This is a genomic window from Micromonospora sp. NPDC051296 (assembly GCF_040682255.1).
Lineage (GTDB): Bacteria > Actinomycetota > Actinomycetes > Mycobacteriales > Micromonosporaceae > Micromonospora > Micromonospora craterilacus.
Genome location: NZ_JBFBAO010000002.1, coordinates 1 through 56,212, shown reverse-complemented (window position 1 = coordinate 56,212; position 56,212 = coordinate 1). Strand labels below are relative to the sequence as shown.

Here is a 56,212-nt window from a genome sequence, read left to right as displayed (position 1 = left end):
ATCTCGCAGATGACCGCGAGCAGACCGAGCCCGGTGACCGAGTACCGGTCGGAGTGGCCGCCGTCCCACACGTACGGGACAAGGTTCATGATCCGGGGGGTGTCGGTGATGAGCGCGGTCGCCCGGTCGACCTTGGCGGTGTCGTCGCAGAAGATCCCGATCGCCAGCACCGAGGCGATGTGCGACAGTTCCCAGTTCGTGGCGTACCGGGGCGTGCAGGAGTCGAGCGGAGCGGCCAGGTACGCGTCGCTCGCCGGGTAGAGGACGCTCGTCAGCATCGTGCCGAAACGCGCCACGTCGAAGCCCGCGTGGTCCCGGACCATCTCCGCGGCGTTCGCCAGCACGAATCCGTAAATGCCAGCCGTCTGCCCGATCTCCGGCTCACCGGAGATCGACGTCAGCGTCTGCGACCAGGCGTTGAGGATGTCGCGGGCGGTGTTCGCGTGAGCGGTGTTTCCGGTCAACTGCCACAACAACGCGTTCTGGTAGGCGGTGTGCGCGTCGTCGAGCAGTTGGCTGTGGTTCGCGCCGGCGCCACCGGTGTTCAGGGCGGCCACCGGCCGCGCCGACCAGCCTGTCTGGGAGCGCGCGTCTGCCTTGACCGCGTTCCAGCCGGCCGCCCAGGGGCCGGTCGTCGCGCTGGTTCTGGTCCGCAGCGCCGCGAGACCCGCACTGGCGTGCAGCAGGCCCGGGTGCGCGTACGCGGCGGCTGCGGCACGCGCCTGCGGCGCTGCCAACGACCCCAGCAGGCTGGCGGCGCTCACCCCGGCGCCGACGATCGCGGCATTGCGGAGAAACGACCTTCGGCTGGATTTTGTCGTGACCGGATCAGATGACATGACCATTCCTTCGGGCAGGGAAGACCGCCGCGTCGACGGTTTCTGGGCACAATGCAGCACCGTCAATACGCAATGGAGCTTCTTGCGGGGCGGCCCAAACGTTAGGTCCCGAGTCGGGGCGCGATCCAGAGTTGGGAGGAAAAGCTCCCCGGTTCGCCACCTACCGGCGCCCGCGCAACGGGGGTTCCCTGAATGGGGCCTGATTCGCAGCAGCCAGCGAGAGCTGAGGTGCCCGGCCCGGCGGGCGGAAGGGGGGCCCGCCGGGTCACCGGCCGTCGCGGTGCCAGCGCGTCGGGGTGTCGACGTACCTCTTGGTCATAATGGTCGGCGATGGGCCACATTGAGAAGGCGGCGCGCCACCGCCCCGGGGAGGCCGCCGGCGGTCCAGGGATGGACCTCGGCGTCGCGGGATGCACCGACGCGGTGGAGGTCGGCCGGGGCGGCTTCGGGATCGTCTACCGGGCCTGGCAGCCGGATTTCCACCGCTGGGTCGCGGTCAAGGTGCTCGCGGCCGACTGGCACGGCCCGTCCCGGGCCCGCTTCGAGCGGGAGCTGAAGACGCTGGGCCGGCTGTCGGACCATCCGCACATCGTCACGCTGCACCAGGCCGGCCGGACCGCGGCCGGCAACCCGTACCTGCTCATGGCGTACGAGGAGGGCGGCTCGCTGGCGGACCGGCTGGCCGCGCAGGGCGCGGCGACCGGGTCCGGCGCGGAGGTCGCGGAGCCGCCGTGGGTGGCGGCGGTGGCCGGCGGGATCGCGGTGGCCGGTGCCCTGGAGACCGCGCACCGGGCCGGCGTGCTGCACCGCGACGTGAAGCCCGGCAACATCCTCATCTCGCGGTACGGCGAGCCGAAGCTGGCCGACTTCGGCCTGGCCCGATCACGCGCGGAGGTGCCCGAAGCGGGCCGGCGCCGGGTCACCGCGAGCGTGCCGCACGCCGCACCGGAGGTGTTGCGCGGTGAGCCGGCCTCGGTGACGTCGGACGTCTACGCCCTCGCCTCGACGGTGCTGCACTGGATCCGCGGCACGCCGGCGTTCGCCGGCGACTCCGAGGCCGACCTGCTGCGGCGGATCGCCGCCGACCCCGTACCCGACCTGCGCCCCGACGGCGTGCCCGAAGCGGTGTGTGTGGCTCTGGAGCGAGCCATGGCGAAGGACGCGGCCCGGCGGCAGCCGACCGTGGCGGCCTTCGCCGAGGAGTTGCGGCAGGCACAGCGGGCGGCGGGTCAACCGGCGACACCCTTCGTGCTCGGCGCGGAAACCGGGGCGGTGACGGTGGGGGAGCCGGCCCGACCCCGCTTCTCGCTGACCGCGCGCCGGGCCGCCCTCGCCCCGGACCTCAGCGCCACCATCGCCCGAAAGACGCGGGTACCCGGGCGAGTGGTGGGCCGGGCCGTCGGCGCGCTGGTCGCCGGGGTCTCGGTGCTGGTCGCGGCCGGGTCGGCGGCCACGCCCCCGGCCGGCGAGGTGGCGGTACCGATGGAGTTGGCGGTGGGGGAGCACGAGGTCCACGCCGCCTCGGACGAGCACGCGGTGACCGTCCGCAACGCCGGAGGCCGGGAGGTCCGGCTGACCGGGGTGGCACCGGCCGGCCCGCACGGCGGCGATCTGGAGATCACCGGCGAGGGCTGCACCGCGCGCGAGCTGGCCCCCGGGCAGCGATGTGAGGTGCGGGTGGTCTTCACCCCGCAGGGGCCGGGAGCGCGGACGCCGCTGCTCGCGGTGACCGTGGCCGACCGTACGGCACCGCTGACCGTGCGGGTGGTGGGCACCGGTCGGCTCCGCCCGGCCAGCCGGGACGACGCACCGCCGGGCCGCTGCTACGACGACGCCTTCCAGGTCGGGCCGTCCGCCTACGGGCATGCGGGCGGCCTGCGCGGGCTGTCGGTGAAGCAGTACTGGTCGCCGACCTGCCAGGCGGCGATGGCGTACGCCTGGGTGTGGAAGCAGTACCGGGACACCGCGATGCCCGGTGGCGGTACCTGGCTCATCGACCTGGTGGTCCGCCCGGCTCCCGGGGGCAGCGGGGCGCGGCAGCGGGCGCAGGGGCAGCCGCATGAGCTGTGGACGGTGCCGCTCACCGCCGACGGCGGCTGCACGGTGGCGACGGCCACCGTGACGCACCGGCTCACCGGCGAGTCGATGACGGCGACCACCGAGCCGTACTGCGGGTGAGCGTGGGCGGGTACTTCGAGGTCCACCTGGCCGGGCCGGTGCGCCTGGTGCCGCTGGCTGCGGACGCGCTCACCATCGGCCGGGCGCCGGGCAACGAGGTGACCATCGACAGCAAGCTGGTGTCCCGGCTGCACGCCGTGGTCGAGCGATTCCCCGCCGGCTGGTCCATCCGGGACCTGGGCAGCACGAACGGCACCACGGTCAACGGCTACCCGGTCCGTCCGGCGCAGGTGCTGCGGGACGGGGACCGGGTCGAGATCGGGCCGGCCCGGCTGGTGTTCCACGCGCCGGCCGGATCGAACGGTACGCACACCGTCGGGGTGGAGCCACCGCCCCCGCCGCCGGCGCTGACCCCCCGTGAGCAGGAGGTGATGGCGGTGCTCTGCCGGCCGTACCTGGCGGGCGGGACGCCCTTCCCCGAGCCGCCCACGGTGCGGGCGATCGCCGCCGAGCTGCACATCACCGAGAGTGCGGTGAAGAAGCACCTCTCCCGGCTGTACGACAAGTTCGGCCTGACCGGCAACGACGACCGGCGGCGGTCCCGGCTGGCCGGGGAGGCCGTCCGCCGGGGCTGAAACGGTCGGCGGTGAAGTCTCGCCCTTCGGAGGGCGTCACGGGTCGGCAGACGCGGGCGGGCTGCCGCACGGGCGGACGTGCAGCAGCCAGCGGAGTGGGCGATTCTGGTGTTGGTCAGCTCAACTGGGTTTCGATCTCGGCCAGTTCTTCGATGGTCAGGTCGAGGTTGTCCAGTGCGGCGATGTTCGCCTCCAGTTGCGGCACGCTGCTGGCGCCGATGATGAGGCTGGTCATCCGGGGGTCGCGCAGCGCCCAGGCGAGCGCGAGCTGCGCGAGGGACTGGCCGCGACGTCGGGCGATCTCGCCCAGGCCACGGATGGTGGCCAGCCGTTGTGGACTCACGTCGCTCTCGTTCAGAAAGACGCTGGTGCGGACCCGGGAGTCGGCCGGGATGCCGTCGAGGTAGCGGTCGGTGAGCAGCCCCTGCGCCAGCGGGCTGTACACGATGCAGCCCGCGCCGACCCGCTCCAGCGTGTCCAGCAGGCCGTCCTCCTCGGTCCAGCGGTTGAACATCGAGTACGACGGCTGGTTGATCAGCAGTGGCGTACCCAGGTCGCGCAGGATCGCCGCGGCCCGCTGGCTCTGCTCGGAGTTGTAGTTGGAGATGCCGACGTAGAGCGCCTTGCCGGAGCGGACGATGGCGTCCAGGGCGGCCATCGTCTCCTCCAGCGGGGTGTCCGGGTCGTACCGGTGGCTGTAGAAGATGTCGACGAAGTCCAGGCCGAGGCGGCGCAGCGACTGGTCGAGCGAGGAGACGAGGTACTTGCGGGAGCCCCACTCGCCGTACGGGCCGGGCCACATCAGGTAGCCGGCCTTGCTGGAGATGACCAGTTCGTCGCGGTACGGCTTGAGGTCGCCGGCGAGCATCCGGCCGAAGTTCTCCTCGGCGGCGCCGGGCGGCGGGCCGTAGTTGTTGGCCAGGTCGAAGTGGGTGACGCCGAGGTCGAAGGCGCGCCGGACGATGTCCCGCTGGCGCTCGAAGGGGCGGTCCGGCCCGAAGTTGTGCCACAGGCCGAGCGAGATCGCCGGCAGGCGCAGCCCGCTGGCTCCACTGCGCCGGTAGGTCATCTGGTCGTAGCGTGTGTCGGCGGGGAGGTAGGTCACGATCATGACCATAGTCCGGGGTCGGCCGCGTGACACCCGCACGCCGCCGGACCTGAGGCGGGCGTCGGGTCGGGGCGGATCGGCGGCCGTCGTGCTCTGCTCCGGGTACGGTCGGAGCCATGCGCTACGTGCGGCTCGACACCCCGAAACCCCTGTCCAAGATCGGTCTCGGTACCTGGCAGTTCGGCTCACGGGAGTGGGGCTACGGCCCCGACTACGAACGGCTGGCGGCGGACATCGTCCGGCGCGCCGTCGAGCTGGGCGTCACCCTCTTCGACACCGCAGAGCTGTACGGCTTCGGCCGCAGCGAACGGATCCTCGGCGCGGCCCTGGCCGGCGACCGCGACAAGGTGACCGTGGCCACCAAGATCTTTCCGGTGCTGCCGGTCGCGTCGGTGGTGCAGCAGCGGGCGGTCGCCTCGGCGGCCCGGCTCGGCGTCACCAGCATCGACCTCTACCAGCTGCACCATCACAACCCGGTGGTCGCCGACCAGACGACCATGCGGGGCATGCGCGCGTTGCAGGATGTCGGGCTGGTCGGTGAGGTTGGGGTGAGCAACTACAGCCTGCGCCGCTGGCAGGTCGCCGAGGCCGCGTTGGGCCGGCGGGTGCTGAGCAACCAGGTCCGCTACAGCATGCTGGACCGCAAGCCGGAGGAGGATCTGCTGCCGTACGCGGAGCAGGCCGGGCGGCTGGTCATCGCGTACAGCCCGCTGGCGCAGGGGTTCCTCTCCGGGCGGTACGACGCACACCATCCGCCGGTCGGCGCGGTGCGCCGCGCCAACCCGTACTTCCTGCCGGAGAACCTGGAGCGCGGCACGGCGCTGATCGAGACGCTTCGCCAGGTGGCCGCCGCGCACGACGCCACGCCGAGCCAGATCGCCCTGGCGTACGTGCTGCGCCACCCGAACGTGGTGGCCATCCCGGGCGCGTCCAGCGTGGAGCAGATGGAACGCAACGCCGCCGCCGCGGAGATCGACCTGACCGAGGACGAGTACGCCGCGCTGGTCAACGCGGCGCGGGCGTTCCGCCCGGTAACCGGGCTGGCCGCGGTGCCCCGCCTGATCAAGGCCCGCGCCGGCCGCTGACCCGGCGCGCGCGCCGGAGCCACCCGGCCTTGATCGTCTGCACTCCGGTGACCCCCGCCCCGGCGTGTCGGGTCACTGAACCGCAGACGATCAGGGCGCAGCGCGCGAGGTGTCTCCCCGTGGTGGGGGAGGTGGTGCGGGTGGGGCGGCGGCATCATGGGGCGATGAATCCTCGCACGGCGCTGCGTCCGCTGGTCGCCGGCAGCACCTGGCGGCAAGGCGTCTTCCTGCTGCTCGGCGGGGTGCTCGCGCTGCCGTACGGGGTGCTCGTGGTGGCCTTCGCGCAGTTGTTCGGCAACCCCGAGGCACCCCGGCCGCTGGTGCTCGCGCTGCTGGTGCTGGCGACCGCCATCGCCGTCGTGCCGATCTTCCATGGCGGCAGCCGGGCGCTGGAGATCGCCGCCGTACGCGGCCTGCTCGGGGTCGGCCTGCCCGAGCCGGTGCCGGGCCGCCGGCTCGACCGGGAGACCCGGCTGCGTGCCGCACTCTGGATCGGGCTGCATCTGTCCAGCGGCGCGCTGGTGGTGGGGGCCCTGTTCAGCGCGGTGCCGATGGCGCTGGCCTTCATCGTCGCGCAGGCCGGCCTCGACGTCGGGTTCGCCGGCGAGCAGCGGTTCGGTCCGTTCGACGGGCGGGACACCGGTTGGCTGTCGGCCATCGGCGTGCTCGTCCTGGTCGCCCTCGGCTACGCCGTTGCCGGGCTGGGTGCGCTGGCCGCGTCGATGGCCCCGGTGCTGCTCGGCCCCGCGCCGGCCGAGCGGATCGCCGCACTGGAGGTGCGGGCGACGCGGCTGGCGGAACGCAACCGGCTGGCCCGGGAACTGCACGACTCGGTCGGCCACGCGCTGACCGTCGCCACCCTCCAGGCCGGCGCCGCCCGCGAGGTGCTCGACCGCGACCCGGAGTTCGTCCGCCGGGCGTTGACCGCCATCGAGGAGACCGGCCGGCGGGCGATGGACGATCTCGACCATGTGCTCGGGCTGCTGCGGGAGACCGGGGCGTCGTCCACCGGTCCGCAACGGACCCTGGCCGACCTGCCCGCACTGGTCGCCGACACCCGGGCGGCCGGCCAACCGGTACGCAGCCGGGTGCGCGGGGCGCTGGACGGGGTGCCGCCGGCGGTCTCGCGGGAGGGCTACCGGATCCTCCAGGAGGGGTTGACCAACGCCGCGCGGCACGGCCGTGGGTCGGTCGCGCTGCGGGTCGACGTACGGCCCGACGGGTTGGAGATCGAGCTGGTCAACGACCAGCCCGGTCCGAGGTCGGGCGGCGCGGCGGGGTTGGGTGACGTGCCGGGGGCGGGCGGCGGGCGGGGGCTGGTCGGTATGCGGGAGCGGGTGCTGCTGCTCGGCGGCGGGATGACCGCCGGCCCGGACCAGGACCGGTGGCGGGTGCGGGTGCGGCTGCCGATCGGGGCGGCCGGATGAGCACCGACGTGTTGATCGTCGACGACGACGAACTGATCCGGGTCGGGTTGCGGGCGATCCTCGACGCCCAGCCGGACCTGCGGGTGGTCGCCGAGGCCGCCGACGGCGCCGAGGTGCCGCCGCTGGTCGCCCGGCACCGGCCGCAGGTGGTCCTGATGGACGTGCGGATGCCGGGGATCGACGGCATCCAGGCCACCCGGCAGTTGCTGGCCACCTCCGCCGAGCCGCCCCGGGTGCTGGTCATCACCACCTTCGCCAACGACGAGTACGTCTACGACGCGCTGCGCGTCGGGGCCAGTGGCTTCCTGCTCAAGCGGGCCCGGCCGGCCGAGGTGGTGGAGGCGGTACGGGTGGTGGCGCGCGGGGAGTCACTGCTGTTCCCGGCCGCGATCCGCCGGCTCGTCGGGGCCCACGGGCGGCGGGGCGCCGATGGGCTGCGGGCGGCCCGACTCACCGAGCGGGAGGCGGAGGTACTGCGGTTGATGGCCGCCGGACTGTCCAATCCGGAGATCGCGGTCCGGCTGGTGGTCGGGGTCGAGACGGTGAAGACGCACGTCGGCAACGTGCTGGCCAAGCTCGGGGTGCGAGACCGGACCCAGGCGGTGATCGCCGCGTACGAGTCGGGGTTCGTGGTCCCCGCCGGCTGACCTCCCCCGCGTGGGGGAGCGGATTCCCCGGCCGGCGGGAGGTTTCCCCGGCCCAGCGGGCCGAGGCTTACGGCATGACGACGCGGACCGTACCCACACCGACCGCCACCCGGCCGGGTCGGCTCGCCCTGCTCGCCGCCGGCTGGCTCGGTCTCTGGGGCGTCCTCGCCCTGCTCGCCACGTTCACCGGCGCGGGCTACCCGCTCGGCGCCAACAATCCGGGTGGTAGCGGGACGACCCTGCTCCGGCTGATTCCGGTCGGACTCGGGCCACCGTTGTTCGCCGTGCTGCTGCTCGCGGCGGCGGTGGCGGCGCTGGTGATGAGCCGTCCCACCGCCGGCCCTGCCGTCCGCTGGCGGGTGCCGCTGCTCAGCCTCGGCTGGGCGGTGGCCTTCGTGCTCGCCGTCGTGGTGCCGGACGCGTGGGTGCTCGTCCTTCTCGGGTACGCCCCGATCCTGCTGCTCGGCGCGCCGTTCGGCTGGCCGGACGTGGACTACGCCGACGTGTTCACCTGGGCCCTGTTCGTGAAGGCCGCGGCGATGTTCGGCGGGCTGCTGCTCGGGGTTGTCGTGCTGGCCTGGCAGCGCCGTACCGTCGGTGCCTGTGCCCGATGCGGCCGGGCAGGCGGGGACGACGCGGGCTGGACGGCCCCGGCGTCCGCGGCCCGCTGGGGCCGGTGGGCCGGGTACGTGGCGGTGGCCGTACCGGCCTGCTACGCCCTGACCCGGCTCGCGTGGGCGGCCGGCATCCCGTTCGGGATCTCCGCAGGCATGCTCGCCGAGCTGCGGGACACCGGCGCGGTGTGGGCCGGCGCGGGGTTGGGCGCGTTCGCGATGGTCGGGGCGATCCTCACCCTCGGCCTGGTCCAGCGCTGGGGCGAGCGGTTCCCGCGTTGGATGGTGGGCCTGGCCGGGCGGCGAGTGCCGGTGCGGCTGGCCGTGGTGCCGGCGGCCGTGGTGGCGGTCGCGGTGCTGGCGGCCAGCATGGGCTACCTGGGCAGCCCGAACTTCTGGGCGTTGGCCGGCGGGCTCAGCATGGCTGCCGCCCCGATCCTGTTCTTCCCCCTCTGGGGGCTGGCGCTCGGCGCGGCGGCGTACGCGTACCACCTGCGCAGGCGGGGTGCGTGCGGTCGCTGCGGCCGGGAATGAGCCGCTGGCCCGGCCGGCCCGCACGGGGGTCGGGCCGGCCGGGCCAGTCAGGGCAGGTCGCGGGCGTAGCAGACGGAGAGTGGCTCAGCCCGGTACGGGCCGAAGTTGTCGATGCGCCGGTAGCCCTCGCGTTCGTAGAAGCGCATCGCGTCGGGTTGGGCGGTGCCGGTCTCCAGCAGCAGGGTGCGTACGCCGGCGTCGCGGGCGGCCTTCTCCAGGGCGTGCAGGATGGCGGTCGCCACGCCGGTGCCGCGGGCGGGCGGGGTGACGTACATCCGTTTGATCTCGGCGGTGCCGGACCGGAGGAAGCGCAGGCCGCCGCAGCCCACGGCGGTGCCGTCGCCGTTCCGGGCGACCAGGAAGACGCTGACGGTCTCGGCGGTGGGCGGCGTGCCCGGCTCGTGGTCGTCGTTGCCGTACCGGGCGTCGAGTTCGGCCCGTTGTGCGGCGCGCAGCCGCGCGGCGTCGGTCGACTCCCACGGCTCGTGGTCGATGGAGAGCATCGCGCCTCCCTTCCGTCGCGGCTTGCCGTAACAACTGTTACCGTAACGTACGCTACGGTATGGGCTCACGGAAGGGGACCGATGGCCAGACGGCGTGACCTGGCCGACCAGCAACGACGCCTGTCGGCGGCGACCTGGTCGGTGCTGGCCGAGCGCGGCCTGCCCGGGCTCACACTGCGCGCGGTCGCGGAGGCGGCCGGCTGCACCACCGGGATGGTGCTGCACACCTTCGCCGACAAACAGGCCCTGCTGGTGCACGCCCGCGAGCTGCTGCACCGGCGCACCGGCCAGCGCGCCGACGCCGCCCAGGCCGGTGCCGAAACGCCGATCGCGGCGCTACGGGCGGTGCTGTTGCAGGCCGCCTCGCCGACCGAGGAGAAGCGGGAGGAGGCCCGGGTGTGGGTCGGCTTCCTCGCCGCCGCGCTGGCCGACCCGGTCCTGGCCGACCTGCACCGTGGCTACAACCGTCGGTTCGTCGACCGGATCCGCGGCCTGGTCGCCGCCGCCCGCCCGGATTGGCACCCGGCCGACTGTGCCGCCACCGCGACGAGCCTGGTCGCCCTCGTCGAAGGGCTCAACGCGCTCGCGGCCGTCGACCCGGACACCTACCCCGACGAAGCCCAACGCGTAGCCATCGACGCCGCCCTCATTCGCCTCGACCCCGGGCCGGTCCCGCTCGACAAGCGTTGATCATGAGCTTGCCGGGCCCTTGATCTCTGGGTAGCCGGCACCTTCATGATCAGCCGGTGGGTCACGTTCGGTGCGGGGGGCTGACGCGCAGGGGTGAGCTAGCGTTGGGCGGGTGAGTGCGTCCTTGGCGAACCCGGTTCCGCCCGCTGACCTGCCCGGCACGCTCGGTGCGCTGCGGGCGGCCGGGCACCGGTACCGCACGGTCAAGCAGGAGCTGCGCGACAACCTGCTGGCCCGCATGCGCGGCGGCGGGCCACGGTTCGCCGGCATCGTCGGGTACGACGACACGGTGCTGCCCGAGGTGGAGCGGGCGCTGCTCGCGGGGCACGACATGGTGCTGCTCGGCGAGCGGGGCCAGGGAAAGACCCGGCTGATCCGGTCACTGGTGACATTGCTGGACGAGTGGACTCCGGTGATCGCCGGGTCGGTGCTCAACGAGCATCCGCTGCATCCGGTCACCCCGGCGTCGCGGGCGCTGGTCGCCGAGGCCGGCGACGACCTTCCGATCGGCTGGCTGCACCGCTCGATGCGTTACGGCGAGAAGCTGGCCACCCCGGACACCAGCGTCGGTGACCTGATCGGCGACGTCGACCCGATCCGGCTGGCCCAGGGGCGTACGCTCGGCGACCCTGAGACGATCCACTTCGGCCTGGTGCCGCGTACCAACCGGGGCATTTTCGCGGTCAACGAGCTGCCGGACCTCGCCGAGCGGATCCAGGTGGCGCTGCTCAACGTGCTGGAGGAGCGGGACATCCAGGTCCGGGGCTACCAGCTGCGGCTGCCGCTCGATCTGCTCCTGGTGGCCAGCGCCAACCCGGAGGACTACACCAACCGGGGCCGGATCATCACCCCGCTCAAGGACCGGTTCGGCGCCGAGATCCGGACCCACTACCCGACCGAACTGGAGCTCGAGCTGGCGTTGATCCGGCAGGAGGCCGACCTGGTCGCCGAGGTGCCGGAGCACGTGCTGGAGGTCCTCGCCCGGTTCGCCCGAGCGGTGCGCGAATCGCCGTCGGTGGACCCACGTTCCGGTGTCTCCGCCCGGTTCGCCATCGCCGCCGCGGAGACGGTCGCCGCCGCCGCGCTGCGCCGGTCGAGCCTGCTCGGCGAAACGCCCTCGCTCGACGGCGAGGCGTTAAAAGGGGGCCCTTCCTCTACCGCAGACGTTAACAAGGGGCCCTTCCTTACACCTGTCGCGCGAGTGGGGGACGCGGTGCCGGTCACGTCGACGTTGCGCGGCAAGGTGGAGTTCGAGAGCGGCGAGGAGGGCCGGGAGATCGAGGTCCTGGGCCACCTGCTGCGTACCGCCACCGCCGAGACGTTCCGCGCCCGGCTCGCCGGGCTGGACCTCTCCGGCTTCACCGCGCTGGTCGAGGACGGGCAGGCGATCGAGACCGGGGAACTGGTGTCGGCGGCCGAGCTGCTGCGCCAGGTGGGGACGGTGCCGGGCCTGGCCAAGGTGCTCGACCGGCTCGGCCTCGGCGACGCGCCGAGCCCCGGACAGGCGGCCGCGGCCGTCGAGTTCGTGCTGGAGGGGCTGTACCTGAGCCGCCGGCTGGGCAAGGACGTCACCGACTCGGGACGCACCCGCTACGGCGGCCGGGACTGAGCATGGCCGGCAACCGGTTCCGCTACGGGCAGTGGCGCGGCGGCCCCGACCCGCTGGCACCGCCGTACGAAGTGCAGGCCGCGGTCGACCAGGTCGGCGCGGAGGTGCTGGCCGGCGGCAGCCTGCGCCAGGCGCTGCGGGACCTGCTGCGCCGGGGCCCGCAGGACCGCGGCGGACTGGACGAGCTGACTGCCCGGGCCCGCCGGTTGCGGCGGGAGGTGCTGCGCCGGGGCGGCCTGGACGGCGCGGTGACCCGGGCGCGGGCCCTGCTGGACCAGGCCCTCGCGGCCGAGCGGGACGAGCTGGCCGGACGCCAGGACGACGCGGCCCGGTTCGCCGAGACGGTGCTGGACAACCTGCCCCGATCCACCGCCCAGGCGGTGCGGGAGCTGTCCGGCTACCAGTGGGCGAGCGACGAGGCCCGGCAGATCTTCCAGCGGATCCTCGACGGGCTGCGCGACGACGTGCTCGGCCAGCGCTTCGCCGGGCTGCGGGACTCGGCGCGGCTGGCCGCCGACCCGGCGGTCCAGGAGCGGATGGCCGCGATGATGCGGGACCTGAACGACCTGCTGGCCCGGCACGCCCGCGCGGAGGACACCACCGACGCGTTCGCCGAGTTCATGCGCCGGCACGGCGAGTTCTTCCCGGAGCGTCCGGCCGACGTCGACGAACTGGTCGACCTGCTGGCCCGCCGGGCGGCGGCCGGGCAGCGGCTGATGAACTCGCTGTCGGAGCGGCAGCGCGAGGAACTCGCCGGCCTGATGCGCCAGTCGCTCGGCGACCGGCTGGCCGGGGAGTTGGCCGCGCTGGAGGGGAACCTGCGGGCGTTACGGCCGGACCTGCCCTGGGGCCGGGGCGAGCGGATGCAGGGTGGCCGGCCGTTGGGCTACGGCGAGGCGACCGGGGCGCTGGACGAGGTGGCCGAGCTGGACGACCTGCTCGACCAGTTGGGCCAGGCGCATCCTGGGGCCACCCTGGACGACATCGACGTCGACGCGGTGGCCCGGACGCTGGGCCGCGACGCCGCCGCCGACGTACGCCGGCTGCGGGAGTTGGAGCGCGAGCTGCGCCGGCAGGGCTGGGTGACCCGGGACGCCGAGGGCCTGACGCTGAGTCCGAAGGCGCTGCGCCGGCTCGGCGGTACCGCGTTGCGGCGGGTCTTCGCCGAGCTGACCGCCGGCCCGCGGGGCCGGCACGACCTACGCTCGGCGGGGGCGGCCGGCGAGGTCGGCGGCGCGTCGCGGCCCTGGGAGTACGGCGACGAGCAGCCGCTGGACGTGGTGCGGACGCTGACCCGGGCGATCCGTCGGGCCGGCCCGGGGGTGCCGGTGCAGCTGGCCGTGGAGGACTTCGAGGTCGTCGAGACCGAACGGCGGGCGTCGGCGGCGGTGGCGCTCTGCGTCGACCTGTCGTACTCGATGATCTCGCAGGGGCGCTGGGGGCCGATGAAGCAGACGGCGCTGGCCCTGGCCCACCTGATGGCGACCCGATTCCCGCAGGACGCTCTGCAGATCATCGGGTTCGGCCGGCGGGCGGCCACGTTGACCCAGCAGGAACTGGCCGCGGTCGAGCCGGACCTGGCCCAGGGCACCAACCTGCAACACGCGTTGCAGCTGGCCGGGCGGCACCTGCGGCGCTACCCGGACGCCGAGCCGGTGGTGCTGGTGGTGACCGACGGGGAGCCGACCGCCCACCTGGATCCGGACGACGGGGAGGCGGTGTTCTGCTGGCCGTCGTTGCCGGAGACGATCGAGGCGACGATCCGGGAGGTGGACCGGCTCGGCCGGTACCGGGCGACGCTGAACCTGTTCATGCTCGGCGACGATCCCGGGCTGCGTCGGTTCGTCGACGCGGTGGCCCGCCGCAGCGGCGGCCGGGTGTTCACGCCGGACACCGACGACCTCGGTGAGTACGTGGTCAGCGACTACCTGCGCGCCCGCCGCGGTCGCCGCTAGGCTCGGCCGGGTGGAGGTCGACGGGCTGCGGCGGGCGTACGGCGCGGTGCTGGCCGAGGTCGACGCGGGCGGGTTCGGGCCGCCGCCTCCCGGGCGGTACAGCGCCGAGCAGATCGTCGCGCACCTGGTCACCAGCGACGAGCTGATGAGCGAGGCAACCGAGGCGGTGCTCGCCGGGTCGACGTACGCCTTCTACGAACTGGACGAGGTGCACCGGCCGGAGCTGGACGTGCTGACCGCCGAGTGTGGCGGCCTCGACGGGCTGGCCGACCGGCTGCGGCAGACCAGCGATCGGCTGGTCGGGCTGGTGGCCCGGCTCGGGCTGGCGGCCGACACCCCGGTCGAGACATATCTGCGTGAGGGCTTCGACCTCGTCGTCGACGAACCGCTGCCCTGGGGCCGCACCATCGATCTGCACACCCGCGTCCACCTGCCCCGCCACCTGGCCGACCTGCGGGCCCTGCGTACCTCGGCCTGATTTTCACCCACGGCGGAAGGCTCGGCGGTAGGCGGACGGGGCGACGCCGATGCGCTGGTGCAACTGCTGACGCAGGGCGGCGGTGGTGCCGAACCCGCTGCGGCGGGCGATCTGGTCGACGCTCAGGTCGGTGCTCTCCAGCAGCAGCCGGGCGTGGTCGGTGCGTTCGTGCAGCAGCCACTGGGCCGGGCTGAGCCCGGTCTCGGCGCGGAACCGCCGGGTGAACGTGCGGACGCTCATCCGGGCCTGCCCGGCCAGCTCGCGCAGGCTGACCGGCTCGTGCAGCCGCTGGCGGGCCCACTCCCGCGCCCCGGCGGTGCTGGTGTCGGGTGCCTGCGGCACCGGGCGTTCGATGTACTGGGCCTGGCCGCCGTCGCGCCACGGCGGCATCACGCACCGGCGGGCGGCCTGGTTGGCCACCTGGCTGCCGTGGTCGGTGCGGACCACGTGCAGGCAGAGGTCGATCCCGGCGGCGACTCCGGCGGAGGTGAGCACCCGGTCGTCGGCGACGAAGAGCACGTCGGGGTCGAGGTCGACGTGCGGGTGCAGCCGGCAGAAGCGGTCGGCGTACGCCCAGTGGGTAGTGGCCCGCCGGCCGTCGAGCAGCCCGGCGGCGGCCAGCACGAACGCGCCGGTGCAGATCGACATGATCCGTACGCCCCGGTGGTACGCGGCGCGCAGCGCCTCGATCACCTCGGGCTCGACCGGGGCGAGCGTGGCGTCGCCGTGCACCCCGGGCACCACCACGGTGTCGGCCCGCTCCAGCAGCTCCAGCCCGTGGTCGGGGAGCACCCGGAAGCCGGCGCTGCTGCGCACCGGCCGGGCGCCGGGGGTGCAGGTGTCGACGGCGTAGTAGTGCGCGTTGTCGGCGTCCCGGGCGGTGCTGAAGACCTGGGCGGGGGTGCCCAGGTCGAGGCCGACCACCCGGTCGAGGGCGAGGACGGCGACGCGGTGCGGGGTCATGGCCTGATTATTGCGCATCATGGCTTTCCGGCCACTCGCCGTTCCGGCCGCCGCGCCGCAGACTCGCCTGGTGAAAAGACCTGTCCGCCTGCATCCGGCCTGGATCGTCGCCGCGGTCGCCTTCGTGGCGCTGGTCGGCGCCGCCGGCTTCCGGGCCACCCCCTCGGTGCTGCTGCACCCGCTGCACGCCGAGTTCCGCTGGCCGCTGGCCACCATCTCCGCGGCCGTCTCGGTGAACCTGCTGCTCTACGGGCTGACCGCGCCGTTCGCCGCCGCGTTGATGGACCGGTTCGGCATCCGCCGGGTGGTGGCCGCCGCGCTGGCGCTGGTCGCCGCCGGCAGCGGGCTGACCGTGTTCATGACCGCGAGCTGGCAGCTGGTGCTCTGCTGGGGCGTGCTGGTCGGGCTGGGCACCGGCTCGATGGCCCTGGCGTTCGTGGCGACGGTGACCGGGCGCTGGTTCGTGCACCGCCGTGGCCTGGTCACCGGCGTGCTCACCGCCGGCGGGGCGGCCGGCCAGCTGGTCTTCCTGCCGTTGCTGGCCATCCTGGTGAGCAGGTACGGCTGGCGGGCGGCGGCGCTGGTCGTCGCCGGGGCGGCGCTGCTGGTCGTACCGCTGGTGCTGCGGCTGCTGCGCGAGCACCCGGCGGATCTCGGGCTGCCCCCGTACGGCGCGACCGAGGTCGTCGAGCCGGCGAGGCCGGCCGGCGGGGCCGCCGCCCGCGCGGTCGGCGCGCTGGCCCAGGCGGCCCGTACCCGGCCGTTCTGGCTGCTGGCCGCCGGCTTCGCGATCTGCGGGGCAACCACCAACGGACTGGTCGGAACGCATTTCATCCCGGCTGCGCACGACCACGGGATGGCGCAGACCACGGCGGCCGGGCTGCTGGCGCTGGTCGGCCTCTTCGACATCGTCGGCACGGTCGCCTCCGGTTGGCTCACCGACCGGTACGACCCCCGGCTGCTGCTGGGCGCCTACTACGCGCTGCGCGGCGGGTCGCTGCTGGTGCTGCCCAGCCTGTTCGCGGCCACCACCGAGCCGAGCATGCTGGTCTTCATCATCTTCTACGGGCTGGACTGGGTGGCCACGGTGCCGCCGACGGTGGCGCTGTGCCGGGAGTACTTCGGCGCGTCCGCGGCGGTGGTCTTCGGCTGGGTGTTCGCCGCCCACCAACTCGGCGCGGCGGTGGCCGCCACCGGGGCGGGGCTGGTCCGGGACCAGCTCGGCGAGTACACGCTGGCCTGGTACATAGCGGGGACGCTGTCGGTGGGGGCGGCCGTGCTGTCGGTGATGCTGATCCGCCGCCGCGGCGCCGCCTTCACCGAGCCGGCCCCGGTCGCCGCCGCGCCGAGGGCGTGGAGCTACCGGGGCTGAGCGGGTCGGGCGACGTGCCCGGTGCCCTCGGGGTCGAGCTGACTCACTGGAGCGTCCAGCGCTGGGCCGGGTTGCCGTCGCACGGGGCCTGGGTGATGTCGTCGCCGGCACCGGTCGCGCCGTCGTGGACCTGCGCGCACTTGCCGCTGTGCACGGCAACCAGCAGTGTCGTGCCGTCGCCGACGGGGTGCAGCCGCCACTGCTGGTTCCCCTGGCCGTGGCAGCCGAACTGCTGCAACCGGGCGCCGTCGTCGCCGCTGCCACCCTCGACGTCGAGGCACTGGTTGTGCGCCGCGTTGGTCAGGGTCACCGCGTCCGGGCCGAACGGGTTGACCACCCACTGCTGCTCCGGCCCGCCGGTGCAGTCGGCCAGCTCGGCGACGGCCTTCTCGCCACCGCTGTCGAGCCCGAGGCACCGGCCCGAGCCGACACCGTGGAACACCTTCGGACCGGTGATCGCGTCGGGGTCGGCGCTGGGCGCGGCCGATGGGGTGGGTTCGGGCGCCTCTGTGGTGGGCGGCGGTTCCTCCTCGGTCGGGCTCGGCTCGGCCGGCGTCGGACTGACCGCAGCCGTGGTCGGTGCCGGCGTCGGGTCGCCGCCGCCGAGCACGCCGGTGCCGAACAGCACCCCGACCAGTACGCCGACCAGCCCGACCGCCAGCGCCACCCGCATCAGCGGGTCGCGGGGCAGCCCGGGGCGGCGGCTGCCGTAGACGGTGCCCGATCCATCGGTTTCCGACATGCCGGCATCCTGGCCCACGCCGGCCGACGTGGGCCAGCCGCCCCCGGCGGCGGTGACTCAGTCGACGACCCGGACGTCCTTCCAGAAGGCCACCCGGTCGCGGACCATCTCCGCCTCCGGCAACGGATCGGGGTAGTACCAGACCGCATCGTCGCTGGTCCGGCCGTCGTGTTCGAGGCTGTAGTAGGAGGCGGTGCCCTTCCATGGGCAGTAGGTGTTGGTGTCGGAGGCGCGGATCAGGTCCTCGCGCAGGGCGGTCCGAGGGAAGTAGTGGTTGCCCTCCACCACCACGGTGTCGTCGCTCTCGGCTACGACCAGGTCGTTCCAGACGGCTTTCGGCATGGCCCCCAGGCTAATCGGACCGGCACGCCGATCCGGGCGCGAAACGTCTCCCGTGGACATCCCGCCAGTGTCACCGGTGACGCGTAAGGTGATCCCATGCACGCTGTGCGTGATCATGACCTGGCAGTGGCCCAGCTGCGACGGTCGTACGCGGCGGTGCCACCCGGCCAGCCGGTGCGACTGGCCAAGCGCACCTCCAACCTGTTCCGCCCGCGCAACGCCCCCCGCACGACGGGGCTGGACGTCAGCGGGCTCGGTGGGGTGCTGGGCGTCGACCCGGTCGCCCGCACCGCCGACGTGCAGGGCATGTGCACCTACGAACGGCTGGTCGACGCGAGCCTGCCGCACGGCCTGATGCCGCTGGTGGTGCCGCAGCTGCGCACCATCACCCTGGGCGGGGCGGTCACCGGGCTGGGCATCGAGTCGACCTCGTTCCGCAACGGCCTGCCGCACGAGTCGGTGACCGAGCTGGACGTGCTCACCGGCGCCGGCGAGGTGGTCACCGCCCGGCCCGACGGCGAGCACGCCGACCTGTTCGCCGCGTTCCCCAACTCGCTGGGCAGCCTCGGCTACGCCACCCGGCTGCGCATCGAGCTGCAACCGGTCCGCCGTCACGTGGCGCTGCGCAACCTGCGGTTCACGAACCTGTCCGAGCTGACCGACGCGATCGGTGAGATCACCGCTACCCGCTCCTGGGCCGGCGCGAGCGTCGACGCGATGGACGGAGTGATGTTCAGCCCCGACGAGGCGTACCTCGTGCTGGCGACCTTCACCGACGACGAGCCCGCGGTCTCCGACTACACCGGCCAGGACATCTACTACCGCTCGCTGCACCGCCGCCAGCACGACGCGCTGACCGCGTACGACTACCTGTGGCGTTGGGACACCGACTGGTTCTGGTGCTCGGCGGCGTTCGGCGTTCAGCACCCGGTGGTGCGGCGGTTGTGGCCGGCGCGGTGGCGGCGCAGCGACGTCTATCACCGCATCGTGCGGCTGGAACACCGGCACCAGGTGGCCGCCCGGATCGACCGGTGGCGCGGCCAGCCGGCCCGGGAGCGGGTCGTGCAGGACGTGGAGGTCCCGCTGGAGCGCACCGCGGAGTTCCTGCACTGGTTTGCCCGGCGGGTGGGGATGACGCCGGTGTGGTTGTGCCCGCTGCGGCTGCGTGAGCCGGCCGGTGCGGGATCGGCCCGGTCCTGGCCGCTGTATCCGCTGCGGCCGGGGCAGGACTACGTCAACATCGGGTTCTGGGGGAGCGTTCCGATCGCCACGGGTGCCGCCGACGGCGACGTCAACCGGGAGATCGAGCGCGCGGTGTCGGAGGCGGGCGGGCACAAGTCGCTCTACTCCGACGCGTACTACGACCGGGATTCGTTCGACCGGCTCTACGGCGGCGACACGTGGCGCGTCGTGCGGGACCGGTACGACCCGGAGCATCGGCTGACCGGACTGTACGAGAAGGCGGTAGCGCGAGCATGAGCCTGACCGACCGAGACCAGGGAGCGGCCGGCGCTCCCGCCACGCCGCCCCCGGGGGGCCGGCGGCGTGGGCCGACCGTGGCGGACATCGTCCGTACGTTGACCGACGGCCCGCTGCCGGTGCGCGTCACCGCGTACGACGGCAGTGCCATCGGCCCGGCCGACGCCGGCATCACCCTGTCGATCCGAACCGAACGAGGGCTGTCGTACCTGCTCACCGCCCCGGGCGATCTGGGCATGGCGCGGGCGTACGTCAGCGGTGACCTGGCCCTGGAGGGGGTGCATCCGGGCGACCCGTACGAGGCGTTGCGGGTGCTCAAGGACGAGCTGCGGCTGCGGGCGCCGGCGTTGGCCGAGGGGCTGGCGCTGGTGCGGGGGCTGGGCTGGGAGCGGCTGATGCCGCCGCCGGCGCCGCCGCAGGAGGCGCTGCCGCGCTGGAAGCGGATCGTGGGCGGGCTGCGGCACTCGCGCTTCCGCGACAGCAGTGCCATCTCGCACCACTACGACGTGTCGAACGCCTTCTACGAGAAGGTGCTCGGCCCGTCGATGACGTACACCTGCGCGGTGTTCCGCAGCCCGGACGACACCCTGGAGCAGGCCCAGGCGAGCAAGTACGACCTGGTCGCGGGCAAGCTCGCGCTGCGGGCGGGGATGCGGCTGCTGGACGTGGGCTGCGGCTGGGGTGGCATGGTCCGGCACGCGGCCCGGGAGTACGGCGTCAAGGCACTCGGCGTGACCCTGTCCCGGGCGCAGGCGCAGTGGGCGCAGGCGGCGATCGAGCGCGAGGGGCTGACCGAGCTGGCCGAGGTGCGGCACCTCGACTACCGCGACGCGCCCCCGGAGCAGTTCGACGCGGTCTCCTCGATCGGGCTGACCGAGCACATCGGGGTGCGCAACTACCCGGCCTACTTCGGGTTCCTGCGCGACCGGCTGCGTCCGGAGGGGCGGCTGCTCAACCACTGCATCACCCGGGCGGACAATCGGGCGCCGCACCGCTCGGGCGCGTTCATCGACCGGTACGTCTTCCCGGACGGCGAGCTGGCCGGGCCGGGCCGGGTGATCAGCGAGCTGCACGACGTGGGGCTGGAGGTGCACCACGAGGAGAACCTGCGCCAGCACTACGCGCTGACCCTCGCCGCCTGGTGCCGCAACCTGGTGGAGCACTGGGACTTCTGCGTCTCCGAGGTGGGTGCGGGCACGGCCCGGGTGTGGGGGCTCTACATGGCCGGGTCGCGGCTGGCGTTCGAGCGCAACGGCATCCAGCTGCACCAGGTCCTGGCGACGCGCAACGGCCCGGGTGCGGCGAGCGGGTATCCGCTGCGCCCGGACTGGCTGCCCTAACCAACTGGCTGCCCTAACCAACTGGCTGCCCTAACCAACTGACGAAGGCCGCGCCGGATCGATCGGCGCGGTCTTCGTCGTCCCCATTGACAAACAGATTTTGTACGTACAAACTGATTTTGCCATGAGAGATGTCCTGTACCTGGAGCAGATCGAGCAGGCCGAGGTGCTGCTCAAGCCGCAGCGTGTCGAGATCCTGCGCCAACTCGCCGAGCCACGCACCTGCACCGAGGTGGCTGCCCGGCTGGAGCAGACGCCACAGCGCGTCTACTACCACGTCAAGCAGCTGGTCGCGGCCGGGCTGGTCGAGCAGGTCGACCAGCGCAAGGTTCGCGGCATCACCGAGGGCATCTACCAGGCGGTGGCCCGGTCGTACTGGCTGTCGCCCCGCCTGGTCGGGCGGATCGGGCTGCGCCGGGCTCGCGACGAGCTGAGCCTGGGCTACCTGCTCGACCTGATGGAGGAGGTCCAGGCCGACGTCGCGGCCCTGGACCGCACCGCCCCGGAGTTGCCCTCGATCGGGGTCTCCGGCGAGATCCGAGTGCCGGCCGATCGCCGGCAGGAATTCCTGCACGACCTGCAGTCCGCACTGCAGGACCTGTTCACGCGCTACGGCGGCGCCGAAGGTGACGCCTTCAAGCTCGCCGTGGCCTGCTACCCGAAGGGGACCGACCGTGACTGAACCGATGACCCTCGCCGCCCGACTCGCCGCGCCGATCACGCTGGTGCGCCGGGCCCTGACCAACCCGGCCGAGCTGGGCGTCTGGCTGGCCGAGTACGCCGAGGTCGACCTGCCCAAGCGGTACGAGTTCTGGGGCCGCTACACGCCCGAGGGCGACGCCGCGCACCAGCGCCTGCTGCACGCCGACGACGATCGGCTGCGGTTCGCCTGGCTGCTCGACGGTGTGGAGACCACCACCGAGATCACGCTGCGCCCGGACGGGTCGGACGCCACCGTGCTGACCCTGTCGCAGTCCCACTTCGACTTCGCCGACGTGATCAACGGCACCAGCATCAGGGGCGTCCTGCAGACCTACTGGAGTCTGGCGATCGCCAACCTCGCCGCCCACCTGGAGGGCCGCCCGCTGCTGCCGAAGACGGACTTCACCAGCACCGAGTTCCGCGGCGAGCTGGTCATCGCCGCGCCGGCCGACAAGGTCTGGGAGTCGCTGACCGACTCCGAGCAGGCCAGCACCTGGTTCGGCTACCCGATCGGCATCGAGCCGTGGGTCGGCGGCCGGTACGCCATGGGCGGCTTCGAGAGCGGGTACGCCGCCAAGGTGGTCGACCTGGAGCCCGGCCGGCGGATGTCGGTCGACTGGGGACCGTCCGGGGTGACCAACTGGGAGCTGGCCGAGTCCGAGGGGAAGACGAAGCTCACCTTCGTGCAGAGCGGCTTCGACACCCAGAACCCGCCGTACGCGGCCTGGTCCGGGTCGGTCGCCGGGCTGGCCGAACTGCGTCGCTTCCACGAGGTGCCGGACTGGCAGCCGATCTGGCTGCCGGAGGAGGCCGCCGCCGGCGCGGCCAGCTGAGCCCTACCTGCGGGGCCCGACCGTGGTCACCTGAGGGCCGCGGCCAGGCCCCGCAGGGCTGGAGTATTCAGACGGACCGGGTGAGCCGTTCGCCGCGACTGCGGGTGAGGACCATACCGACTGCTGCCAGCAGGAGGCAGGCGGCGCCCACGGCGGCAAGCGGACGGATCAGGTGGAAGGTGTACGCCCCCCAGAGGTCCGCCGGGGACACCGTGTCGGGTAGGAAGAACGAAGTATCGGCCAAGCCGATGCTGGTGATGACCGTTGCCGGCAGCAGCCAGAGCAGGCCCACCGCGCCGGTTGCCGCGGTCGCGCTGGTCGAAATCGGGACGGGCCGACGGCGCAGGCGGGCGGCCACCCGGGTTGCGGCCAGCCAGCCGAGCGCGAGTCCCACGACCCAGCCGCCGATGGCCAGGGGGGTCACGGCGGCCGGTGCGGCACGCTCGAAGTAGATGCCCAACGCTTCATACGGGGGGAAGCCGGCCGAAGCGCCACCTTCCTGGGCCGGGTAGACCTCGAGTACGAGGTCTGCCCTGGCGGCGGTCAGCCCGGCGGTGCCGAAGGTGCTCGGGCCGATGCGCCAACCTTCCCGGATCAGGCCTTCGCGGACGCGGCCGAGCAGGGCATCGAACCCGTCCGGTGGTACGTCGACGCTGATGTCGACGTACCCGCCGCGATACTGGTCGCTGCCGAACACCCAGCTGAGGGGTTCCTCGTACTCGTAGCCGAACAGGGCGTCGTAGCGGCCGAAATGCTGGACGGTCGAGTCGGGCGCCAGTTCTGCTACCAGGTCTCGGGTCTGCGCGTCGCTGGGCAGGTCTCCGGCCCAGCGCCACCCGAGCCACGCGCCGCCGGCGCCGAGCAGGGCTGCCAAGGTCAACGCGGCCAGGATGGCGGTCACCCAGGATGCCCGCCCCTGGGGACGCAGCCCTCGTAGGGCGTTGCTCGCGCGGGCAGATCCACGAACCGTGCCGTCGGGCGAATCGGACATCCTTCTCCTCACCGAAGAGACTGCCGTGTCGGACGTACCGCGGGCCGCATCCTATGCGCCCAGCGGCACGGGCGTCGATGACCTTGCTGTGTCGGTTGATCAGCAATGTCGTGGAGAGCCCTGATACCGGGCCGTCACCTGCGCAACTACCCTGGGACGGCTGTCGGAACAGGGAGACTCTTTGCGCAACCACCCGGCGATCGTGCTGGTCGTCGTCCTGCTGTCCACCCTCTCACTGCCGGTCTCGCTGACCGGCGCCTCGGTCGCGTTGCCGGACATCGGCCGGGACCTCGACGCCGGGCTGGCCGGGGTGCAGTGGGTGATCAACGGTTACAACGCCACCTTCGCCAGCTTCATGCTCGCCACCGGGGCGCTGGCCGACCTGTTCGGCCGGCGTCGGGTCTTCGCCACCGGGGTCGCGATCTTCGCCGGGGCCGGGCTGCTCGCCGCGGTCGCCGACGACATCCTGCTGCTCGACGTGGTACGCGCGCTGGCCGGTGTCGGCGCGGCCGCCGCCGCGACCAGCGCCGCCGCGATCCTCGCCGGCACCTTCCACGGCGCGGCCCGGACCCGCGCCTTCAGCGTCTTCGGTACCACGATCGGTGTCGGGCTGGCCTTCGGCCCGTCGATCGCCGGGCTGCTCATCGACACCTTCAGCTGGCGGGCGGTCTTCGCCGCGCCGGCCATCGCCGCGCTGCTGGTGCTGGCCCTGGTGCCGTTGCTGCCCGAGTCCCGCCAGTCGCAGGCGGGCCGGGTCGACTGGGTCGGCACGGTGTCGTTCACGGCGGGGCTGCTGCTGCTCATCTTCGGCTTCGTGCAGGGCCCCGAGTTCGGCTGGGCCGATCTGCGGATCGTCGCCGCGTTCGCCGCCGCCGTCGCGCTGCTGGTCTCCTTCGTCCGGGTGCAACGGCGCCGCGCGGAGCCGATGTTCGACCTGGCCCTGCTGGCGAACCCCCAGTTCCTCGGCATCTGCCTGGCGGCGGCCACCATCATCTCCGTGCTCGTGCCGCTGCTGGTCTACCTGCCGTCGTACCTCACCACGGTGGTCGGGCTGTCCTCCGGCGCGGCCGGTGCCACGCTGATCCTGCTCACCGCCCCCACCGTGGTGTTCCCGCTGCTCAGTGGCGTGCTGACCCGGGTGGTGCCGGCTTCACTGGTGATTGTCGTGTCGGTGGCAACGGTCGCGGTCGGCGCGGCCTGGGCCACCGTGCTCGCCCCGACCAGCAGCACCGCCGCGCTGGCCGGGCCGTTGCTGACCATCGGCGTCGGGATCGGGCTCTCCATCGGCCTGCTGGACGCCCTGGCCATCGGCAGTGTTGCGCCGCACCGGGCCGCCACCGGTGCCGGGATGATCAATACGGCCCGGTTGGCCAGCGAGACCATCGCCATCGCCGTGGTCGGTGCGGTGCTGGCCAGCGCCACCGGGGGCCGGCTCGCCGACCCGGGCTTCACCGGCGGGTTGCGTACCGTGCTGTGGTCTATGGCGGGGGTGCTGGCGTGCGCGACCGTCGCCACCGCCGTGCTGCTCCGCCGAGCCCGCACCGCAGGGCCGGCGGAGAAGGTCACCACGGGCTGAAACCTCGCCGTGACAGCACGATGACGGGCGCTGGCGGCTCGGCGCTGACACGGGTGCAGGTGTGTGGGCGCGACTATCGTGGCGTGTCGTGACGAGCAGCGAGGAGCGACTGGCCACGATTCGGGGCGGTGTGCCGCCGCGCCGGCACAACGCCCGGACGATCGCGGCGCTGACCGGCAACCCGGGCTGCACCCGCCGGGCGGTCCTGGACGGCGCCGGGGTGGACAAGCCGTTGCTGGCCGAGCGGATCGGTTTCCCCGCCGGGTTCGGGCAGTCCCGGTTCGCCATCACCCGCGGCAACGCGTTCGAGGCGCAGGTGAAGGCCGACGGCGGAACCGAGCTGCTGCGGCTGGTCGCGGAGCGGTTGGGCGTACCGGTGCCGGCGACGGCGAGTTGGACGGACCTCGGCGACGGCGACGACCCGGCCGGCCGGGAGCGGCGCTCGGCCGCGCTCCTCGCCGCCGCCCTACCCACCGCCGGCTCCGCTGCCGCCGATGCCGGCGCGTCCGACGTTGCCGGCGCATCCGAGGCCGGCGGCACCGACGAGCCGGCGGCGCTGTTCGATCATCCGTTGCTCGGGCTGGAGGTCGCCGGGCGACGGGTGCACCTGGAGCCGGATCTGGTGGCCGCCCGGCTGGGCGGCCGGTTCCACGTAGTGGAGGTCAAGTCGTTTCCGGTGATCGACGGGCAGGCCGACCCGACCAAGCTGGCCGCCGCGGCGGTCCAGTCCGCGGTGTACGTGCTGGCCCTGCGGGAGCTGCTCGCCGGGCACGGGCACGATCCGCAGCTGGTGTCGCACGAGGTGGTGCTGGTCTGCCCGCGCGACTTCGCCAACCAGCCGGTGGCGCACCTGCTCGACGTCCGCAAGCAGCTGCTGGTGGTACGCCGGCAGCTGGACCGGATGGCCCGGCTCGACACGCTGCTCGCCGCCGTACCGGCCGACTTCACCGCCGACCCGGCCGCCGACGCGGCGACCCTGGTCGGCTCGCTGTCCCAGGTGCCGGCCCGCTACGCCCCGGACTGCCTGGCCAGCTGCGAGCTGGCGTACTTCTGCCGGCACGAGGCCCGCGGGCACACCGGCGCGCTCGGCCGTCCGGTCCGTGAGGCGCTCGGTGGGATCACCGACGTGGACGAGGTGCTGGCGCTCGCCGGTGGGGAACGCGCCGCCGACCCGGAGCGGGCGGAGGCCGCCGCGCTGCTACGCGCCGCCGCCCGCCTACGCGCCGACGCCCTCGGAGTGCCGGCGTGAGCACGTTGCGGGCGTTGGCGGCGGCCCAGGCGGTGGCGGCCGGGGTGGCCCAGCCGGTGGCCACCGTTCGGCACCAGCACCTGTCGACGCGACCGCTGGTGCTGGTGCCGCTGGCCATGGCCGGCGAGGCGAACGCGCCGCTGGCGGCGATGGTCGGCGCGGCGCCGGGCGAGGGTCGGCTGCTGATCGTGCCGCAGCCGCGTAACCGGGACCACCGGTTCGCGTTCGCGGCCGAGCTGGCCGCGACCGTGCTGCCGTACCTGGCCGGGCACCGGGGCGCCACCGAGGCGGTGGCCGTGGACCGGGGGCGGGACGTGCGGTACCGGTACCTCGACGCGCCGCAGTTGCTGGTGCCGAACCCGGCCGGGGTGACGTTCCTGCGGCTGCTGGGCCGGTCCACCCGGTTCCGTCGGGTGGACGGGGAGTATCCGGTGCCCCCGGAGGTGCCGCTGCTGGGGCGGTGGCTGACCTTCCTCGCCGAGCGGGCCGAGCATCCCGGCTCGTCGGCACTGTTGGCGATGACGCAGGCGTTGACGCTGCACTGGGCGACCGGGCAGAGCGCGGTGGAGGACCTGCACCTGCCGGCGCTGCTCGGGTGGATCGCCCCGCCGGCCGGGCTGACCGGTGCCGAGGCGGCGGCCCGGGCCGAGGACCCGGCGGTGTGCCCGCCGGCCGGCCCGGCGACCGATCCCGGCTTCGACAACCGGCTGCTCGCCCCGGCCATCGAGGCGTACGCCGCGGCCGGCGACGACGAGGCGGCCCGGGTCGAGGCGTACGCGCGGCTGGAGCGGCTGCTGCGCGACCAGCTGACGCCCACCTGGGACCTGATGTGGCGCGGCCTGGGGTTGCTGCGCGCCCTGCCGCCGGGCGCCCGGGTGGCCGGGCGCTGGGACGGCGACCGGGACGCCTTCACCGCCCACGCCGAGCACATCGACGAGGGTGGCGCACCGCAGCCGCGCCGCGACGGTGCCGTGGCGGCCGCTGCCCGGCTGCACCGCCTGGAGCGGGCCGCGGCGACGTACGCGGTGCAGCGCGCCTACGACGATCCGCTGGTGCTGGCGGAGTACCGGCTGACCGGTGAGGCGTTCGTCGGCGAGGTGGTACTGGCCGATCCGGCGCGGGTGGACGACAGCGGCCGGCGGCCGGTGCTGCGCCCGCGGATCCAGCTGGTGACCACCGAGCCGGTGCTGGTGCCGGTGGGCGCGAGCCTGTGCAACCCGGCCCGACCAGGGCAGAAGGCCCGGGTCGTCTTTGTCACCCCGGCGGCCGACGGCAAGACCGAGGTGGTGCTGGAACTCTCCGGCGGGATGGGTCGGGGGCTGACCGCCGCCCCGGGCAGCGTGCCCGAGGTGGGGCAACGGTTGTGCTACACCACGCTGAGTGAGGCGTACGTGCCGAGCGGGGCGTTCCCGGCGGTGGAGGAGACCCCGTGGACCCACGGCGGCCCGCCCGACGTCGGTCCGGTGGTGGTCGCCGACGGTGCCCCGGCGCCCGAGCCCGAGCCCGAGCCCGACGAGGCGTGGGCCTGACGGTGCGCGTCGGTGCCCCGGCCGGCGTCGGCGGGATGCCGTGACGGATTCGGATCGACGAATGGCCGTCGGGTTGCGGACTCGATACCGGCGGATCTGGCGGGGCGGTTGCCCGCGTGGCTAGGCTTTCGGGGTTTGCCGGAACCGGGCCTCGCCGTCGAGGGTGCGTACGAGAGAGAGCCGGAGCGATCGCTGTGTCGCGAAAGCACGTCGAGCAGGCTGCCGCGCGGTCGCCCGGGCAGGAACGGGCCGGTCGGGTGGGGCTGGTCGGCGCGGGCGTGGTGGTCGCCGTCGAGGCTCTCTGGCTGGTGCTGGAACTGCCCGCGGCGGCTCTGGTCAGCGACCTGGGCGCGGTCGCGGTGGCGGGTTGGACCGCGGTGGCCTGCGTCGGGGCGGCGCGCCGGCACCCGGCGCCGCTGCGGCGGTTCTGGCTGCTGCTCGCCGCCACGATGGCGTTGGCCCTCGCCGGGCGGGCACTGTGGACCTCGCAGCGGCTGATCGGTGAGAGCCTGCCGCACACCCTGCCGATCGGGCTGATCTTCGCGGTCAGTCTGCTCACCGGTACCGGCGCGCTGCTGTGCTCGGTCACCGCGCCGCGCACCGCGGTGGGCCGCGCCCGGACCCTGCTCGACGGGTTGATCGTCGGGTTGGCGCTGATCCCGATCGGCTGGCTGCTGATCTTCCGCAACGTCGTCACGGCGGACCTCGACGAGCCATTGCGCACCGCCGGGCTGCTTTACCCGATGTTCGACCTGATGCAGCTGACCATCCTGGTCGCGGTGATCGGGCCGGGCCGGCCGGTGTGGCGCCCGCTGACGTTGCTCGGGGTGAGCCTGTCCATCCGGGCGGTGGCCGACGCCGTGTACGTGTCCATGGCGGCCGCCGGCACCTACCAGCCCGGCGCCCCGGTCGACGTGCTCTGGCCGCTGAGCTACCTGTTGATCGGTCTGGCGACCCGGATGTCCCCGCCGCCGTACTACGACCGTGGCGACGAGGCGGGCGAGACGCCGTTGCCGCCGTGGTGGCGGGTGGCGCTGCCATACGTGCCGGTGGGCGGGGCGGTGGTGGCGACCATGCTGGCCCGCGACGCCACCGGCCACACTCCGCTGCCCGTGTTCCTGGCGATGATGGCGCTGCTCGCGGCGCTGGGGCTGCGCCAGGCGCTGGCCGCGAACGAGAACCTGCGGTTGGTGGCCCGGCTGCGGCAGCTCGCCTACGTCGACCAGCTCACCGGGCTGCCCAACCGGCTGGCGTTCACCCGCCGGCTGCGTAGCGCCCTGCGCGGGGCGAAGCCGGTCGCCGTGCTGCTCCTCGACCTGGACGGCTTCAAGCAGGTCAACGACCGGTTCGGGCACACCACCGGGGACACCCTGCTGAGCGGTCTGTCCCGGCGGATGCGCCGGGCGGTCGCCGACGACGGGATGATCGCCCGGATCGGCGGTGACGAGTTCGCCGTGCTGGTCACCGGTGCTCGCCCGGCCACGCCGGAGCAACTGGCGGAGCGGCTGCTGGCGGCGCTGCAACCGTCCGCCGGCGAGGAGGTGGTCGGGGTGCACCCGTCGGCGAGCATCGGCATCGCCGAGTACGGTCCGCAGCACATCTCGTACACCGATCTGCTGCGCGACGCCGACATCGCCATGTACGCGGCGAAGGCGGCGGGCAAGTCCGCGTACCGGCGGAGCACGCCGGCGCTGCGGGAGTCGGCGGTGAGCCGGGCGGAGCTGATCGCCGACCTGCGGCGGGCGGTCGACGAGGAGCAGCTGCACCTGGAGTTCCAGCCGATCGTGGACCTGGCCACCGGGGCGGTGCGCAGCGCGGAGGCGCTGGTGCGGTGGCGGCACCCGCGGCTGGGCATGCTCAGCCCGGCGCGGTTCCTGCCGCTGGCCGAGGAGACCGGGCTGATCCTGCCGATCGACCGGTGGGTGATCCACGAGGCGTGCCGGGCGGCAGCCACCTGGCAGGACGGGGTCCCGCCGGCGACGGTGGCGGTGAACATCGCCGCGGCACACCTGCGCCGGCCGGATCTGATCGCCACGGTCACCGAGGCCACCGCGGGGGCGGGGCTGGCACCGCGGGCGCTGACCCTGGAGCTGACCGAGTCGGCGCTGATCGAGGGCAGCGACGCGGTCCTCGACCGGCTGGGTCAGCTGCGGGAGCTGGGCATCCGGATCGCCATCGACGACTTCGGCACCGGGTACTCGTCGCTGAGCTACCTGCATCGGATTCCGGCCACCGAGTTGAAGATCGACCGGTCGTTCGTGGCCCGGATCTCCGAGGACACCCGGGCGTACGCGACGGTGGAGATGGTCACCCGGCTGGCCGGCGCGTTCGACCTGGGTGTGGTGGCCGAGGGGGTGGAGACCGACCGGCAGCACGACGCGGTGGCCGCGATCGGCTGCGTGCAGGGGCAGGGCTACCGGTACGGCCGCCCCGCCGCCCTGGCCGAACTGCGTAGCGTCCTGGCACAGCCCGTCCCGCGGCAGGTGACCGGCGTCGCAGAATCGGATTTGACCCTCACGTAACGGCAGGCGGGAGCGTGGTTCCGAGGAAGGGAGGGAACCATGGCGTACACGGTGGGTCAGGTGGCCAAGCTCGCCGCGGTGACCGTGCGGGCGTTGCACCACTACGACGAGATCGGGTTGCTGTCGCCGAGCGGACGCACCGGCGCGGGCTACCGCCGTTACGACGATGCGGACCTGGAGCGGTTGCAGCTGATCCGGTACTACCGCGAGCTGGGGTTCCCGTTGGAAGAGATCGCCGTGATCCTCGACGAGCCGGCGAGCGACCCGGGCGCGCACCTGCGCCGGCAGCACGAACTGCTGACGGTGCGGATCAAGCGGTTGCAGGAGATGGTCGCGGCGATCGAGTTCGCGATGGAGGCGAGCAAGTTGAACATTCGACTGACCCCGCAGGAGCGCTTCGAGGTGTTCGGTGACTTCGACCCGGAGGCGCACGCCGAGGAGGCGGAGCAGCGATGGGGTGGCAGCGAGGCGTACCGGGAGTCCAACCGGCGGGCGTCGCGCTACACCAAGGAGGACTGGCTGCGGATCAAGGCCGAGACCGAGGGCTGGGGGCAGCGGATCGTCGCGCTGATGGCCTCGGGAGCGCCGGCGGACGGCCCGGCGGCGATGGAGTTGGCGGAGGAGCACCGGCAGCAGATCAGCCAGTGGTTCTACGAGTGCTCGTACGAGATCCACACCGGGCTGGCCGACATGTACATCGCCGACGAGCGGTTCACCGCCCATTACGAGGCGATGGCGCCGGGGCTGGCCGCGTACCTGGCGGAGGCGATCCACGCCAACGCGATCACCCGCGCCTGACGTTGGCAGCGATCGGCTGATCGGGACTGTCGGACCGGGGGAGTATGACTGGCATGGCCCGTGCCCTGATCTCCGGAGGTCCACTGTGTTGATAGTCGCCGGCACGCTCTACGTCGATCCGGCCGAGCGGGACGACTACCTGGCCACCTGCGAGGAGATCGTCCGGCAGGCGCGGTCGGCGCCCGGCTGCGTCGACTTCGCCATCAGCCCCGACCTGATCGAGCCGGGGCGGATCAACGTCTACGAGCGGTGGGAGTCCGACGAGCAGTTGCTGGACTTCCGCGGCTCCGGACCGGAGCCGGAGCAGCGGGTGGCGATCGTCGGGGCCGAGGTCCACAAGTTCCGGATCAGCGCGGTCGAGTCGCCCTGAGGACGGGTTCCCCGACCTGACCGTCGCCGGTCCGGCGCGGCGTCGCCTGCGCTGCGCGGTGCTGGCCGGGCGGGGCCAAGACGGTCCGCCCGGCCCGGCGATCAATGGCCTGGGGTGCCGGGCCGCGCACCGGGAACGGTCCTGGCCGGCTTATCGGGAACGGTCTTGGCCGGCTTACCGGGAACGGTCTTGGCCGGCTTATCGGAAAGGCTCGCGGTCGGGGTCCCACCGGGCCGCTTGGGGCCAGGCGTGCCAGGGCTGCTCGGCGCGTGACCGCGCTTGGCCGGCACGGGAACGGCGGCGGGGCGGCCGGCTCCGGTCGGGCGGCCGGGGGCGTCCGGCGCGTCCTGGATGGTGGCCGCGCAGTACTCCGCCACGTTGCCGGTACCGCCGGCCGCGTCGACCAACTCGCCGAAGGCCGGGTTCTCCGGCGCCTTGCCCGCCTTGGTGGCGGCCCCGGCGGTGTACGCCTGGCACAAGCCCACGAACGAGGGCGGCGGGCTGGGGGCGTCGGCCGCGCCGCTCAGGCCGTTCGGATGTGACGGGGTGGCGCCAGGCGTGGTCGACGCCGGTGTGGTCAACGCCTGTGTGGCTGGGGGCTCCGTGGCCGGGGCATGCCTGGCTGGCGGCGTGGCTGGCGGGCCGAACAGCGGGTCGGGCAGCGCACCGGTGCCGGCGGCCAGCGCAACACCACCGAGTCCGGTGGCGGCGACGACGGCGGCCTTGCCGGTGATCAGCCTCGCCAGTGCGATCTTGAGCCTGGACTCTCTCGGTGGTCGAGGTTCAGGGGCGTGATCAGCGGAGACCCGGAAGGCGGCCAGCGCCGCCTGCTCCCCGGCCAGCTCGTCGCGATGAGCCGGGCCCCGTGCCGCGCGTAGCAGGGCGGCGAGCCGGCCGGCCCGGCTCAGGGCGTCCGGGTCGCCGTCGAGCAGCCGATCGGCGGTCTTCCGATCGATGCGGCGAAGTGATGGTTTGCTCATCTCGTGTCTCTGGCGTTGTCCTGCATCATTTCGTCACTCACCCGTCGCGAAAGGACGGATCGTCGAGGCGGATGGACGTAGTCCCTGCTCGGGGGCGGTGACGCCAGGCAGGTCGGCCTGCCGGTCGAGGCGCGCGGCCAGTCGGCGCAATCCCCGCCACGCGGCGGTACGCACCGCGCCGGGGCGCTTGCCCAGCACGTGGGCACTGGCCTTCGCGTCGAGTCCGAACACGACCCGCAGCAGGATCGCCTCGGCCTGGTCGCGGGGCAGTGTCGCGATCATCGCGATCGCCGCGCGGGTAGCTGCGGCCTGTTCCGCCTGCTCGGCGGCGTCGTAGCCGGTGGGCAGGTCGACCAGGACATCGGCCGGTACGGTCACCATCGGTCGCCGCCCCTGGCGGCGCAGGTGGTCCAGTGCCCGGTGTCGGGCTATCCCGGCGGCCCAGGCGCGGAAACCGGCGCCCTCGTCACGGAACCGGCGCAGGTCGCGGGTGACCTGCAACCAGACCTCCGAGGCCACGTCCTCGGCATCGTCGCCGACCATGCCTCGCAGGTAGCGCAGCAGACCGGGTTGCACCTGCCGATACAGCACCCGGAACGCCTCATCGTCGCCGTGCTGCGCGGCGCGCACCGTCGTTGCGAGATCCGGTTCAGGCGGCCAACCGAGGTTGCTCGTCACTGCCACCGCCAGCAGACGTTGGCCGTCACGACCGCCGGCACCGGTACCACCAGCATGCTTGTCACAGAACCGCCACCAACCCGCCACCCTTCGGCGACGGCTCTCGCCACCTCGTTCGATTGATCAGCGTCACCGCCCGGGAATGCGTCACAGCCATTCGGTCCGGCCGCGCTGACGGGATCACGACCGGGTGGTTCCGGCGGTACCTCGACGGCGAGGGCGGTGCAGCAAAACCACCATCTCGTCCTTATTGGTCCACCGATCGGGTAATTCGCCCTGTGCTGGCCGTGTCCATCGTGGCGGCCGGAGCCGTTAACACTGTGACACCCCATTTGGTGGCCTGCGGTTGGTGGCATGCGCGGCGAAGGAGTCGGCGTGGCAAGGACTGATTCGACGGGTTCGACGGGTTCGACATGGCGGTACCGGTGGGCGCGCCGGCAGAACGAGCGCCGGCTGCGGCTGTTCCGCAGCGCCGAGGGCACCTGGCGGCGACGCGACGACGAACTGCGCCGCCTGCGTACGCTCGCCGAGCAGTGCCACGGCTCGGTCGGGGCGGGGGACGGCCTGCCGCTGGAACTCGCCCCCGACGAGATCGTGCTCCGGGTGGTGCCGGCCGCGCAGCTGGTCGAGGTGCGGCACACCGCCGTCCTGCCCGCTCCCGACCTGACCGTCGGCGAGCAGACCCGCCGGCTGCGTGCCCGCTGCCCCGACGGGGTCCGGGTCGCCGACGCCGGGATGGCGGTGATAACCAACCGCCGGCTGGTCCTGCTCGGCGGGCGGGGCCGGCGCGACTGGGCGTACGGGCGGATGACCGGGCTCGCGCACGACCCGCACGCGCCGGTCACCCTGATCCAGGTGCTGGACCGGCGGCGTACCTCCGGCGTGCTGCTGCGCGCCGACGCGGCGCACGAGTTCCGGTTCGTGCTCACCCTGGCCTTCGCCGACGCCATCGAGCAGCGCCAGGCGGTCATCGCCCAGCTCGACGAGCTGATTGCCGAACACGCCCGGCTACGCCCGGCCCGGCCGGGCATCGCCACGCCCGGTCAGGCCCGGCTGTTCGCGCTGATCCCCGGCGGCCGGCGGACCGCCGTGGTCGCCGCCGCCCTCGCCGTGATGGTGCCGCTGGCACTGGCCAACTCCAGCCCCTCGGACCGGACCGGCTCGGAACTGGCCGCCGCCGCCGCGCCAGCCCCGGCCGCCGCCGCGTCGAAAACCCCACGGGTCACCGGTTCACCCAAGCCGCACCGGGCCAGCCCGAAGCCCGAGCGGCGCTGCGGCGCCCCGGCCAATCCGATGGGGTACGACTTCTGCGGCGGCGAGCGGATCCGCAAGCCGCCCCGTGAGGTCTGCGACCACTTCGACTGCGTGCCCGGGTTCTGGGACGGCCGGGGCTACCTGGTGCAGTGCGAGAACGGGAAGGTCAGCCTGGCGGGCGGCAGCCCCCGCGCCTGCGGCGCACACGGCGGCGTCCGCCGCACCGTCTGGACCTGACCGGCGCTCACTCGGGTGCGTGGCAGACCGCCTCGACGTTGTTGCCGTCCGGGTCGCGGACGAACGCGCCGAAGTAGGTGGCGTGGTATTCCGGCCAGACCCGGGGCGCGTGCAGCACCTGCGCGCCCGTGGCCGCCGCCGCGTCGTGGAACGCCCGCACCGCCGCCCGGTCGGGCGCGCTGAACGCGATGTGACTCTCGTGGCCGGCGCCCTCGCCGGGGGCCGGGCTGAGCCAGAAGTCCGGTTTGGTGCTGCCGTAGCCGACGGCCTCCGGATACTGCAGCATCCGCTGGGCACCGAGCGTGGCGAGGACCGCGTCGTAGAACGCGATGCTGGCGTCGAGGTCACGGACCTGAATGCCGAGATGGTCGAGCATCTGCTGCCTCCGTCGGGCACGGGAAGGAACTCGGACCTGGCCGAGGCTATGAGTCGGGTGTGACAGCGACGCACGCCACCGGCGGGGTCGTTGCCCGGGGCCGACCCGGCCTGGTCTGATGCGCCCATGGGAGTCATCGAGGTCAACCGCGCGATCGAGGCGGTGTGGCGGATCGAGTCCGGGCGGGTGATCGCCGCCCTGGCGGCGCTGGTGCGCGATGTCGGCTGGGCCGAGGAACTGGCCCAGGACGCCCTGGTCGCCGCGCTGGAGCAGTGGCCGCGTGACGGCGTACCGGCCAACCCCGGCGCCTGGCTGACCGCGGTCGGCAAGCGACGCGCGATCGACGGGATACGTCGCCGGCAGGTGCAGGACCGCAAGGTCGCCGAGCTCGGCCACGACCTGGGCGACGAGACGTTCACCCCGGACTTCGACGCGGCCTTCGAGGAGCGGATCGACGACGACCTGCTCCGGCTGATCTTCACCGCCTGCCACCCGGTGCTCACCCCGCAGGCGCGGGCGGCGCTGACCCTGCGGATGATCGGCGGGCTGAAGACCGAGGAGATCGCCCGAGCGTTCCTGGTGCCGGAGCCCACCATGGCTCAGCGGATCACCCGGGCCAAGAAGACCCTCGCCGACGCCAAGGTGCCGTTCGAGGTGCCCGGCGTGGCCGAGCGCGGGGAGCGGCTGGCCAGCGTGCTGGAGGTCATCTACCTGATCTTCAACGAGGGCTACGCGGCGACCGCCGGGGACGACTGGATGCGCCCGGCGCTCTGCGAGGACGCGCTGCGCCTGGCCCGGGTGCTGCAACGGCTGATGCCGGACGAACCCGAGGTGCACGGGCTGGCCGCGCTGCTGGAGGTCCAGGCGTCGCGAACGCAGACCCGCACCGACGCCAACGGCGAGCCGGTGCTGCTGATGGAACAGGACCGGCGCCGCTGGGACCGGCTGCTCATCCGCCGGGGGCTGGACGCGCTGGAGTTGGCCCGGGCCGGCGACGGCCCGGCTGGCTCGTACACCCTCCAGGCGGAGATCGCGGCCTGCCACGCGCGGGCGCGTACCCCCGAGGAGACGGACTGGACGCGGATCGCGGCCAGCTACGCGGAGCTGGCCCGGGTCGCGCCGTCGCCGGTGGTGGAGCTGAACCGGGCCGTGGCGGTCTCCTTCGCCGACGGCCCGGCCGCCGGCCTGGAGGTGGCCCGCGCCCTGGTCGACGAGCCGGCCCTGGCCCGCTACCACCTGCTGCCCACCGTGATCGGGGACCTGCTGGCCAAGCTCGGCCGCTACGACGAGGCCGCCGCCGAGTTCACCCGCGCGGCCGAGCTGACCGGCAACGAGCGGGAACGTGCGCTGCTGCGCGACCGGGCCGCCGACTGTGCCCGAGGGGTCCCGCCGACCCGCTGAGAACCTCACGAAAAAGATCCGGCCCCGATGTCGAATCCCGGTCGGGCCGCTCGACGCGTCAGTGACAGCCGGGAACGACCGGCGCGGCACACCGGCGACGGGCCGGCAGGACGAGGAGGCAGAGATGGCGACGGCGACGACCGTACGGCCCGGAGTGGCGGGTGCCGGCACGCAGCGTACGACGGGGGTGTTGCTGGCCGGAGGGATCGCCGCCGGGACGGTGTTCGCGGTGTCGGTCACCGCGCAGGTGCTGACCCGCGACGGGTTCGACCTGAGCCGGCAGCCGCTCAGCCTCCTCGCCCTCGGCGAGCACGGGTGGATCCAGATCGCCACGTTCGTGGTGAGCGGGCTACTCGCCCTCGCCGGCGCGGTCGGCATCCGCCGGGTGCTGCGCGGCCAGCCCGCCGGTACCTGGGGGCCAGGGCTGGTGGCCGCCTTCGGCGTCGGGCTGGTCATCGGCGGGGTGCTGGTCGCCGACCCGAGCATGGGCTGGCCGGCCGGCGCGCCGGAAGGGCCGGCGGAGACGGCGAGCTGGCACGCGGTCGGCCACGGGGTCGGCGCGATGCTCGCGTTCTGGTCGCTCACCGCGGCCTGCCTGGTCTTCGCCCGCCGGTACGCCCGGCGCGGGCAGCGCGGTGCCGCCGTGCTGTCTTTGGTCTGCGCCATCGTGGTGGTGGTCGTGATGGCCTGGCCGGACCAGGACAGCCTCAGCGTCCGGATGGCCGTCGGCTGCGGTGTCCTCTTCGCCTGGCTCGCGGCGGTCTCCGCCCGGCTGTTGGCTGTTCGCTCTCACTGACCGTAGGAACCTTGGAAAGGACAAGATCGATGCGCTTCATGCTCATGCACAAGCTGGACGACACCAAGCCCGAGCTGTGGCAGCCGACGCCCGACTTCCTCGCTCGGATGGGCGCCTTCATGGAGGAGGCGAACAAGTCGGGTGTCCTGCTCTCCGGGGAGGGGCTGCGGCCGAGCAGCGTGGACGCCGGCCGGATCACCGTCACCGGCGGCAAGTCGACGGTGACCGACGGGCCGTTCGCCGAGACCAAGGAACTGATCGCCGGGTTCGCGCTGATGCAGGTCCGCGACAAGGCGGAGGCCATGGAGTGGGGCCGGCGGTTCGCCGACCTCTTCGCCGAGACCGGCGTCGACGTGGAGGTCGACGTCCGCCGGGTCACCGAGTGGGAAGACGTGGCACCGGCCTCCTGATCACCACCCACCCTCACCGCGCGCCGCCGACCCCGCTGTCGGCGGCGCGCGGCGCGTTCGCGGGCCGCCGTTCAGCACTGCGCGGCGGGTTCAGCTGCCGCCGTTCGGCGTTGCGCGGCGGGTTCGTGGGCCGGCGTTCAGCGTTGCTCGGCGGCGAGGGCGGCCAGGCGGGACAGGGCCGGCACGGCGGCGAGCAGCCGTTCCCGGTCCGCCCGGTCGAGGCCGACCAGCGCGGCGGCGAGCAGGTCGCGGCGGTGCTGCCCGTAGGCGGCGATCCGCTCCCGCGCCGCGTCGGTCAACCCCAACCGGACGGTACGCCGGTCGGCCGGATCCCGGTCCCGGCTCAGCAGGCCGGCGGCGGTCAACTCGCCGACCAGGGTGCTCACCGTGTTCGCGGCGGTGCCGAGGCGCTCGGCGGCCTCCCGGACGCTGATCCCGGGCTGCCGCTGCACCAGCCGCAGCACCTCCACCTGCGCGTCCGGCAGGGCCACCCGGCCCGCCCGCTGGCTGGCCGTACGCCGCAGCACCCGGTGCAGGTCGCCCAGGGCGGCGCCGAGTTGGGCGAGCGTCTCGTCCGTCACAGTGCGACCCTTCCCGCAGCAATACCTCTGTTAGCAGAGCTATCGTAACCGGGCGCAGCCGACCGCCGAGGGGACCGCCGATGCCGCAGACCGCCGCGCCCGTACGCCCGCCGGGCCGGATCGCCGCACCCACCGGCCGGGCCGCCGTCGGGCTGCTGGTGCTGCTCGGCGCCCTCACCGCGATCGGGCCGCTGTCGCTGGACACCTACCTGCCGGCGTTCCCCGAGATGACCCGCGACCTGGCCACCAGCCAGGCGCAGATCCAGCTCTCCCTGACCAGCTGCCTGGTCGGCATGGCCCTCGGTCAACTCGTCACCGGCCCGCTCAGCGACCGCTGGGGCCGGCGCCTGCCGGTGCTGGTCGGCGTCGCCGCGTACACCCTGCTGTCGCTGGTCTGCGCGCTCGCCCCGTCCGCGGAGACCCTCGCCGCGGCCCGGTTCGCCCAGGGTTTCGCCGGCGGCATGGGCACCGTGGTCGCCCGTGCCGTCGTCCGCGATCTCTACGCCGGACGGGCCGCCGCGAAGTACTTCTCCCGGCTGGCCCTGGTCTTCGGCATCGCCCCGATGGCCGCCCCCGCCTTCGGCAGCCTGGTGCTGCGCGTCGGCGACTGGCGTACCGTCTTCGTCGCTCTGGCCGTCATCGGCGCCCTGCTCGCCACCGCCGCCGCGTGGCGACTCCCCGAGACCCTGCCCGCCGCGAGACGCAACACCGGCGGCCTGGCCGCGACCGCCGCCGCCGGCCGCGCCCTGCTCGCCGACCGCGTCTACCTCGGGTACGCGCTGACCCAGGGCCTCGCCTTCGCCGGACTGTTCGCCTACCTCTCCGGTTCCTCGTTCGTCCTCCAGGACGTCTTCGGCCTCTCCGCCGGCACGTTCAGCCTCGTCTTCGGGGTCAACGCCCTCGCCTTCGTCGCCGTCGGCCAGCTCAACGCCCGGCTGCTGGACCGGCACGACCCCCGGCCGCTGCTGCTCAGTGCCCTCGGCATCGGACTGCTCGCCGCCCTCGGCGTGCTCGCCGGGGCCATGCTCGGGGCCCTGCCCCTGGTCATCGTCGCGCTGTTCGCCTTCGTCGGATCCCTGGGCATGGTGATGCCGAACGGCACCGCCCTCGCCCTCGACCGGCACGCCGCGCGCGCCGGCACCGCGGCAGCCCTGCTCGGCGGCATCCAGGCCGTGGTCGCGGCCGGTGCCGCGCCGCTGGTCGGGCTCGGCGGGGAGGGCAGCGCGGTGCCGATGGCCGTGGTGGTCAGCGGCGCGGCGGCCGCCTCGCTGCTGGTGGTGCTCACCCTGGCCCGCACCCGCTCGCGCTGACCGTGGCGCTCAGGCGGGCTTGGCGCCCTCGTCCTCCTCACCCAGGATCTCCGACATCGACTTCAGAAGCTCGTCCAACCGTGGCTGGTCACTCCCGGCCGGCACCTCGGGCAGTCTCGCGAGTGCCGCGTCGACCTCTGCCTTGACCGCCAGGCGCTGCGACGCCTCGCCCGATTCGACCGCCTTGTGGAACCGCGAGGTCAGGTCGGCCAACCGGCTCAGGAGCTCCGGGTCCGGAAGGGCGGCGGAGCTCTCCGGCGGTTGCGGCCGGACATCGGTGAACCGGCTCCCCCCGAAGCGGGTCAGGGCGGCTGCCACCTCGTCCGCCGGCTGTTGGATGTGGTCGAGGCTGACGAGCACCAGGGCCGGCCGATCGTCGATCGGGCTCCGACCGGTGAGCGGACGGTCGATGGTCGAGGCGACGGCCGGCACCAGCAACAACGACGCCGGTTTCCGCTTCCTGCCGCCCGACGGTAGCGGCTGGCCAAGGATGACGGTCTCGATCTCGGCCCACGGCACCAGCCGGTTGAGCCCGGCGACCCGCAGGTCCAGCCCGTCGGCCCCGATGTGGAACCGGAACGGCCTGAGTTGGTAGGCGACGAACGCGCCGGCCGCCAGCAGCCAGAGGCCGCCGAGGACCCACCTCACGGTGGACGACGGGGGAATGAGGTAGATCAACAGTAACGGTCCGAGCGCGACGATTGTCAGACCATTCCACAGTGGCTGACGGCTCCTGCGCAGCTTCATGCCGGTACCCCGATCCCTTGTGGCCTGCCATGGGAGGCCTTGCATGGTGGCACAGGCGATGCGCTGCCGTGATCAACCGAACGTCCCGACCGGATCGTTGGTCTTTCGTCTCACCTTGGCCGCGGCCCGCGCCTGGCACTCATGCCGGCTTGATGCCCTCGTCATCCCAGCTGGCCAGTTCAACCGAAACCCGCTCCAGGTACCGGTCCACCTGTCTGCGGTCATATCCGCGCAGTCCGAGGAGCAGATCGCCACGTGCCCGGTCGAGCTCTGCCTTGACCTCATGGCGCTGCGACGCCCGGCCCGAGGCGAGTGCGTCCTCGCACCGCTGGACCAGCTCATCCACCTGGTTTGTGTTGTACCCGCGTAACGCAACCTCGAAGAGCGGCTCGTCGAACCCTGCTCGGCCGGGTTGCCGGACATCCGCGAAGCGGCTCCCGCCGAAGCGGGCCAGGGCGGCCGCCACCTCGTCCGCGGGCTGTTGAATTCGGTCGAGGTCGAGGAGTGTCAGGGCTGGCCGATTGTCGACCGGGCTCCGGCCGGTGAGCGGAGGATCGATGGCTGATCCGGTGGCCGGCACCATCAGCAACGACGGGGATCGGCTCCCACTGCCGCCAGCCGCCGGCTGGTCGAGAATGACCGCGTCGATCTCGGCCCACGGCACCAGCCGGTTGAGCCCGGCGACCCGCAGGTCCAGCCCGTCGGCTCCGATGTGAAACCGGAACGGCCTGAGTCTGTCGGCGACGAGCACGCCGAGGGTCAACAGCACGATGCCGCCGAGAACCCACGTCAGGGTCGGAGAGGGAGCAATAATCCGCAGCACGACCGCACCGATCGTCACGAGGATGAGGCGGTTCACCAGCCGCGGTTGGCGTCTGCGCAGCTTCATGCCGATGCCTCGATCCCTGGGGGTCAGCCCAGGTCAGCATGCCATGACGGCACAAGCGATGCGTTCCCGTGATCAACCACGCCCGCCACCGGAGAAGTTCTCACCTTCGGCTGGTGCGGGGCGGTAATGGTCGTGGCCCCGGCCCCGGCTTTCCCCTCTCGGATCAGGCGGTGCCGAAGTCGGGGACAGTGATCGAGCCGTCGGCTGCCAGGGGGAAACCGGGGTTCCAGGCGATCTCCCAGGAGTGCCCGTCCGGGTCGGAGAAGTAGCCCGCGTACCCGCCGTAGGAGGTCTCCCGCGCCGGCCGGGTGACCACCGCCCCCGCCTCGGCCGCTGCGGCCAGCACCTGATCCACCTCGTCGCGCTCGCGTACGTTGTGCGCCAGCGAGATCCCGCCGAATCCACCGGTGCCGCGGGCGTCGACACCGGCGTCCGCGGCCAGCGACTCCCGCGCCCACAGCACCACGGCGATGCCGCCGGCCTGGAAGAACACCGTCTGCTCGACCTCCTGGCCCCGCCAGCCGAGCTGTTCGTAGAACGTACGGGACCGGGCGAGGTCGGTCACCCCGAGCGTGATCAGGCTGATGCGCTGCTCCATCCCGGCAACCTAGCCCGTCACGCGGGGGCGTAGAGATACACCCGTACGTCGGGTAGGTCGGCGAGGGCGGTCTCGATGAGTGGCCGTACGTCGGCCCAGTCCAGGCCGCCGTTGCCGCAGCCCAGGGCCGGCACGGCCACCGAAGTGATCCGGTGCTCCCGCAGGATCCGGACCAGGTCGGGCAGGCCAGCCGCGACATCGGCCAGCCGCGACCGGGAGCGCCAGTGGCTCTTCGTCGGGAAGTTGATGACGTAGCGGTGGCGGCCCGGTCGCCCCGAGTCGTACACGAACATGCGCCCGACCCGGACCTTGCCGGCAGCGCAGGCGGCGCGGTAGGCGGCGTAGTTCCCGGGATGGGCGTGCCGGAAGGCCAGTGCTATGCCCTTGCCCATGACGCCGACGGTGTTGACGGCATTGACGAGGGCGTTGGTGTCTGCGTCGAGCAGGTCCCCACTCCGCATCTCGATCACGATGTCATGGATAGCAATGGGGTAGGACACCGTCTTGTTCGTCTGTTGCCGCCGAAGCACCGAACAGGGTGTATAAGTATTATCTGAGGAGGTCCGGTAATGCTTATATCGGCGTCTGTGTGGCAGGCCTTGATCGACGCCGGGGTCGCGCTCGTCCCGCGTGGAGACGATCGCGTGGAACTGGGCTACGCCGACGTTCGTGCCACTCTGGCCGTCGTGGCATCCCCGACGCCGCTGAGCCCCAGCGACATCGTCGCCGTTGCGGGCCGCCATCCGGAACCCTGCCTGATCATCGTTCCGACGGCCACAGCCGCCGTCCGGGCAGCGATCGAGGCGAGCGGCGGCTCATGGTTGGTCGACATCGGGCAGCATGTCGCCGGGGTGCTGCACATCGACGACACCCGGATCGTGTTGCCGCCTCCAGCGCCGGCTTCCGCCAGGCCCGCCAGGCGTGGCCGGGTGCCGTGGGGTGCCTTCACCCTCGTCCGCCGGATGATCCAGCAACCACACGCCACCCAACGCGAGTTGGCCGCGCTCGCCGCGGTCTCCCAGCCGCGGGTCTCACAGGTCCTGTCCGCGCTCGCCGACATCGACGTCGTGCGGCGTGCCCGGAATGGATGGACGTTGCCGAACGTCGATGCCGCGATCGACTGGTGGCTGGCGAGTTACCCGGGACCAGGTGGGATCACCACCTACTGGTACGGCCTCAGCCCGGTCGTCGAACAGGCCGCGAGAATCGCCAGCCTTCTCGCTGCGGCCGGGGTGCAACCCGTCGCGGTCTCCGGCGACGTGGCCGCCGACCTTCTCGCCCCTTGGCGGGTGCCCGCGCGGGCCGTCGTTTACGCCGCCGACGGGGTGGACCTTGCCGAAGCCGACTTCGTGCCCGCCGGGACGGAGGAGGCGACGATCGAGTTGACGGTGCCGCAGGATCCGGGGCTCTGGCCCACCGCCCCTCAGACGCGGGGCAACGCGCTGCCGCTCGCGGACCCGCTCCAGATCCTGTGGGACGTCACGCGGGCCCCCGGCGCCGATAGCGAGGAAGCCGCAGAACGGGTACGGCAAGTGCTACGCCGTCGACACGAGCAGGAGCGCGCAGCATGACCGACCCGGCAGAACCAAGCCCTGTCTTCGTGGCATCGACCAGCCGGGCCGCCGACGCCGGCTTCCGTACGCTCGCCGATCTGGCGAAGATCGCCGCCGCCCTTGGTGCGGACTACCGAATCGTCGGCGGCCACATGGTCACCCTGCTCGTCGCGCTCCACAACGTCACCGAGCAGGTGCCGCTGCGGGAGACGGCGGATGCCGACTTCGCGGCGCTCCCGACCGTGATTTCCGACCCCCGTCTGCCGGCCGCACTGCTCGACCGTGGTTATCGACCTCGCGAAGCCGCCAACAGGTTTGCCCGGGAGGTCACGGACGCGCACGGCGACCTCAGCCTCGTCATCGACATTCTGGCGCCCTCGTATCGTGGCGCGTTGGTGCCCAATCAGCGTCACGGTGAACTCGTGGTCGACGAGGTGCCGGGACTCGTGCTTGCCCTGCACCGTCCTCCCGAGGTGCTGGACGTCAAAGTTCGCCTCACCAGTGCTGAAGAGCTGAACGTGCGGCTTGCGCTTCCCGACGTGACATCCGCGCTGTGTCTCAAAGCGCTTGCTTATCGTGGACGCTTCGCCGCGAAGGACGCGATCGACCTCTGGCGACTCCTGCATGCGGCCCACGCGTCCGGGCTACGCGCTACGGACTGGCCGAGCCGGGCCACCGGACGCCAAGCCGCCGAGATATTGCATCGCTTCTTCGGTACACCCGGCGCTGCGGGACTAACCCAGATGTCCGCGCGCGTCGCCGACCGCACCCGTATGCAGGCGCTGGTTCGGCGGATCGTCGGAGCGGTCTGACCATCCATCGTCGCGACGGCGTAGGCGGCGATGGCAAGGTCGGCGGGCTGGGAACTACCCGAGTGGGACCTGGACGGCGACGTTGTGCTTGGGGTAGTACGAGGCGAACTGCTCCGCACCGTACTTGTCGCGGAACATCGCCACGACGTGGTCGACCCGGTCGGCGTCGGTGATCGGGGTGGCGCCCGAACTCAACGCCGTGCCGTTGGCGGCCAGCTGGACCATCGGCGTCTGCCGGACGTTCTTGTACCACTCGCTGTCCGAGCCGGTCACCGGGACCAGGAAGACGCTGTCCTCGTCCAGCACGAACCACACCGGGCGCGAGATCTGCCGCCCGGTCTTCCGGCCGGTCACGGTCAGCTCGACCTCGCGTACGCCCTGAAGCGCGTCACCGATCGCGTTCGTCATGACGTCCTCCGACAGCTCCCCGGCCCATGTCCTCTCCGCCAGGCTATGGATCGGCGCGGGCGCTCGCTGCGGGTTCCGGCACCTTCACCGGTACGGGCGGTTGCCGACCATGCGGCGATGGCGCCGCCGACCGGTCGGACACCGGCCGTAGGTCGGCCCAGACAGAACTCCCGGTGCCGCAGCCCGCGGCACCGGGAGTTCTCGTCAGGCGTCGATCAGCTCAGCGGCGCGCCGCCGGGCTGCACGACGTTGTTCACCGTCAACGTGTACGGCGCGTACTGCGTCACCTGCTCGGTCGGCTCGTCGTACGCGACGATGGCGACCACCTTGGGGAAGGTCTTCAGGATCGCCGTCTGGGCCACGCCGAGGGTGAAGCTCGACTTGCCGTCGACCTCGAACTGCCAGGCCCGGTTGGTCTTCTCGTCGATGCCGACGAACCGGACGTTCCAGTTCGCCACCGGGGTCGGGGAGATCTCGGAGGGCGAGTCGAACGGGGCGAGGCTCGACCCGTCGCTGACCAGCGTGCCGCCGACGGTGATGTCGTCGACCAGCAGGCCACCCTCGTTGACGCCGCCGTCGCTGACGTACCGGAAGCTGAGCAGCACGCTCTGGCCGGCGTACGCCGACAGGTCGAACGTGTGCGGCTCGAAGCCGGCGGTGGTGCCGTTCAGCGCCGGGCCGAACGGACCGGCGACGGTCTTGTCACCCGGGATGGCGGTGTAGCTCTTGCCGCCGTCGGTGGAGACGCTGACGTAGCCGTAGTCGTAGCCGGCCTCGGCGCCGTACTTCGCGAGGAAGCTCAGCGTCGGGTTGCCGGCCGGCACGTTCACCGAGGTGACGGCGGCGACGTCGAGGCTGTTGCCGTTGCCGGACCAGAGCACCGAGTTGCCCGGGCGGTCCGGGTCGTCGGTCACCGTCTTCCAGGCCAGCGGGATCGCCGGCAGCGTCTTGGCGCCCTGGAACTTGACCGAGCGCAGGTCGCCCCGGCTCAGCGGGGTGCCGTTCGCCTTCCGCAACTGGACGTAGTCGGCGCCGTTCGGTGCCGCGCCCGGGGTCGCGTACGAGGCCGGGTTGGCCAGGTTCACCGTGGCGTTGAGGCTGGGCGTGGTGACCCGGCGCTTGTCCACGCCGAGCATGATGCCGAGCTTCGAGTTCCCGACGATCCGGTCGACCAGGTTCATCGTCTGGTAGTCGTGGATCACGTCGTACATGTCCTTGACGCCCTTGGCCTTGAGCGCCGCGTCGAGGCTGGCCAACCCCTGCAGATCGCCGTCGCGGTGCAGCCGGGAGATGAAGTCCAGGCCGTACCGGTCGTAGAGGAACAGCGAGAGCGAGTACGCGTTGCCGTAGTCGGCGAGTACGGCGCTCGGGTTGCCCCCCTCGTTCCAGAGGTTGATCGAGTTCTCCGGGCCGCCGCAGTCCCGCGGGTTGGTGTTGTAATCCGTCTGGACGATGCCGAAGCCCTGGAAGCAGTAGATGTGGCTGTCCGTGCCGGGCTGGTCGACCCGGGCCGTAGCGTCGACGTAGCCGCCGAGGGTCTGGGCGAAGTCGGAGAGGCCCTCATTGAGCCAGACGCTCTCGAACGGGTCGGCGTAGTAGTGCGCCAGGTGCTGCCACTCGTGGATGAACGTGCCCTCGTACAGGTTGGGGCGAGCCGGCCGGCTGGTGCACAGGTCGTTCGTGGGCTCATTCGGCGGGTTCGCGCCGGTACGGTGCGCCCAGTCGAACGCGTCGATCGTCATGATGTTGCGATCGAGCAGCTCGTTGAAGAGCGAGAAGTGGAACCCGGCGATGTAGGTCGGTGCGGCCGGGAAGTCGTAGAAGTTGTCGTCCCGTACGTTGTCGACCAGCGTGACCGTCCGGTTGCCGGCACCGGTGTAGTCGCCAGCGAGGGCGGCGTTGCTGCCGTCCCGCTCCGGCGGGGTGCTGAACGCGGCGGTGGACTTCGGGTACATGTTGGTGTCGAACTCGTTGACCAGGTGCGCGACCTGTGCGTCCGTAACCACCGTCGAGTTCGGAATCTGCCGGCGGCAGTCGCCCACCGGGAACTCGGTGTCGTTGGCGACCCACACCTCGATGTTGTCGCCCACGCCGCGCAGCGTGTACGGCTTCAGGTAGATCACACCGAGGTAGTCGTCGAGCGCGAGCCACTGGCGTACGGTGCCGACCGGCGGCGTCTCAGCGGCGGCCTGTGCCGTCCGGGCCTGCGCGCGCGGCTGGTACTGAGTCGGCGCCTCGACGGGCTTACCGTTGAAGGTGAAGTCTTTCCGGGTCAGCTCGCGGACGTCGGTCGCGGCCACGGTGGCCGGCACCGGAGCGGGCTTCGCCGCCACCGGGGCCGGAGCGGCCGACGCCGGAGCCGGCTGGGCGATCACGTAGAGTAATGGTAGGACAATGGCGCTGGCAGCTATCCCCGCAAAGCGGCGTCGTGCCACGGAACCTCCTCCTAGCTGGAAGACCCGCCCGGCTCCTGGGCGACCCAGGTGCCCCGGATCTACGCACGCTGATCGAGCGCCCTCGTATCTTTCGCACAAGACCATCGATCAATCAAGCCTTGACACGATCGATCGGTCAAAGTGATGCGGTCGACTTCGGAGGCTCGCGCGACGATGAATCATGTGGCGCCACAGCATGTGGGGCAGCCTCTACACCGCTAGGGCATCACCCTTGAACACCTCTCGTCGGTGCCAGGAGATGTGTTCGGCCGCGGGGAGCGCGGTGCCGGGGCGAGGCTGTAGGGCCCGCCCGTGCAGGTCGTACACGCGGCGGCCGGCTGGGGTGCGGGCGGTGAAGGCGTGTGACACGTCGATGCATAGGTCGGCGCCGAGCCCGAGCGCGCCCAGATCGAACAGCTTGTGGTGCAAGACGCAGAGTGCCAGGCCGTTGTCCGCAGTGTCCGGTCCGTCGAAGGTCCACCATTGGATGTGTGCTGCATCGACGCCGGCTGAGGCATAGCCGAGCTGCCCGTCGTAACCACAGGCGCACTGTCGGTCCCAGGCCCGTAGGATCGCCGCTCGCCAGGCGGGGTCGCGCCGCCGGGCGGAGGGCTGCGCGGCGGTAGGAGCTTGCAGGATGTCGTCGGGGTCGAGGCCCCACCGCGGTCAGCACGTCTGGTGTGACGGTGGCAGGAAAGTTCTGCTCCACCAACGTACGGGCGACCTGCCGGAGCACCTCCGGGCTGCGCCGTAGGACTGACTCGGTTGCTGGTTCAAGGCGTCCGACGACGTTGTGCGTGGCGAGCGGCCCGACAAGATCCATCGGTACGTCCCGGTTCAACGTCCAGACGCCGTCGCTGCGCAGGCGGGTGAACGGGTAGGCCGCACTCTGCGCGCGCCCCGTCCTCGACGGCGGCCCGAAGTCCGTGATCAGGTCACTGAGTCGCTCCTGCGTCTCGGACCAGGGCAGCTGACTTGATCCGCTCTCGGCGATGCGTCCGAGTGCCAGTAGCACGAGGAGTGGCTTGTGCGGCGCCCGACGGCCGCGCTGCTGGTGCAGGCGAAGGGAAGCCAGCCGGTGCAACACTGCGTCTTCCTGGGTCATTCGGCGATCTCCCATGTTGACCTTGGGCGTGGTGGTTCGCTAAGAAGCACACGTGAAAGCTCCCCAGATGAACTGTTCTCAGCCCGAATTCCACTATCTGACAGAGGTCAACAAGGGCTCCATTCGCATGCAGACTTGGCAGAAGCACCTAAACGACATGTACGCCCGCGGCTACCGGCTGGCGCATGCGTTCGAGCAGGACGGCAACACAGTCCAGGTCTACGAGCACCACTGGCACCCGGACGGTTTTCGGGCGTAAGCAGGGCATTGTCTGGTGGCGGAGACGGCCACCAGACAACCTTCTCTACGGGCACTACGCGGCGATGGCGCGGGCTGCGGCGTACACGTCGGCGGGCAACGGATGCGCCAGCTCCCACACGATGCGTATGGGCCGGTTGCCGGTGTGCGAGTGGTATGTCATCGGCCCGGCGTACAGGTACGGCGGCACGCCCAGGTCACGCTCGGCGACCTTCGTCTCCCGGACGAACAGATGCACCGTCGACCCCCGCTTCGCATGGTCGATGTAGCGTTGACCGGTCGGTGAGGCCGACGATGTGGTGCTCTGCGACTCCCATTGGAACAGCGTCTCGGTGATCGCCCGGTCCGCGTACATCGTGGTCGGGGAGTAATGCTGCTCGGACTTGACCAGGGTGACGAAGAAGATGTCCGCCTGCTCGGACTCCAACCACTTCACGCCCTCGCGCAGCGACCCCGGGTTCGGCATGCCGAACGCCGCACAGGCCTCGTTGCGGCTGTACCGGGCGTGCACCCGAAGCGGCACCTGGCCCAGCCGGACCGGCTCGGTGACCCGGTGGATCCGCTCCCGTAGCACCTCCGCGACCTGCCGCAGCTCGGTGCACCGGGCTGGCTCGGCACGTAGCCGCGTCAGCCGCTCGTCTCGCTGGGACAGCGGCACGTTCGGCGCCCACAGGCTGAAGTGCAGCATGTCCAGCAGCCGCCCATCGGGCACGGGCTCGCCGGTCGCCACCTGCTCCCAAAGCGCCAACCGGTCGAGGTCGTCGGTGTGCAGCATCCGGCCGATCGCCCGCCCCAACTCCCGGTCGTCCGTCCCCGGCGTCGACGCTTCCACCCCAGCGAGCCGGCGTAGCCCGGCCCAGCCGCCCAGCGACGCCGAGCGATACACGTCCTCGACCTCCAGGCCGGTGTCCCGCAGGAACTCCGCCAGGGTCACGTCACCGAGCTGCCGTAGCTCGGCCACCATGCTGTTCTTCGAGGACGGGACCGCCCGGTCCAGGTTGCGGAGCACGACCTCCTTGGCGACCCGGTCCAGCTCGATGTGGCAACCACTCGGCAGCGTCGGGAAATCCTGCGCGACCGCGTCGTACACCTGGCGGCGGCTGACCCCGGTCAGCGCCCGCCAGCGGAGGTCGAACCGGAAGTTGGCGTGCTGCCCGCCAATGAAGTCGAGCACCGTCAGGCAGGGCTTGTCGTCGTCTAGACGCAGGCCACGGCCGAGCTGCTGAAGGAAGATCGTGGCGCTCTCGGTGGGTCGCAGCAGGAAGATCGTGTCGACCATCGGCAGGTCAACGCCCTCGTTGAACAGGTCGACGGTGAAGAGAACGCGCAGCCTACCGGCCTTGAAGTCCCGGATTAGGGCGTGTTGCTCCGGTCGATCGACCTCCGACGTCACGGCCGCCGACGGCACGCCCTGCTGGGTGAACCACTCCGCCATGAACTCCGCATGCCCGATGCTTACGCAGAATCCGAGGGCCTGCATCCGCCCGACGTCAACGAGCCTTTGGGCGGCCCGCAGCACCAACCGCGCCCGGGCCTGATTGCCGGTATAGAGGTTCCCCAATTCTGACTGGTCGTAGCCCTGCCCGCGCTTCCACTCAAGATGTGACAGGTCCACGTCATCGTGCAGCCCGAAGTAGTGGAAGGGTGCCAACAACTGCCGGTCCAGCGCCTCCCGTAGATGCAGCTCCACGGCCGCATGCCCGCCGAACCACCGCCGCACGTCGCCGCCGTCGGCCCGGTCGGGGGTCGCGGTAAGCCCCAGGAGTACGCGCGGCGTGAGCCGGTTGAGCAGGCGGGCGTACGTCTTCGCCTCGGCGTGGTGGAACTCGTCCACGATCACCATGTCGAACTGCTCGGGGTCGATCTCCTGCCGGTGTAGCGACTGGATCGAGGCGAAGACATGGCGCCATTGCTTCGGCCTGTCCCCGGCGACCAACGTCTCGCCGAAGCTGCCATCGCCCATCACCTGCCGGAAGGTTGACCGGCTCTGTCGCAGGATCTGTTCCTGATGCGCGACGAACAGCAGCGAGTCGACCTGTCCGGCCTTGTAGAGCTGGCGGTAGTCCAGGGCCGCTACCACCGTCTTGCCGGTGCCGGTGGCCATCACCACCAGGTTCCGCCAGCGGCCGTGCACCTCCCGCTCGGCGGCCAGGTCGTCTAGGACCTCCCGTTGGTATCCGTACGGCCGCACTTCCAGGTTCGAGATCTCGGTGTATCCCTGGTCCCCGCGTTCTCCGCCCAGCGCCGCGTCTAGCCGGTCGGCGTCCCTGCTGGGGTCGTAACTTTCGAACGCCGGATCGTTCCAGTAGTCCTCGAACGTGGCGGTGAACGTGTCGATGACGTGCGGCTGCTCGACATTCGAGATGCGGACGTTCCACTCCAGCCCGTCGACCAGCGCTGCTTTCGACAGATTCGAGGAACCGACGTACGCGGTGGTCATGGCGTTGTTGCGGCGAAACAGCCAGGCCTTGGCGTGTAGGCGGGTGGTCCTGGTCTCGTAGGAGACCTTGATCTCGGCACCCAACTCGGCAAGGCGGTCGAGGGCGCGTTGGTCGGTGGCGCCGAGGTAGGTGGTGGTGATGACGCGCAGGCGCCCACCTCGGCGGATTAAGTCGCAGATGGCAGGTTCGATGAGCCGCAGGCCGTACCACTTGATGAACGCACAAAGCAGGTCAACGGAGTCGGCCGAGGCCAGCTCGTACGCGACCTCGTGGCCGATACGTGGCTGATGACGCCCGTTGACAAGTAGCGCGCCGGCCGAGAGTGGAGTAGAAGGGCGGATTGGAAACGAAGGTCCGTTGGGCGGTGTGGGCGGCGTCGCGATGGCGTGCAGTAGGTGCGCAGCGTCAGTGATCTGATCATCGGCGCCAACCGCAGCGGGGTCGATGGCTGTGATGCCCGCGGCGATCTGATTTGTCAGCTCGATTTGACGCGCAAGCTGGTCATGGCTACTAGGCACGGCTTTGAGCGCGCGGTGGGCGAGCGCGGCCACGTGACGAGCGAGAACGGTCGGTGCATCGGCCGGGTCAAGCTTGCCCTGTTGGACCAGAGCGGAATCGATCTGACGAAGCCGGGCCGAGAGCTTGCGCGTGAAAACGTGCTCGTAGATGCCATGGTCAAGATTCGCCACGTAACGAGCTAACCAGGAGTCGGGCTGTCCGCGCTGCCCCTGGCTAGCTTGGGCCCGCGCTACGAGTGGTGGGCAAGCCCATCCGTCCGATTGATGGGACCTCGTCTGATGATGACCGGCGGGCGGAACCTTCAGTTGTCATCAGGGCCATATTGAGGGATCTCTGTTTGCTGCGATTACGGCATTGTGCGAAGAGCCGTCACGATCGCGGGACGTGTGGCAGCTTCAGGAAGGGTGCTGATGGCGGAGAGTCCAGATACAGGTGCAAGCTGGCGCACGCGCTGGGCAGATCGGGAGAATGCCAAGCGGCAGAATTTTCACCGGACGGCAGCTCACGCTTGGGGCCGGCGGAACGACGATCTCTCAAGCATGCGCGCGGCAGCAGCGCACTTCAGGGGGCTAGCGCACGCACCAGCGGGTGTTTTCGTTGATCTTCGCCGAGGTGAGGTGGTTTATCACACCGTCCCCGCCGCGCAGATGATCGAGGCGCCAGGGTTCACCTCCTTGCCGGCGGTTACGCCCGACCTAGTCGCGGTCCCGGCCGAGGGTCTCGGACGTCCGTTGCCGCAGGGTTTCAATACCATTGACGCTGGCACCGTTGTGCTGACGGACCGTCGGGTGATCTTTCTTGGTGCCAGAGGCAAACGCGAATGGGCCTACGCCAAATTGGCCGGGTTGCTCCATGACCGCAGCTCGCCCTCCTCGCTCATGCACGTCGTCAACCGACAGCGGATCTCCGGGCTCTATCTTCCGTCCGCTAGCGCGCCTGGCTTTCGCTTCAATCTGGCGCTGGCTCTGGCCGACGCTCGTGAGCAACGGCCTCTCTTGATCGCCCACCTTGATGGATTGCTTGCACAACACCGGAGCGCGCAGCCCGTGCCGCCCGCACTCGCTACTCCGGCCAATGCTCCGGCGACAGCACGTGTTCCAGGTGGAAGAGCGAGCATCGTGGCGACGCTCCTATTCGCGCTTTGCGCCTTCGGCGGAGTGCTTCAGGCCATCGGCGCCTCCACTTCGCCGACCTCGCCGACGTCGCTGGCGGCGAGCGCTCAGGCCGATGGCCTGCCGGTGCCCAGTGTGAGCGCAGACAGAACAGCGAACTCGGCGACTCCGGCGCCCACTCCTTCGACGTCAGCGCCGCCGACCAAGGCGTCGCCGTCGCCGTCACCGACCAAGGCTTCGGCAACGCCGACCAAGGCTTCGGCGGTACCGACCAAGGCCGCGGTGAAGCCGCCGCCGACCCAGAGTCCTACACCAAAGGCGAAGCCGAAGCCGACGACGGCGTCGCCAGCGCCCAAGCAGGCCGATCTCTGCGGTGCTCCACAGAACCCGTACGGCTACAACTTCTGCGGTGGCTCATACATCTACTCGCCGGCCTCCGGCGTCTGCTTGTACTTCAAGTGCATTGGCAATTTCTCTAACGGAAAGGGCTACATGATTCAGTGCAACGACGGCATGGTCAGCATGTCCGGCGGGCGATCTGGGTCCTGCTCACATCACGGTGGCAACCGACGCGCTGTTTACAAGTAGCCATGAGCGTGGACGTCCGACAGCTACCCGTCAACGACGGGTAGCGTGGCGGAAGCGTAAGCGGCCCAAAGCTGGGCCACGACCGGCTCCCAGCGCGGTTCGGTCCGCAGCGGCGTGACAATAACGCCCGCATATCGGAGGGTCTGCAGGTGTCGGTCGTAGCTTGGGTGGGCGGCGAGCTGATCCTTGACGCTTGGAAACGCGTGGACCGGGATGTCGGCGCCGAGTGCCTCATTGAGGATGCCGAGCGCGAGTGTGTCGTTGATCCCGTGCGCCCACTTGTTGATGACGTTGAACGTGGCAGGCACGACGGCGACGGCGGTCGCGGGTGGATGTGGCTCAGGATCACCAGGCATCCGCCACTCGACTCGGACCGGATAGCCAGTCTGCTGCGCGAGGGCTTTCCGGTCGATCCAGGTGGCGGCGGTGGGCGTGGTGGTGAGGCAGACGATCCAGCCGTCTTGCTGAAGCCGGCCGATCAGCTCGCTGATCCGCAGTACCGGTGGTGCGGCGCAGGCGACCAGTGTGAGAACCTTGCGGTCCGTCATGCCAGCAGCCCGGCGCGCTCCGCCAGCGGTCGTAGCCCCGGTGTCACTGCTCGGCGCTCCTTGGCTATCAGGTCGAGCAGCAGCGTGCGGGCCTGGACGTTGGCGTGCACCACCTCGGCGGCGATCCGCTCGGCTTCGAGGAGGTACAGCACCGAATTTGATCTGTCGTTGGACGAGATCATGACGGCTTCCGCCAAGTCCACGTGGACCGGTGCTCGGCGTCCGACCAGTACCGCCGGCATACGCGAGGCGTCGAGCCAGGTGCCCAGCTCGATGGCCCGGTCTGCCTGTCCTGACAGCACCGCCGCAGAGACTCCGTGTATCACGGGCGTTGGCCCGGGTGTCTGATCGGCGGGGTCCTCGCGGTGTGGCGTATGCGCTGCTCGGGGTCCCGGCCATCGCGGTCGCGGAGTAGGCCGCTGACGCGCCGCAGCGGCCTTGGTCATGACGGCATTGGCCCGTCTGTCATCGGCGCATCGCGTAAGAAGACGTCGAAGATCGGCGCGTCTTCCCAAGCGGGGCGGAGCTGGGTGATCTTCTGCCAGCCCCACGACATGTACGCCGACTGAGCAGGCGCGTTGTCGGGACGGGTGAGAAGAGTCATCCGTGGCTCGGGCCGACTGCCGATTAGCTCGTCGTGCAGCGCTCGCGCGATTCCCTGGCGCTGCCGATCCGGACGTACGAGCAGCTCGCTCAGGGCGAAGGTTCGATGACCGTCCTCGTTGGTGAAACCTGGGGGGATACTGCCCTGGATGCCTTCCCACCAGCGAGTCTTCTCGGGCAACGGGAATCCGTAGGCATAGCCGACCAGGCGTCCGCGGACCTGAGCGGTGACCAACGTCCAGCCGGGAACGTTCATGTGCCCGGCAAGCTGGCGGCGATAGCGGTCTTCGTTGTAGAACGCTCCGTCTGCCGCATGGGCGTCGAGATAGACCTCGACCAAGTCGCCGATCAAAACGAATGCCGTTTCGGCGTTGTACTGCCTTAGCGCCCGGTCGTCGCTCATCTCTGGAATGCCCTGCCGTGTGCGTCAACAAACTCGCGGGCCGAAGCAGAGCGCTCGCGATCCAGGTGCGACTTGACCTGAGCGAAATGCCGCATAGTCCGCCCTGAGCTGATTGCCCTTACCTCTGGCAGTGCCCGCAGCCCCGTCTGCGCCGCCGAGTGGATGTCGCCGCATCGGTACTCGGCCTCGGCAAGCCGTACTGTGTAGTACACCTGGTTGCGGCGGTGGCCGGCCCGCGGGCCGCTGCTGATGGCCCGGAATGACTCCACAGCACGCGCCGCCCTGCCGAGGGCAAGGCAAGACAGCCCCTGGATGCCGGTCAGCTCCTGGGCGGTAACGAATTGAAGGAACGGCAGGTCATCCTCGTGCGGGCCATGATCGAATTCGTGACGCGCCTTTGTCATCTCCCGGTCAAAGCCGCCCACATCGTTCAGCTGTGCGTAGGCATGGGCTGTCCGTAACCGCAACAACGTCCTCAGCCTGGCGGTCGCCCAACCTCTGGACGCGCGCAGTGCGGCTTCGGCGCAGTGCAGTGACTCAGATGGGTGATCTTCGCGGACCAGCAGCGACAGACAAGCCAGTGCGCGGACCTCCTCGCGTGGGTCGTCTGCGATCCTGGCTCGGGTGATGGCGTCATTAAGGTAGGGGCGCGCTTGCTGGCGGCGTTCTCCGTCTATCGCTAGCCAAGCGACCTGATTGGCGAGGTCGGCCAACGCGGACTGAAGGGCTTCGCCGAGCCCTCGGCTGTATTGGGACCTGGCTGCCCAGGTAGAGAGGCGGGTGTGGACGCCCATCGCCACATCACACAACTCATCTGCTCCGAGTGCGGCGTCGGCCTGCCTGAATCGTTCGACCAGCGAGCCAGCGAAACGAACATGTTCCATGCCGACGACTTCGGCCTTTCGGTCAGCCATCATCAACGCGTCGAACAGGCTGTTTCCCCCGAAGCCGGCGAGAGCAGCCAGCGCAGTGAACTGCCGACGGTCCGTGGTGCCACCTCCTTCATGGGGAGTCGCCTCCAGGGTAGTTGGCAGCCCGCCCGAGAGGTCGATCCCTTGAGGTGCACCGGCCAAAAGCTCGACTGCGATGTGCTGTGTCTGCTTCGTCGGCGTTCTTGAGGGCAGGCTGAACCAGAGCTGAGGCTCGGGGATCTTCAGCAGTGTCGCCCAATGCGAGAGCCGGTCCAGGTGTACCAGTGGTGGCCCGTTTTCGACGCGGCTGAGCTGCGCCTGCGTGATCCCCAGCCAGCCCGCCACCACGGTCTGCGGCAGGGGATTCCGCCCGTGGTACGGGTGATACCGGTACGCCCGGATCACCCGCCCGAGGTGCCGCTCCGCGAGCGCCTGGCGTACCGGCTCGTGCTCCCAGAAGCTCGCCGGCACCGCGGGCGGGCTGCTCAGGCGGTCGCGTTCGGCGGCCTGGCAGGGCGCGCAGCGTCCGCTGTCGTTGTCGCGGGCAAGGCGTCCCCCGCAGCGGGGGCAGTTCGCACGTGTCACCGGCAACCTCGCCATTCGCGGGGGCTGTGTCGATGGTGCTCAGTCGAGCCTATCCATTCAAACCGTTCTGCGGGCTCGCGGTATACGCGCCGCGCATATCGACGATTCTCGCAGCGTCATGCGGTCGGCGGTCGGTGGTGCGCAGCCTGCATGCAAGGCAACGCACCGCTGACGGAAGGAGCAGGATGCTCACCATCGACCGGGTCAGCGCCGGCCGGGCGCTCGTCTCCGATGAGCTGTTCGCCCAGCTGACCGCCCGCATCGCCCGCGACCACCCCGAGCTGGCCGCCGACCTCCCGGCCAGGATCATGGATCAGGCGCTCGCCTTCCTTGCCGCCTGCGCCACCGCCACCGAGCCGCTCGGCCCGAGCGACCTGGTGGACATCGGCTGGCACGCGTTCCTCCTGCACACTCGGGAGTACGCCAACTTCTGCCAGCGCATCGCTGGCCAGTTCATCCATCATCAGCCAGACCCGCCGTCGGAGGAAGGTGGGCGCATGGAGCCCGAGCCGCTCGGCGTGCCGATCTCGCGGGTGGGGCCGGCGTCGCGGTGCCGGCGGGCCAGCCAGATGAGGATGGCGGCGCCGAGCAGGGTGGTCACCACGCCGGTGGGGATGTCGACGC

General features: G+C 71.7%; 53 protein-coding genes and 1 pseudogene (1 of these 54 cut by a window edge). 31 read left to right on the top strand and 23 right to left on the bottom strand.

Features of this window, described 5'->3' with window-relative positions:
- A protein-coding gene (locus tag AB0M52_RS00550) for an alginate lyase family protein (RefSeq protein ID WP_363946841.1) crosses the window boundary here: on the bottom strand, positions 1-839 show its 5' portion. The gene continues 280 nt to the left of window position 1, outside the view; 839 of the gene's 1,119 nt are visible here — the first part of the coding sequence; the start codon lies at positions 837-839; the stop codon falls past the left edge of the window.
- A 330-nt stretch (positions 840-1,169) separates the two neighbouring features.
- On the opposite strand from AB0M52_RS00550, the gene AB0M52_RS00545 reads away from it, so the two are divergent.
- Together AB0M52_RS00545 and AB0M52_RS00540 are read left to right on the top strand one after the other, a co-directional pair.
- A complete protein-coding gene (locus tag AB0M52_RS00545) occupies positions 1,170-3,017 on the top strand; it encodes a protein kinase (RefSeq protein ID WP_363946838.1) in 1,848 nt (615 codons plus the stop codon).
- A complete protein-coding gene (locus AB0M52_RS00540; RefSeq protein ID WP_363946835.1) occupies positions 3,014-3,592 on the top strand; it encodes an FHA domain-containing protein in 579 nt (192 codons plus the stop codon). The genes AB0M52_RS00545 and AB0M52_RS00540 overlap by 4 nt, the downstream gene beginning before the upstream one ends.
- Before the next feature lie 115 nt (positions 3,593-3,707).
- Here the strand turns inward: AB0M52_RS00540 and mgrA are convergent, their stop codons facing one another.
- On the bottom strand, positions 3,708-4,703 hold the full coding sequence (gene mgrA / locus AB0M52_RS00535) for an L-glyceraldehyde 3-phosphate reductase (protein WP_363946832.1): 996 nt from the start codon (positions 4,701-4,703) through the stop codon (positions 3,708-3,710).
- A gap of 113 nt (positions 4,704-4,816) precedes the next feature.
- On the opposite strand from mgrA, the gene AB0M52_RS00530 reads away from it, so the two are divergent.
- From AB0M52_RS00530 to AB0M52_RS00515, 4 genes are all read left to right on the top strand, one after another.
- Positions 4,817-5,785: an aldo/keto reductase gene (locus AB0M52_RS00530; protein WP_363946828.1), complete on the top strand. Its 969-nt coding sequence runs from the start codon at positions 4,817-4,819 to the stop codon at positions 5,783-5,785.
- 164 nt (positions 5,786-5,949) lie between these two features.
- The gene (locus AB0M52_RS00525) at positions 5,950-7,212 is read left to right on the top strand and encodes a histidine kinase (protein WP_363946825.1); all 1,263 of its coding nucleotides are present in this window, start codon (positions 5,950-5,952) and stop codon (positions 7,210-7,212) included.
- The gene (locus AB0M52_RS00520) at positions 7,209-7,859 is read left to right on the top strand and encodes a response regulator transcription factor (protein ID WP_363946822.1); all 651 of its coding nucleotides are present in this window, start codon (positions 7,209-7,211) and stop codon (positions 7,857-7,859) included. The genes AB0M52_RS00525 and AB0M52_RS00520 overlap by 4 nt, the downstream gene beginning before the upstream one ends.
- A 74-nt stretch (positions 7,860-7,933) precedes the next feature.
- Entirely contained in the window at positions 7,934-9,007 is a 1,074-nt protein-coding gene (locus AB0M52_RS00515; protein WP_363946819.1) for a hypothetical protein, read from the top strand.
- A 47-nt stretch (positions 9,008-9,054) separates the two neighbouring features.
- On the opposite strand, the gene AB0M52_RS00510 is transcribed toward AB0M52_RS00515, so the two are convergent.
- Positions 9,055-9,510: a GNAT family N-acetyltransferase gene (locus AB0M52_RS00510; RefSeq protein WP_363946816.1), complete on the bottom strand. Its 456-nt coding sequence runs from the start codon at positions 9,508-9,510 to the stop codon at positions 9,055-9,057.
- Positions 9,511-9,591: 81 nt separating this feature from the next.
- Between AB0M52_RS00510 and AB0M52_RS00505 the strand changes: the two genes are divergently transcribed.
- The 4 genes from AB0M52_RS00505 to AB0M52_RS00490 all read left to right on the top strand — a co-directional run bounded on the left by AB0M52_RS00505 (position 9,592) and on the right by AB0M52_RS00490 (position 14,242).
- Positions 9,592-10,200, top strand: a complete 609-nt coding sequence (locus AB0M52_RS00505; RefSeq protein WP_363946812.1) for a TetR family transcriptional regulator C-terminal domain-containing protein — start codon at positions 9,592-9,594, stop codon at positions 10,198-10,200.
- A 112-nt stretch (positions 10,201-10,312) separates the two neighbouring features.
- A complete protein-coding gene (locus AB0M52_RS00500) occupies positions 10,313-11,809 on the top strand; it encodes a sigma 54-interacting transcriptional regulator (RefSeq protein WP_363946809.1) in 1,497 nt (498 codons plus the stop codon).
- A gap of 2 nt (positions 11,810-11,811) precedes the next feature.
- Positions 11,812-13,764: a VWA domain-containing protein gene (locus tag AB0M52_RS00495; RefSeq protein ID WP_363946806.1), complete on the top strand. Its 1,953-nt coding sequence runs from the start codon at positions 11,812-11,814 to the stop codon at positions 13,762-13,764.
- Between the two features lie 10 nt (positions 13,765-13,774).
- On the top strand, positions 13,775-14,242 hold the full coding sequence (locus tag AB0M52_RS00490) for a hypothetical protein (protein WP_363946803.1): 468 nt from the start codon (positions 13,775-13,777) through the stop codon (positions 14,240-14,242).
- Positions 14,243-14,245: 3 nt separating this feature from the next.
- Here the strand turns inward: AB0M52_RS00490 and AB0M52_RS00485 are convergent, their stop codons facing one another.
- On the bottom strand, positions 14,246-15,223 hold the full coding sequence (locus tag AB0M52_RS00485) for a DJ-1/PfpI family protein (RefSeq protein ID WP_363946796.1): 978 nt from the start codon (positions 15,221-15,223) through the stop codon (positions 14,246-14,248).
- 1 nt (position 15,224) lies between these two features.
- On the opposite strand from AB0M52_RS00485, the gene AB0M52_RS00480 reads away from it, so the two are divergent.
- Positions 15,225-16,577 carry an MFS transporter gene (locus AB0M52_RS00480; RefSeq protein WP_363946793.1) on the top strand — a complete coding sequence of 451 codons (1,353 nt, stop codon included), beginning with the start codon at positions 15,225-15,227 and terminating at the stop codon, positions 16,575-16,577.
- Positions 16,578-16,620: 43 nt separating this feature from the next.
- On the opposite strand, the gene AB0M52_RS00475 is transcribed toward AB0M52_RS00480, so the two are convergent.
- Together AB0M52_RS00475 and AB0M52_RS00470 are read right to left on the bottom strand one after the other, a co-directional pair.
- Positions 16,621-17,319, bottom strand: coding sequence for an RICIN domain-containing protein (locus tag AB0M52_RS00475; protein ID WP_363946790.1), 699 nt, complete (start codon positions 17,317-17,319; stop codon positions 16,621-16,623).
- A 57-nt stretch (positions 17,320-17,376) separates the two neighbouring features.
- A complete protein-coding gene (locus AB0M52_RS00470; protein WP_363946787.1) occupies positions 17,377-17,661 on the bottom strand; it encodes a DUF427 domain-containing protein in 285 nt (94 codons plus the stop codon).
- Between the two features lie 96 nt (positions 17,662-17,757).
- Here AB0M52_RS00470 and AB0M52_RS00465 point away from each other — a divergent pair, with 96 nt between their 5' ends.
- The 4 genes from AB0M52_RS00465 to AB0M52_RS00450 all read left to right on the top strand — a co-directional run bounded on the left by AB0M52_RS00465 (position 17,758) and on the right by AB0M52_RS00450 (position 22,015).
- Entirely contained in the window at positions 17,758-19,140 is a 1,383-nt protein-coding gene (locus tag AB0M52_RS00465) for an FAD-binding oxidoreductase (RefSeq protein ID WP_363946784.1), read from the top strand.
- Positions 19,137-20,480 carry a class I SAM-dependent methyltransferase gene (locus tag AB0M52_RS00460; protein WP_363946781.1) on the top strand — a complete coding sequence of 448 codons (1,344 nt, stop codon included), beginning with the start codon at positions 19,137-19,139 and terminating at the stop codon, positions 20,478-20,480. The genes AB0M52_RS00465 and AB0M52_RS00460 overlap by 4 nt, the downstream gene beginning before the upstream one ends.
- A gap of 124 nt (positions 20,481-20,604) precedes the next feature.
- Positions 20,605-21,162, top strand: coding sequence for a helix-turn-helix domain-containing protein (locus AB0M52_RS00455; RefSeq protein ID WP_363946778.1), 558 nt, complete (start codon positions 20,605-20,607; stop codon positions 21,160-21,162).
- The gene (locus AB0M52_RS00450) at positions 21,155-22,015 is read left to right on the top strand and encodes an SRPBCC domain-containing protein (protein WP_363946776.1); all 861 of its coding nucleotides are present in this window, start codon (positions 21,155-21,157) and stop codon (positions 22,013-22,015) included. The genes AB0M52_RS00455 and AB0M52_RS00450 overlap by 8 nt, the downstream gene beginning before the upstream one ends.
- Before the next feature lie 67 nt (positions 22,016-22,082).
- Here AB0M52_RS00450 and AB0M52_RS00445 read toward each other — a convergent pair whose 3' ends face one another.
- Positions 22,083-23,006, bottom strand: coding sequence for a hypothetical protein (locus tag AB0M52_RS00445; protein ID WP_363946773.1), 924 nt, complete (start codon positions 23,004-23,006; stop codon positions 22,083-22,085).
- Between the two features lie 181 nt (positions 23,007-23,187).
- On the opposite strand from AB0M52_RS00445, the gene AB0M52_RS00440 reads away from it, so the two are divergent.
- The 6 genes from AB0M52_RS00440 to AB0M52_RS00415 all read left to right on the top strand — a co-directional run bounded on the left by AB0M52_RS00440 (position 23,188) and on the right by AB0M52_RS00415 (position 31,050).
- The gene (locus tag AB0M52_RS00440) at positions 23,188-24,582 is read left to right on the top strand and encodes an MFS transporter (RefSeq protein ID WP_363946770.1); all 1,395 of its coding nucleotides are present in this window, start codon (positions 23,188-23,190) and stop codon (positions 24,580-24,582) included.
- Positions 24,583-24,670: 88 nt separating this feature from the next.
- Positions 24,671-25,831, top strand: coding sequence for a hypothetical protein (locus tag AB0M52_RS00435; protein WP_363946767.1), 1,161 nt, complete (start codon positions 24,671-24,673; stop codon positions 25,829-25,831).
- Positions 25,828-27,360 carry a hypothetical protein gene (locus AB0M52_RS00430; RefSeq protein ID WP_363946764.1) on the top strand — a complete coding sequence of 511 codons (1,533 nt, stop codon included), beginning with the start codon at positions 25,828-25,830 and terminating at the stop codon, positions 27,358-27,360. The genes AB0M52_RS00435 and AB0M52_RS00430 overlap by 4 nt, the downstream gene beginning before the upstream one ends.
- A gap of 194 nt (positions 27,361-27,554) precedes the next feature.
- Positions 27,555-29,882 carry an EAL domain-containing protein gene (locus AB0M52_RS00425; RefSeq protein ID WP_363946761.1) on the top strand — a complete coding sequence of 776 codons (2,328 nt, stop codon included), beginning with the start codon at positions 27,555-27,557 and terminating at the stop codon, positions 29,880-29,882.
- A gap of 39 nt (positions 29,883-29,921) precedes the next feature.
- The gene (locus AB0M52_RS00420; RefSeq protein WP_363946758.1) at positions 29,922-30,680 is read left to right on the top strand and encodes a MerR family transcriptional regulator; all 759 of its coding nucleotides are present in this window, start codon (positions 29,922-29,924) and stop codon (positions 30,678-30,680) included.
- Positions 30,681-30,765: 85 nt separating this feature from the next.
- Complete coding sequence (locus AB0M52_RS00415; RefSeq protein ID WP_363946756.1) at positions 30,766-31,050, top strand: antibiotic biosynthesis monooxygenase family protein; 285 nt, start codon at positions 30,766-30,768, stop codon at positions 31,048-31,050.
- A gap of 101 nt (positions 31,051-31,151) precedes the next feature.
- Here AB0M52_RS00415 and AB0M52_RS00410 read toward each other — a convergent pair whose 3' ends face one another.
- Both AB0M52_RS00410 and AB0M52_RS00405 read right to left on the bottom strand, forming a co-directional pair.
- Positions 31,152-32,030, bottom strand: a complete 879-nt coding sequence (locus tag AB0M52_RS00410; protein WP_363946753.1) for a hypothetical protein — start codon at positions 32,028-32,030, stop codon at positions 31,152-31,154.
- A 33-nt stretch (positions 32,031-32,063) separates the two neighbouring features.
- Entirely contained in the window at positions 32,064-32,708 is a 645-nt protein-coding gene (locus AB0M52_RS00405) for an RNA polymerase sigma factor (protein ID WP_363946751.1), read from the bottom strand.
- Positions 32,709-33,062: 354 nt separating this feature from the next.
- Here AB0M52_RS00405 and AB0M52_RS00400 point away from each other — a divergent pair, with 354 nt between their 5' ends.
- The gene (locus AB0M52_RS00400) at positions 33,063-34,199 is read left to right on the top strand and encodes a hypothetical protein (protein WP_363946748.1); all 1,137 of its coding nucleotides are present in this window, start codon (positions 33,063-33,065) and stop codon (positions 34,197-34,199) included.
- Between the two features lie 7 nt (positions 34,200-34,206).
- Here the strand turns inward: AB0M52_RS00400 and AB0M52_RS00395 are convergent, their stop codons facing one another.
- Complete coding sequence (locus AB0M52_RS00395) at positions 34,207-34,575, bottom strand: VOC family protein (protein WP_363946745.1); 369 nt, start codon at positions 34,573-34,575, stop codon at positions 34,207-34,209.
- Between the two features lie 126 nt (positions 34,576-34,701).
- Between AB0M52_RS00395 and AB0M52_RS00390 the strand changes: the two genes are divergently transcribed.
- The 3 genes from AB0M52_RS00390 (at position 34,702) to AB0M52_RS00380 (ending at position 37,182) form a co-directional block, all read left to right on the top strand.
- Complete coding sequence (locus AB0M52_RS00390; protein WP_363946742.1) at positions 34,702-35,976, top strand: RNA polymerase sigma factor; 1,275 nt, start codon at positions 34,702-34,704, stop codon at positions 35,974-35,976.
- Between the two features lie 124 nt (positions 35,977-36,100).
- Positions 36,101-36,772 (top strand): DUF998 domain-containing protein, encoded by a 672-nt coding sequence (locus AB0M52_RS00385; RefSeq protein ID WP_363946739.1) that lies wholly within the window; start codon positions 36,101-36,103, stop codon positions 36,770-36,772.
- A 29-nt stretch (positions 36,773-36,801) separates the two neighbouring features.
- Positions 36,802-37,182, top strand: a complete 381-nt coding sequence (locus tag AB0M52_RS00380) for a YciI family protein (RefSeq protein WP_363946736.1) — start codon at positions 36,802-36,804, stop codon at positions 37,180-37,182.
- Positions 37,183-37,319: 137 nt separating this feature from the next.
- On the opposite strand, the gene AB0M52_RS00375 is transcribed toward AB0M52_RS00380, so the two are convergent.
- Positions 37,320-37,763, bottom strand: a complete 444-nt coding sequence (locus AB0M52_RS00375; protein WP_363946733.1) for a MarR family transcriptional regulator — start codon at positions 37,761-37,763, stop codon at positions 37,320-37,322.
- A gap of 80 nt (positions 37,764-37,843) precedes the next feature.
- On the opposite strand from AB0M52_RS00375, the gene AB0M52_RS00370 reads away from it, so the two are divergent.
- Positions 37,844-39,073 carry a multidrug effflux MFS transporter gene (locus AB0M52_RS00370; protein ID WP_363946731.1) on the top strand — a complete coding sequence of 410 codons (1,230 nt, stop codon included), beginning with the start codon at positions 37,844-37,846 and terminating at the stop codon, positions 39,071-39,073.
- A gap of 9 nt (positions 39,074-39,082) precedes the next feature.
- Here AB0M52_RS00370 and AB0M52_RS00365 read toward each other — a convergent pair whose 3' ends face one another.
- The 4 genes from AB0M52_RS00365 to AB0M52_RS00350 all read right to left on the bottom strand — a co-directional run bounded on the left by AB0M52_RS00365 (position 39,083) and on the right by AB0M52_RS00350 (position 41,768).
- On the bottom strand, positions 39,083-39,721 hold the full coding sequence (locus AB0M52_RS00365) for a hypothetical protein (protein WP_363946729.1): 639 nt from the start codon (positions 39,719-39,721) through the stop codon (positions 39,083-39,085).
- 238 nt (positions 39,722-39,959) lie between these two features.
- The gene (locus AB0M52_RS00360) at positions 39,960-40,709 is read right to left on the bottom strand and encodes a DivIVA domain-containing protein (protein ID WP_363946727.1); all 750 of its coding nucleotides are present in this window, start codon (positions 40,707-40,709) and stop codon (positions 39,960-39,962) included.
- A 163-nt stretch (positions 40,710-40,872) separates the two neighbouring features.
- A complete protein-coding gene (locus AB0M52_RS00355) occupies positions 40,873-41,307 on the bottom strand; it encodes a VOC family protein (RefSeq protein WP_363946725.1) in 435 nt (144 codons plus the stop codon).
- Positions 41,308-41,324: 17 nt separating this feature from the next.
- The gene (locus tag AB0M52_RS00350; RefSeq protein ID WP_363946723.1) at positions 41,325-41,768 is read right to left on the bottom strand and encodes a macro domain-containing protein; all 444 of its coding nucleotides are present in this window, start codon (positions 41,766-41,768) and stop codon (positions 41,325-41,327) included.
- Positions 41,769-41,993: 225 nt separating this feature from the next.
- Here AB0M52_RS00350 and AB0M52_RS00345 point away from each other — a divergent pair, with 225 nt between their 5' ends.
- Together AB0M52_RS00345 and AB0M52_RS00340 are read left to right on the top strand one after the other, a co-directional pair.
- Positions 41,994-42,878 carry a hypothetical protein gene (locus AB0M52_RS00345; RefSeq protein WP_363946721.1) on the top strand — a complete coding sequence of 295 codons (885 nt, stop codon included), beginning with the start codon at positions 41,994-41,996 and terminating at the stop codon, positions 42,876-42,878.
- Positions 42,875-43,672 (top strand): hypothetical protein, encoded by a 798-nt coding sequence (locus AB0M52_RS00340; protein ID WP_363946718.1) that lies wholly within the window; start codon positions 42,875-42,877, stop codon positions 43,670-43,672. Before AB0M52_RS00345 ends, AB0M52_RS00340 begins: the two co-directional genes overlap by 4 nt.
- Before the next feature lie 54 nt (positions 43,673-43,726).
- Here AB0M52_RS00340 and AB0M52_RS00335 read toward each other — a convergent pair whose 3' ends face one another.
- The 3 genes and pseudogenes from AB0M52_RS00335 to AB0M52_RS00325 all read right to left on the bottom strand — a co-directional run bounded on the left by AB0M52_RS00335 (position 43,727) and on the right by AB0M52_RS00325 (position 47,620).
- A complete protein-coding gene (locus tag AB0M52_RS00335) occupies positions 43,727-44,080 on the bottom strand; it encodes a nitroreductase/quinone reductase family protein (RefSeq protein ID WP_363946716.1) in 354 nt (117 codons plus the stop codon).
- 215 nt (positions 44,081-44,295) lie between these two features.
- Positions 44,296-46,455 carry a choice-of-anchor J domain-containing protein gene (locus tag AB0M52_RS00330; RefSeq protein ID WP_363946714.1) on the bottom strand — a complete coding sequence of 720 codons (2,160 nt, stop codon included), beginning with the start codon at positions 46,453-46,455 and terminating at the stop codon, positions 44,296-44,298.
- 270 nt (positions 46,456-46,725) lie between these two features.
- Positions 46,726-47,620, bottom strand: a pseudogene (locus AB0M52_RS00325) (phosphorothioated DNA-binding restriction endonuclease).
- Positions 47,621-47,672: 52 nt separating this feature from the next.
- Between AB0M52_RS00325 and AB0M52_RS00320 the strand changes: the two are divergent.
- A complete protein-coding gene (locus tag AB0M52_RS00320; RefSeq protein WP_363946712.1) occupies positions 47,673-47,879 on the top strand; it encodes a hypothetical protein in 207 nt (68 codons plus the stop codon).
- A 54-nt stretch (positions 47,880-47,933) separates the two neighbouring features.
- Here the strand turns inward: AB0M52_RS00320 and AB0M52_RS00315 are convergent, their stop codons facing one another.
- Positions 47,934-51,008: a DUF3427 domain-containing protein gene (locus AB0M52_RS00315; RefSeq protein ID WP_363946709.1), complete on the bottom strand. Its 3,075-nt coding sequence runs from the start codon at positions 51,006-51,008 to the stop codon at positions 47,934-47,936.
- Positions 51,009-51,455: 447 nt separating this feature from the next.
- Between AB0M52_RS00315 and AB0M52_RS00310 the strand changes: the two genes are divergently transcribed.
- Complete coding sequence (locus tag AB0M52_RS00310; RefSeq protein ID WP_363946707.1) at positions 51,456-52,538, top strand: hypothetical protein; 1,083 nt, start codon at positions 51,456-51,458, stop codon at positions 52,536-52,538.
- A 23-nt stretch (positions 52,539-52,561) separates the two neighbouring features.
- Here the strand turns inward: AB0M52_RS00310 and AB0M52_RS00305 are convergent, their stop codons facing one another.
- From AB0M52_RS00305 to AB0M52_RS00290, 4 genes are all read right to left on the bottom strand, one after another.
- The gene (locus tag AB0M52_RS00305; RefSeq protein ID WP_363946704.1) at positions 52,562-53,086 is read right to left on the bottom strand and encodes a flavoprotein; all 525 of its coding nucleotides are present in this window, start codon (positions 53,084-53,086) and stop codon (positions 52,562-52,564) included.
- The gene (locus AB0M52_RS00300) at positions 53,083-53,388 is read right to left on the bottom strand and encodes a hypothetical protein (RefSeq protein WP_363946701.1); all 306 of its coding nucleotides are present in this window, start codon (positions 53,386-53,388) and stop codon (positions 53,083-53,085) included. The genes AB0M52_RS00305 and AB0M52_RS00300 overlap by 4 nt, the downstream gene beginning before the upstream one ends.
- 140 nt (positions 53,389-53,528) lie before the next feature.
- A complete protein-coding gene (locus AB0M52_RS00295; protein WP_363946699.1) occupies positions 53,529-54,092 on the bottom strand; it encodes a GNAT family N-acetyltransferase in 564 nt (187 codons plus the stop codon).
- A complete protein-coding gene (locus AB0M52_RS00290) occupies positions 54,089-55,474 on the bottom strand; it encodes a hypothetical protein (protein ID WP_363946697.1) in 1,386 nt (461 codons plus the stop codon). Before AB0M52_RS00290 ends, AB0M52_RS00295 begins: the two co-directional genes overlap by 4 nt.
- Positions 55,475-55,773: 299 nt before the next feature.
- Here AB0M52_RS00290 and AB0M52_RS00285 point away from each other — a divergent pair.
- The coding region (locus tag AB0M52_RS00285; protein WP_363946695.1) for a hypothetical protein at positions 55,774-56,212 on the top strand (439 nt) is incomplete at its 3' end.

Coding starts and splice junctions, on each gene's coding strand:
- AB0M52_RS00380 (WP_363946736.1), top strand. CDS start 36,802: ATGCGCTTCATGCTCATGCACAAGCTGGACGACACCAAGCCCGAGCTG.
- AB0M52_RS00420 (WP_363946758.1), top strand. CDS start 29,922: ATGGCGTACACGGTGGGTCAGGTGGCCAAGCTCGCCGCGGTGACCGTG.
- AB0M52_RS00305 (WP_363946704.1), bottom strand. CDS start 53,086: ATGACGGACCGCAAGGTTCTCACACTGGTCGCCTGCGCCGCACCACCG.
- AB0M52_RS00395 (WP_363946745.1), bottom strand. CDS start 34,575: ATGCTCGACCATCTCGGCATTCAGGTCCGTGACCTCGACGCCAGCATC.
- AB0M52_RS00525 (WP_363946825.1), top strand. CDS start 5,950: ATGAATCCTCGCACGGCGCTGCGTCCGCTGGTCGCCGGCAGCACCTGG.
- AB0M52_RS00480 (WP_363946793.1), top strand. CDS start 15,225: ATGGCTTTCCGGCCACTCGCCGTTCCGGCCGCCGCGCCGCAGACTCGC.
- AB0M52_RS00335 (WP_363946716.1), bottom strand. CDS start 44,080: ATGACGAACGCGATCGGTGACGCGCTTCAGGGCGTACGCGAGGTCGAG.
- AB0M52_RS00360 (WP_363946727.1), bottom strand. CDS start 40,709: ATGAAGCTGCGCAGACGCCAACCGCGGCTGGTGAACCGCCTCATCCTC.
- mgrA (WP_363946832.1), bottom strand. CDS start 4,703: ATGATCGTGACCTACCTCCCCGCCGACACACGCTACGACCAGATGACC.
- AB0M52_RS00370 (WP_363946731.1), top strand. CDS start 37,844: ATGCCGCAGACCGCCGCGCCCGTACGCCCGCCGGGCCGGATCGCCGCA.
- AB0M52_RS00505 (WP_363946812.1), top strand. CDS start 9,592: ATGGCCAGACGGCGTGACCTGGCCGACCAGCAACGACGCCTGTCGGCG.
- AB0M52_RS00485 (WP_363946796.1), bottom strand. CDS start 15,223: ATGCGCAATAATCAGGCCATGACCCCGCACCGCGTCGCCGTCCTCGCC.
- AB0M52_RS00340 (WP_363946718.1), top strand. CDS start 42,875: ATGACCGACCCGGCAGAACCAAGCCCTGTCTTCGTGGCATCGACCAGC.
- AB0M52_RS00295 (WP_363946699.1), bottom strand. CDS start 54,092: ATGAGCGACGACCGGGCGCTAAGGCAGTACAACGCCGAAACGGCATTC.
- AB0M52_RS00400 (WP_363946748.1), top strand. CDS start 33,063: ATGCGCGGCGAAGGAGTCGGCGTGGCAAGGACTGATTCGACGGGTTCG.
- AB0M52_RS00545 (WP_363946838.1), top strand. CDS start 1,170: ATGGGCCACATTGAGAAGGCGGCGCGCCACCGCCCCGGGGAGGCCGCC.
- AB0M52_RS00510 (WP_363946816.1), bottom strand. CDS start 9,510: ATGCTCTCCATCGACCACGAGCCGTGGGAGTCGACCGACGCCGCGCGG.
- AB0M52_RS00495 (WP_363946806.1), top strand. CDS start 11,812: ATGGCCGGCAACCGGTTCCGCTACGGGCAGTGGCGCGGCGGCCCCGAC.
- AB0M52_RS00475 (WP_363946790.1), bottom strand. CDS start 17,319: ATGTCGGAAACCGATGGATCGGGCACCGTCTACGGCAGCCGCCGCCCC.
- AB0M52_RS00465 (WP_363946784.1), top strand. CDS start 17,758: ATGCACGCTGTGCGTGATCATGACCTGGCAGTGGCCCAGCTGCGACGG.
- AB0M52_RS00390 (WP_363946742.1), top strand. CDS start 34,702: ATGGGAGTCATCGAGGTCAACCGCGCGATCGAGGCGGTGTGGCGGATC.
- AB0M52_RS00520 (WP_363946822.1), top strand. CDS start 7,209: ATGAGCACCGACGTGTTGATCGTCGACGACGACGAACTGATCCGGGTC.
- AB0M52_RS00460 (WP_363946781.1), top strand. CDS start 19,137: ATGAGCCTGACCGACCGAGACCAGGGAGCGGCCGGCGCTCCCGCCACG.
- AB0M52_RS00350 (WP_363946723.1), bottom strand. CDS start 41,768: ATGCGGAGTGGGGACCTGCTCGACGCAGACACCAACGCCCTCGTCAAT.
- AB0M52_RS00515 (WP_363946819.1), top strand. CDS start 7,934: ATGACGACGCGGACCGTACCCACACCGACCGCCACCCGGCCGGGTCGG.
- AB0M52_RS00470 (WP_363946787.1), bottom strand. CDS start 17,661: ATGCCGAAAGCCGTCTGGAACGACCTGGTCGTAGCCGAGAGCGACGAC.
- AB0M52_RS00355 (WP_363946725.1), bottom strand. CDS start 41,307: ATGGAGCAGCGCATCAGCCTGATCACGCTCGGGGTGACCGACCTCGCC.
- AB0M52_RS00445 (WP_363946773.1), bottom strand. CDS start 23,006: ATGTCCGATTCGCCCGACGGCACGGTTCGTGGATCTGCCCGCGCGAGC.
- AB0M52_RS00410 (WP_363946753.1), bottom strand. CDS start 32,030: ATGAGCAAACCATCACTTCGCCGCATCGATCGGAAGACCGCCGATCGG.
- AB0M52_RS00385 (WP_363946739.1), top strand. CDS start 36,101: ATGGCGACGGCGACGACCGTACGGCCCGGAGTGGCGGGTGCCGGCACG.
- AB0M52_RS00530 (WP_363946828.1), top strand. CDS start 4,817: ATGCGCTACGTGCGGCTCGACACCCCGAAACCCCTGTCCAAGATCGGT.
- AB0M52_RS00455 (WP_363946778.1), top strand. CDS start 20,605: ATGAGAGATGTCCTGTACCTGGAGCAGATCGAGCAGGCCGAGGTGCTG.